The organism is Nonomuraea sp. NPDC052265 (assembly GCF_044547985.1).
Lineage (GTDB): Bacteria > Actinomycetota > Actinomycetes > Streptosporangiales > Streptosporangiaceae > Nonomuraea.
Genome location: NZ_JBIUBJ010000018.1, coordinates 1 through 54932, shown reverse-complemented (window position 1 = coordinate 54932; position 54932 = coordinate 1). Strand labels below are relative to the sequence as shown.

General features: G+C 73.6%; 56 protein-coding genes and 1 pseudogene (1 of these 57 running past the window's edge). 26 read left to right on the top strand and 31 right to left on the bottom strand.

Annotated elements, in window-relative coordinates; translation table 11 throughout:
• On the top strand, positions 1-709 hold the 3' portion of the coding sequence (locus ACIHAD_RS37230; protein ID WP_397359426.1) for a protein kinase. Its footprint begins 2831 nt before the window's first position; the window shows 709 of its 3540 coding nt (coding positions 2832-3540); its start codon lies off the left edge, out of view; it ends in the stop codon at positions 707-709.
• Between the two features lie 13 nt (positions 710-722).
• On the opposite strand, the gene ACIHAD_RS37225 is transcribed toward ACIHAD_RS37230, so the two are convergent.
• The 3 genes from ACIHAD_RS37225 to ACIHAD_RS37215 form a co-directional block, all read right to left on the bottom strand.
• Complete coding sequence (locus tag ACIHAD_RS37225) at positions 723-2489, bottom strand: SpoIIE family protein phosphatase (protein WP_397359425.1); 1767 nt, start codon at positions 2487-2489, stop codon at positions 723-725.
• Between the two features lie 143 nt (positions 2490-2632).
• Complete coding sequence (locus ACIHAD_RS37220; protein ID WP_397359424.1) at positions 2633-3370, bottom strand: DNA glycosylase AlkZ-like family protein; 738 nt, start codon at positions 3368-3370, stop codon at positions 2633-2635.
• An 18-nt stretch (positions 3371-3388) separates the two neighbouring features.
• Positions 3389-3802 (bottom strand): VOC family protein, encoded by a 414-nt coding sequence (locus ACIHAD_RS37215; protein ID WP_397359423.1) that lies wholly within the window; start codon positions 3800-3802, stop codon positions 3389-3391.
• A gap of 123 nt (positions 3803-3925) precedes the next feature.
• Here ACIHAD_RS37215 and ACIHAD_RS37210 point away from each other — a divergent pair, with 123 nt between their 5' ends.
• The gene (locus tag ACIHAD_RS37210; RefSeq protein ID WP_397359422.1) at positions 3926-4900 is read left to right on the top strand and encodes a helix-turn-helix transcriptional regulator; all 975 of its coding nucleotides are present in this window, start codon (positions 3926-3928) and stop codon (positions 4898-4900) included.
• Positions 4901-4908: 8 nt separating this feature from the next.
• Here the strand turns inward: ACIHAD_RS37210 and ACIHAD_RS37205 are convergent, their stop codons facing one another.
• Positions 4909-5898 carry an RNA polymerase sigma-70 factor gene (locus ACIHAD_RS37205; RefSeq protein ID WP_397359421.1) on the bottom strand — a complete coding sequence of 330 codons (990 nt, stop codon included), beginning with the start codon at positions 5896-5898 and terminating at the stop codon, positions 4909-4911.
• A gap of 95 nt (positions 5899-5993) precedes the next feature.
• Positions 5994-6737, bottom strand: coding sequence for an SDR family NAD(P)-dependent oxidoreductase (locus tag ACIHAD_RS37200; protein ID WP_397359420.1), 744 nt, complete (start codon positions 6735-6737; stop codon positions 5994-5996).
• A gap of 535 nt (positions 6738-7272) precedes the next feature.
• Here ACIHAD_RS37200 and ACIHAD_RS37195 point away from each other — a divergent pair.
• Positions 7273-8535, top strand: a complete 1263-nt coding sequence (locus ACIHAD_RS37195) for a hypothetical protein (RefSeq protein WP_397359419.1) — start codon at positions 7273-7275, stop codon at positions 8533-8535.
• A 148-nt stretch (positions 8536-8683) separates the two neighbouring features.
• Here the strand turns inward: ACIHAD_RS37195 and ACIHAD_RS37190 are convergent, their stop codons facing one another.
• Positions 8684-9307 carry a TetR/AcrR family transcriptional regulator C-terminal domain-containing protein gene (locus tag ACIHAD_RS37190; protein ID WP_397359418.1) on the bottom strand — a complete coding sequence of 208 codons (624 nt, stop codon included), beginning with the start codon at positions 9305-9307 and terminating at the stop codon, positions 8684-8686.
• A gap of 96 nt (positions 9308-9403) precedes the next feature.
• Here ACIHAD_RS37190 and ACIHAD_RS37185 point away from each other — a divergent pair, with 96 nt between their 5' ends.
• The 4 genes from ACIHAD_RS37185 to ACIHAD_RS37170 all read left to right on the top strand — a co-directional run bounded on the left by ACIHAD_RS37185 (position 9404) and on the right by ACIHAD_RS37170 (position 11375).
• Complete coding sequence (locus tag ACIHAD_RS37185) at positions 9404-10135, top strand: alpha/beta fold hydrolase (protein ID WP_397359558.1); 732 nt, start codon at positions 9404-9406, stop codon at positions 10133-10135.
• Positions 10136-10448: 313 nt separating this feature from the next.
• The gene (locus tag ACIHAD_RS37180; protein ID WP_397359417.1) at positions 10449-10580 is read left to right on the top strand and encodes a hypothetical protein; all 132 of its coding nucleotides are present in this window, start codon (positions 10449-10451) and stop codon (positions 10578-10580) included.
• A 6-nt stretch (positions 10581-10586) separates the two neighbouring features.
• On the top strand, positions 10587-11075 hold the full coding sequence (locus ACIHAD_RS37175; protein ID WP_397359416.1) for a hypothetical protein: 489 nt from the start codon (positions 10587-10589) through the stop codon (positions 11073-11075).
• Between the two features lie 108 nt (positions 11076-11183).
• Entirely contained in the window at positions 11184-11375 is a 192-nt protein-coding gene (locus tag ACIHAD_RS37170; protein WP_397359415.1) for a hypothetical protein, read from the top strand.
• A gap of 21 nt (positions 11376-11396) precedes the next feature.
• On the opposite strand, the gene ACIHAD_RS37165 is transcribed toward ACIHAD_RS37170, so the two are convergent.
• Positions 11397-12542 (bottom strand): epoxide hydrolase family protein, encoded by a 1146-nt coding sequence (locus ACIHAD_RS37165; RefSeq protein ID WP_397359414.1) that lies wholly within the window; start codon positions 12540-12542, stop codon positions 11397-11399.
• Positions 12543-12594: 52 nt separating this feature from the next.
• On the opposite strand from ACIHAD_RS37165, the gene ACIHAD_RS37160 reads away from it, so the two are divergent.
• The 4 genes from ACIHAD_RS37160 to ACIHAD_RS37145 all read left to right on the top strand — a co-directional run bounded on the left by ACIHAD_RS37160 (position 12595) and on the right by ACIHAD_RS37145 (position 16465).
• Positions 12595-13596 (top strand): helix-turn-helix transcriptional regulator, encoded by a 1002-nt coding sequence (locus ACIHAD_RS37160; protein ID WP_397359412.1) that lies wholly within the window; start codon positions 12595-12597, stop codon positions 13594-13596.
• 107 nt (positions 13597-13703) lie between these two features.
• On the top strand, positions 13704-14906 hold the full coding sequence (trpB, locus tag ACIHAD_RS37155) for a tryptophan synthase subunit beta (protein ID WP_397359411.1): 1203 nt from the start codon (positions 13704-13706) through the stop codon (positions 14904-14906).
• Positions 14903-15700 (top strand): tryptophan synthase subunit alpha, encoded by a 798-nt coding sequence (gene trpA / locus ACIHAD_RS37150; protein ID WP_397359410.1) that lies wholly within the window; start codon positions 14903-14905, stop codon positions 15698-15700. The genes trpB and trpA overlap by 4 nt, the downstream gene beginning before the upstream one ends.
• A 9-nt stretch (positions 15701-15709) precedes the next feature.
• Positions 15710-16465, top strand: a complete 756-nt coding sequence (locus ACIHAD_RS37145; protein WP_397359409.1) for a GntR family transcriptional regulator — start codon at positions 15710-15712, stop codon at positions 16463-16465.
• 10 nt (positions 16466-16475) lie between these two features.
• Here ACIHAD_RS37145 and ACIHAD_RS37140 read toward each other — a convergent pair whose 3' ends face one another.
• Positions 16476-16832: an STAS domain-containing protein gene (locus ACIHAD_RS37140; RefSeq protein ID WP_397359408.1), complete on the bottom strand. Its 357-nt coding sequence runs from the start codon at positions 16830-16832 to the stop codon at positions 16476-16478.
• Between the two features lie 449 nt (positions 16833-17281).
• On the opposite strand from ACIHAD_RS37140, the gene ACIHAD_RS37135 reads away from it, so the two are divergent.
• Both ACIHAD_RS37135 and ACIHAD_RS37130 read left to right on the top strand, forming a co-directional pair.
• Positions 17282-21445 (top strand): SpoIIE family protein phosphatase, encoded by a 4164-nt coding sequence (locus ACIHAD_RS37135; RefSeq protein WP_397359407.1) that lies wholly within the window; start codon positions 17282-17284, stop codon positions 21443-21445.
• Positions 21442-21768, top strand: a complete 327-nt coding sequence (locus ACIHAD_RS37130; protein ID WP_397359406.1) for an STAS domain-containing protein — start codon at positions 21442-21444, stop codon at positions 21766-21768. The genes ACIHAD_RS37135 and ACIHAD_RS37130 overlap by 4 nt, the downstream gene beginning before the upstream one ends.
• A 204-nt stretch (positions 21769-21972) precedes the next feature.
• On the opposite strand, the gene ACIHAD_RS37125 is transcribed toward ACIHAD_RS37130, so the two are convergent.
• The 8 genes and pseudogenes from ACIHAD_RS37125 to ACIHAD_RS37090 all read right to left on the bottom strand — a co-directional run bounded on the left by ACIHAD_RS37125 (position 21973) and on the right by ACIHAD_RS37090 (position 29069).
• A complete protein-coding gene (locus ACIHAD_RS37125; RefSeq protein WP_397359557.1) occupies positions 21973-23004 on the bottom strand; it encodes an ABC transporter ATP-binding protein in 1032 nt (343 codons plus the stop codon).
• Positions 23001-23762: an ABC transporter permease gene (locus ACIHAD_RS37120; protein WP_397359556.1), complete on the bottom strand. Its 762-nt coding sequence runs from the start codon at positions 23760-23762 to the stop codon at positions 23001-23003. Before ACIHAD_RS37120 ends, ACIHAD_RS37125 begins: the two co-directional genes overlap by 4 nt.
• 95 nt (positions 23763-23857) lie before the next feature.
• Positions 23858-24661 (bottom strand): molybdate ABC transporter substrate-binding protein, encoded by an 804-nt coding sequence (gene modA, locus ACIHAD_RS37115; RefSeq protein WP_397359405.1) that lies wholly within the window; start codon positions 24659-24661, stop codon positions 23858-23860.
• Positions 24662-24674: 13 nt separating this feature from the next.
• On the bottom strand, positions 24675-25088 hold the full coding sequence (locus tag ACIHAD_RS37110; RefSeq protein WP_397359404.1) for a molybdopterin-binding protein: 414 nt from the start codon (positions 25086-25088) through the stop codon (positions 24675-24677).
• 149 nt (positions 25089-25237) lie between these two features.
• Positions 25238-26395 carry a Cmx/CmrA family chloramphenicol efflux MFS transporter gene (locus tag ACIHAD_RS37105; protein ID WP_397359402.1) on the bottom strand — a complete coding sequence of 386 codons (1158 nt, stop codon included), beginning with the start codon at positions 26393-26395 and terminating at the stop codon, positions 25238-25240.
• Between the two features lie 307 nt (positions 26396-26702).
• Entirely contained in the window at positions 26703-28202 is a 1500-nt protein-coding gene (locus ACIHAD_RS37100) for an ABC transporter permease (protein ID WP_397359401.1), read from the bottom strand.
• Between the two features lie 49 nt (positions 28203-28251).
• A pseudogene (locus tag ACIHAD_RS37095) lies at positions 28252-28425 on the bottom strand (ATP-binding cassette domain-containing protein); the annotation flags it as partial.
• Positions 28426-28535: 110 nt separating this feature from the next.
• Positions 28536-29069 carry a PadR family transcriptional regulator gene (locus ACIHAD_RS37090; protein WP_397359399.1) on the bottom strand — a complete coding sequence of 178 codons (534 nt, stop codon included), beginning with the start codon at positions 29067-29069 and terminating at the stop codon, positions 28536-28538.
• 323 nt (positions 29070-29392) lie between these two features.
• On the opposite strand from ACIHAD_RS37090, the gene bla reads away from it, so the two are divergent.
• On the top strand, positions 29393-30349 hold the full coding sequence (gene bla / locus ACIHAD_RS37085) for a class A beta-lactamase (RefSeq protein WP_397359398.1): 957 nt from the start codon (positions 29393-29395) through the stop codon (positions 30347-30349).
• Here the strand turns inward: bla and ACIHAD_RS37080 are convergent.
• Positions 30342-30956 (bottom strand): TetR/AcrR family transcriptional regulator, encoded by a 615-nt coding sequence (locus tag ACIHAD_RS37080; RefSeq protein WP_397359397.1) that lies wholly within the window; start codon positions 30954-30956, stop codon positions 30342-30344. The genes bla and ACIHAD_RS37080 overlap by 8 nt on opposite strands.
• Before the next feature lie 98 nt (positions 30957-31054).
• On the opposite strand from ACIHAD_RS37080, the gene ACIHAD_RS37075 reads away from it, so the two are divergent.
• A complete protein-coding gene (locus ACIHAD_RS37075; RefSeq protein WP_397359396.1) occupies positions 31055-32158 on the top strand; it encodes an FAD-dependent monooxygenase in 1104 nt (367 codons plus the stop codon).
• Positions 32159-32191: 33 nt separating this feature from the next.
• On the opposite strand, the gene ACIHAD_RS37070 is transcribed toward ACIHAD_RS37075, so the two are convergent.
• The 6 genes from ACIHAD_RS37070 to ACIHAD_RS37045 all read right to left on the bottom strand — a co-directional run bounded on the left by ACIHAD_RS37070 (position 32192) and on the right by ACIHAD_RS37045 (position 36484).
• Positions 32192-32797: a DNA-binding response regulator gene (locus ACIHAD_RS37070; RefSeq protein WP_397359395.1), complete on the bottom strand. Its 606-nt coding sequence runs from the start codon at positions 32795-32797 to the stop codon at positions 32192-32194.
• Positions 32794-33933, bottom strand: coding sequence for a sensor histidine kinase (locus ACIHAD_RS37065; RefSeq protein ID WP_397359394.1), 1140 nt, complete (start codon positions 33931-33933; stop codon positions 32794-32796). Before ACIHAD_RS37065 ends, ACIHAD_RS37070 begins: the two co-directional genes overlap by 4 nt.
• Positions 33930-35090, bottom strand: coding sequence for a hypothetical protein (locus ACIHAD_RS37060; RefSeq protein WP_397359393.1), 1161 nt, complete (start codon positions 35088-35090; stop codon positions 33930-33932). Before ACIHAD_RS37060 ends, ACIHAD_RS37065 begins: the two co-directional genes overlap by 4 nt.
• A 28-nt stretch (positions 35091-35118) precedes the next feature.
• Positions 35119-35244: a hypothetical protein gene (locus ACIHAD_RS37055; protein WP_397359392.1), complete on the bottom strand. Its 126-nt coding sequence runs from the start codon at positions 35242-35244 to the stop codon at positions 35119-35121.
• Positions 35245-35582: 338 nt separating this feature from the next.
• Positions 35583-35870 (bottom strand): DUF1905 domain-containing protein, encoded by a 288-nt coding sequence (locus ACIHAD_RS37050; RefSeq protein ID WP_397359391.1) that lies wholly within the window; start codon positions 35868-35870, stop codon positions 35583-35585.
• Positions 35871-35947: 77 nt separating this feature from the next.
• Complete coding sequence (locus ACIHAD_RS37045) at positions 35948-36484, bottom strand: helix-turn-helix domain-containing protein (protein WP_397359390.1); 537 nt, start codon at positions 36482-36484, stop codon at positions 35948-35950.
• A 53-nt stretch (positions 36485-36537) separates the two neighbouring features.
• Between ACIHAD_RS37045 and ACIHAD_RS37040 the strand changes: the two genes are divergently transcribed.
• On the top strand, positions 36538-37431 hold the full coding sequence (locus ACIHAD_RS37040; protein ID WP_397359389.1) for an alpha/beta fold hydrolase: 894 nt from the start codon (positions 36538-36540) through the stop codon (positions 37429-37431).
• A 3-nt stretch (positions 37432-37434) separates the two neighbouring features.
• Here ACIHAD_RS37040 and ACIHAD_RS37035 read toward each other — a convergent pair whose 3' ends face one another.
• Complete coding sequence (locus tag ACIHAD_RS37035) at positions 37435-38028, bottom strand: TetR/AcrR family transcriptional regulator (protein WP_397359388.1); 594 nt, start codon at positions 38026-38028, stop codon at positions 37435-37437.
• 120 nt (positions 38029-38148) lie between these two features.
• Here ACIHAD_RS37035 and ACIHAD_RS37030 point away from each other — a divergent pair, with 120 nt between their 5' ends.
• The 4 genes from ACIHAD_RS37030 to ACIHAD_RS37015 all read left to right on the top strand — a co-directional run bounded on the left by ACIHAD_RS37030 (position 38149) and on the right by ACIHAD_RS37015 (position 43034).
• Entirely contained in the window at positions 38149-38961 is an 813-nt protein-coding gene (locus ACIHAD_RS37030) for an SDR family NAD(P)-dependent oxidoreductase (protein WP_397359387.1), read from the top strand.
• A gap of 133 nt (positions 38962-39094) precedes the next feature.
• Positions 39095-42238 (top strand): BTAD domain-containing putative transcriptional regulator, encoded by a 3144-nt coding sequence (locus ACIHAD_RS37025; protein ID WP_397359386.1) that lies wholly within the window; start codon positions 39095-39097, stop codon positions 42236-42238.
• 48 nt (positions 42239-42286) lie between these two features.
• Entirely contained in the window at positions 42287-42457 is a 171-nt protein-coding gene (locus tag ACIHAD_RS37020) for a hypothetical protein (protein WP_397359385.1), read from the top strand.
• 121 nt (positions 42458-42578) lie between these two features.
• Positions 42579-43034 carry a serine hydrolase domain-containing protein gene (locus ACIHAD_RS37015; RefSeq protein ID WP_397359384.1) on the top strand — a complete coding sequence of 152 codons (456 nt, stop codon included), beginning with the start codon at positions 42579-42581 and terminating at the stop codon, positions 43032-43034.
• Here ACIHAD_RS37015 and ACIHAD_RS37010 read toward each other — a convergent pair.
• Both ACIHAD_RS37010 and ACIHAD_RS37005 read right to left on the bottom strand, forming a co-directional pair.
• Entirely contained in the window at positions 42949-43536 is a 588-nt protein-coding gene (locus ACIHAD_RS37010) for a TetR/AcrR family transcriptional regulator (RefSeq protein WP_397359383.1), read from the bottom strand. The two genes, ACIHAD_RS37015 and ACIHAD_RS37010, sit on opposite strands and share 86 nt — an antisense overlap.
• Positions 43537-43696: 160 nt before the next feature.
• Entirely contained in the window at positions 43697-44131 is a 435-nt protein-coding gene (locus ACIHAD_RS37005) for an SRPBCC family protein (RefSeq protein WP_397359382.1), read from the bottom strand.
• Positions 44132-44666: 535 nt separating this feature from the next.
• Between ACIHAD_RS37005 and ACIHAD_RS37000 the strand changes: the two genes are divergently transcribed.
• Together ACIHAD_RS37000 and ACIHAD_RS36995 are read left to right on the top strand one after the other, a co-directional pair.
• A complete protein-coding gene (locus ACIHAD_RS37000; RefSeq protein ID WP_397359381.1) occupies positions 44667-45935 on the top strand; it encodes an erythromycin esterase family protein in 1269 nt (422 codons plus the stop codon).
• 138 nt (positions 45936-46073) lie between these two features.
• On the top strand, positions 46074-47603 hold the full coding sequence (locus ACIHAD_RS36995) for an FAD-dependent monooxygenase (protein ID WP_397359380.1): 1530 nt from the start codon (positions 46074-46076) through the stop codon (positions 47601-47603).
• 40 nt (positions 47604-47643) lie between these two features.
• On the opposite strand, the gene ACIHAD_RS36990 is transcribed toward ACIHAD_RS36995, so the two are convergent.
• Entirely contained in the window at positions 47644-48213 is a 570-nt protein-coding gene (locus ACIHAD_RS36990) for a TetR/AcrR family transcriptional regulator (RefSeq protein WP_397359379.1), read from the bottom strand.
• Positions 48214-48293: 80 nt separating this feature from the next.
• On the opposite strand from ACIHAD_RS36990, the gene ACIHAD_RS36985 reads away from it, so the two are divergent.
• Positions 48294-49727, top strand: a complete 1434-nt coding sequence (locus ACIHAD_RS36985; RefSeq protein ID WP_397359378.1) for an MFS transporter — start codon at positions 48294-48296, stop codon at positions 49725-49727.
• Positions 49728-49865: 138 nt separating this feature from the next.
• On the opposite strand, the gene ACIHAD_RS36980 is transcribed toward ACIHAD_RS36985, so the two are convergent.
• Complete coding sequence (locus ACIHAD_RS36980; protein WP_397359377.1) at positions 49866-50951, bottom strand: winged helix DNA-binding domain-containing protein; 1086 nt, start codon at positions 50949-50951, stop codon at positions 49866-49868.
• Positions 50948-51934, bottom strand: coding sequence for a zinc-binding dehydrogenase (locus ACIHAD_RS36975; RefSeq protein WP_397359376.1), 987 nt, complete (start codon positions 51932-51934; stop codon positions 50948-50950). The genes ACIHAD_RS36980 and ACIHAD_RS36975 overlap by 4 nt, the downstream gene beginning before the upstream one ends.
• Before the next feature lie 85 nt (positions 51935-52019).
• On the opposite strand from ACIHAD_RS36975, the gene ACIHAD_RS36970 reads away from it, so the two are divergent.
• Positions 52020-52970, top strand: a complete 951-nt coding sequence (locus ACIHAD_RS36970; RefSeq protein ID WP_397359375.1) for a helix-turn-helix transcriptional regulator — start codon at positions 52020-52022, stop codon at positions 52968-52970.
• Here ACIHAD_RS36970 and ACIHAD_RS36965 read toward each other — a convergent pair.
• Positions 52948-53637, bottom strand: coding sequence for a DUF998 domain-containing protein (locus ACIHAD_RS36965; protein WP_397359374.1), 690 nt, complete (start codon positions 53635-53637; stop codon positions 52948-52950). The two genes, ACIHAD_RS36970 and ACIHAD_RS36965, sit on opposite strands and share 23 nt — an antisense overlap.
• 86 nt (positions 53638-53723) lie before the next feature.
• Here ACIHAD_RS36965 and ACIHAD_RS36960 point away from each other — a divergent pair, with 86 nt between their 5' ends.
• Positions 53724-53927 carry a hypothetical protein gene (locus ACIHAD_RS36960; RefSeq protein WP_397359373.1) on the top strand — a complete coding sequence of 68 codons (204 nt, stop codon included), beginning with the start codon at positions 53724-53726 and terminating at the stop codon, positions 53925-53927.
• Positions 53928-53934: 7 nt separating this feature from the next.
• Positions 53935-54405 carry a Clp protease N-terminal domain-containing protein gene (locus ACIHAD_RS36955; RefSeq protein ID WP_397359372.1) on the top strand — a complete coding sequence of 157 codons (471 nt, stop codon included), beginning with the start codon at positions 53935-53937 and terminating at the stop codon, positions 54403-54405.
• Positions 54406-54480: 75 nt separating this feature from the next.
• Here the strand turns inward: ACIHAD_RS36955 and ACIHAD_RS36950 are convergent.
• A partial coding sequence (locus ACIHAD_RS36950) for a dihydrofolate reductase family protein (protein ID WP_397359371.1) occupies positions 54481-54932 on the bottom strand: 452 nt, incomplete at its 5' end.

Below are 54932 nucleotides of genomic sequence, written 5' to 3'. Positions count from 1 at the left end.
CGGCCGGCTGGTGCTGTCGCTGAGGGAGCTGAGCGAGCGGGACGCCCGCAACGAACTCATCGTCCTGGACACCGGCACCGGCCGGGTGCTCGCCCGGCACCCCCTGAGCACCGGCACGGGCACCATCATGCCCACCCGCGCCGGCACGGCGGTCGTGACCAGCAGCGGCAAGATCTACGACCTGCGCACCGGCAAGGCCGTCAGCCCCGGCTTCAACCGGTCGGGCCCGGCGATCGCGCTCAGCCCCACCGCCCAGGTGCTCGCCCTCGGCTCGGCCACGGTAGAGCTGTGGGACGTCGCCAAGGGCGCCGAACTGCCGCCCGCGCTGCGCGTGGCCGCCCGGGCGGAGGTCGGGACCGTGCTGTTCAGCCACGACGGCTCCCTGCTCGCGCTGATCGTCAGGTCCATCGGGGAGACGTTCGACGACGTGTACACCGTCCAGGTCTGGGACGTCGGCTCGCGCGAGCGCATCGGCTCCTTCCCCATCGACATCCTCGACCAGCTCGCCTTCAGCGCCGACGACCAGACCCTGTACGTCTCGGGCAACTCCTCGGGGACGATCGTCCGGATCCCCGTCGGCGCCGAGTCCGTGGCCCGCCTGGTGTGCGAGCGCGCGGGCCGCACGATGAGCGAGGGGGAGTGGCGGCAGTACCTCAAGGACGTGCCCTACCGCGATGTGTGCCCCGGCGCGCGGCACGGACGGTCCTGACGCCCGCCGGCCGTCAGAGCGCGGGCGTGCCCCGCTCGCCGGCCGGCACGCCGCCGCGCATGGCGTCCGGGGCCGTGACCCTGGGCGGCACGCGCAGCGTCAGCATGGCCACGTCGTCGTCGTTGTCCTCGGGCCGTACGCGTTCCAGCAGCATGTCGCCGAGCGTGTGCAGCGGCCGGTGGGTGTGGGAGGCGGCGTACCGGCTCAGGCGGGCCAGCCCCTCGTCCAGGGAATGCCTGGGCGACTCGATCAGCCCGTCGGTGTAGAGCACGAGGGTGGACTCCGGCGGCAGCTCGGTGACGGCGTCGGTGCGCTCGCCGGGGATGCCGGTGCCCAGCAGCAGGCCCTGGGCGTCCTCCAGGAAGCGGGTCCGGCCGCCGCGCTCGACCAGCAGCGGCGGCGGATGGCCGGCGTTGCTCCAGCACAGCAGCCAGCGGCCGTCCTCGGTGTGCTCCAGCCGGGCCAGGACGACGGTGGCCATGGTGGCCTGCGCCATGCGCACCACCGCCCGGTCGAGCCGGTCGAGGATCGTGCTGGGCAGGTCCCGCTCGGCGCCGGCGTAGGCGCGCAGCATGTTGCAGACCTGGGCCATCCCGGCGGCGGCCTCCAGGTCGTGGCCCACCACGTCGCCGATCACCAGGGCGGTGGCGCCGTCGGGCATGGTGAAGGCGTCGTACCAGTCGCCGCCGACCTGCGAGGCGCGGGGGGCGGGCACGTAGAGGGCGCTCATCTCCAGGCCGGGCACCGACGGCAGCCGCGGCAGCAGGTGGCGCTGCATGGTCTCGGCGACCCGGCGCTGCCGCTCGTACAGGCGGGCGTTGTCCAGGGCGAGGCCGGCGCGGCGGGCGATGTCCTCCACCAGCAGCAGGTCGGCGGTGGTGAACGCGCCGGACCGCTCGGCGCGGCCCAGGGTGAGCGCCCCGACCACCTCCCGCACGCCGCGGATGGGCGCGATGCCCGCCGAGTGCATGCCGGTCCTGTGGAACAGCTCCTGCTGGAAGACGGCGATGCCGGAGTCGGGCGCCCCCTGGTACGTCTCCGGCCCGGCCAGCGTCGCGGTGACCCCCCGCAACGCCCGCGACAGCGGCATCGGCGACTCCTGCAGCACGGCGGGCATCGGCCCCTCCAGGTCCTCGTGGTGCACCAGGACGCCGTCCTCGTGGTGGACGACGGCGGCGCGCGTCACGCCGCCGTGCTCGGTGAGCAGGTCCACCACCACCCAGTCCGCGAGCAGCGGCACCACCAGGCGGACGAGCTGGCGCAGCGTCTCGTCCACGTCGAGGCTGGAGGTGAGCGTCGTGGTGGTCTCCGCCAGCAGGGCCAGCCGGTCGAGCTCGGACATCGACGTCTCGTGCATCGGCTCCCTGGCGTGCGCGCCGGGCTCCTCGGCGTCGTGGAAGAGCACCAGCGCCCCGGTCGTGCCGTCGCCGAGCTCGCACGGGGTGACCAGCCAGGAGGCCGGCAGCAGGGAGCCGTCGCCGCGCTCCAGCCATTCCCGCTCGCCCTGGGAGGTTCCGCCGGTGATGAGGGGGCGCCGCATCGCGCAGCGGCTGCGCGGCAGCGTCTCGCCGCGCGGGCCGCGGTGGAGCAGGTCGTGGGCGTCACCGCCGAGAAGTTCAGCGGTGGGCCGGCGCAGCAGCGCCTCGGTGTGCGGGGAGACCTCGACGATCCGGCCCCCGTCGTCCACGACGTACGCGCCCACGTGGGTCAGGTCGCACAGTTGGCGGGGACGCTCGTCCTGCGGCTGGTGCGGCCCGGCGTCATGTTCGGGCACGTTCATGTGTCGGCTCCTCTCGTCCTCACCTCCTACCCGCCGGCCTGTTCGTCACCAGTGCCCCTGCGGTCCTGACAGTATGGCCGACCCTGTGGGTATCTCATCAGCCTTGTCCGCAGGTGGGGTGCTCGGGCCGGCGGGCGGCCGGTTCAGGACGGGACGAGCCGCGTGCGGTCGCTGCCGCCGTCGGACAGGAACGACGCCAGTGCCCCTCCCTCCTCGGCCACGGCGGCGCGCTCGGCCGGGGAGAGGCCGCGCAGAGGGGTGACGAGGACGGTGTCGTCCTCGACGGTCCAGGTGGCCGAGACCCGGCCGTCGACCAGGACCACCCGGGCGCCGGCGACCGACAGGCCGCGGTGGGCGTCGTCGATGATCCGGCCGCGGTCGTCGTAGCCGAGGATCGCGTTGTCGAACGCCGGCAGGAACCGCACCGGGGCGGGCGTGCCGGGGTCGGGGCGCGGCGCGCCGGGCAGGTCCAGCAGCTCCCGGCCACGCTCGTCCCGGAAGGCGGCCAGCTCCTCGCGTACCGCGGCCACGGCCGCCGGCAGGCCCGCCAGGCCGGACCAGGCGCGCAGGTCGGCCGTGGCGGCGGGGCCGTAGGCCGCCAGGTAGCGCCGTACGAGAGCCTGGCCCACGGGATCGGAGCCGTCAGCGGACGGCGGGTCGACCTCGCGGCCCAGCCAGGACGACAGCGGGAGGTTGCGCACGCCCGCCCTCGCCCGCCACAGCCCGCGCGGCGGGAGCCCGGTGAAGGGCTCCTGCGGCTCCTGCGCCTGAAGGCCGCACAGGTGCGCGACGGCGTCGAGGACCGGCAGGCCGGCGCGGTCGAGCGGCAACTGCCGGGCCAGCGTGGCCCGGTTGAGCGCCCTGGTGCTCAGAACGGTCATCTCTCCGCCACCTGTGTTTCAGGACGCGCCGTGCTCGACGATCCAGGTCACCCCGAACCGGTCCTTCACCATGCCGTGCAGCGGCACCCACTGCGCCGGCCCGAGGGGCCGCACGACGGTCGCGCCCTCGCCGAGCCCGTCCCAGTACGCGGTGGCCTCCTCGGCCGTGCCCGCGCCGAGCGAGACGAAGAACGCGTTCTCCCCCTGGTCCCAGGGCAGGTGGGCGGGCACGTCGTAGGCCATCACGCGGAAGCCGCCGGGCGCGGCCACCTGGCCCCACATCACCCGGTCGGCGTCGGCGGGGTCCTGGACGTTCCCGGCGTCCTTGTAGGTGACGACGGTGACGTCCCCGCCGAACACGGACCGGTAGAACGCGAGCGCCGCGGCGGCCTCGCCCCGGAAGTTCAGGTGGATCACAACATTGACGGACATATGGCAGTCTCCTTGCCGCTTGGGCTCATGGTCGCCGGGAGCCGTCCGGCTCCCGCTCGCGGTGCCCATGCTGGCAAGGGAAGCGGTCAGGTTGTGGCCTCTTCTTGCGGCACCATGGAGAACATGCAGAAGACCTCGGCACGCCTGCTGGCCCTGCTCTCACTGCTCCAGATGCGCCGCGACTGGCCGGGCGCGCTGCTCGCCGAGCGGCTGGAGGTCAGCCCGCGCACCGTACGCCGCGACGTCGACCGCCTGCGCGACCTCGGCTACCCCATCGCGGCGATCAAGGGCCCCGACGGCGGCTACCGGCTCGACGCCGGGAGCGAGCTGCCGCCGTTGTTGTTCGACGACGAGCAGGCCGTCGCGCTGGCCATCGCGCTCCAGATCGCCACCACCGCCGGGGCCGGCATCGAGGAGGCCGCGGCGCGGGCACTGGCCACCGTCCGGCAGGTCATGCCCGCACGGCTGCGCCACCGGATCGACACCCTTCAGGTCACCGCCGTCGAGCGGGCAGGCCCACGGCCGGAGCCGCAGGTCGGCAGCGGGGTGCTCATCGCGCTCAGCGCCGCCGTCCATGCCCGTGAGGTGCTGCGCTTCGACTACCCGTCGGAGGCGGACGACGGCGGCCCGCTCCGGCCGCCGCGGCGGGTGGAGCCCCACCACCTCGTCACCTGGGGCGGCCGCTGGTATCTCGTGGCGTGGGACCTCGACCGCGCGGACTGGCGCACCTTCCGCGCCGACCGCGTCAGCCCGCGCACCCCCACCGGGCCGCGCTTCACCCCGCGCGAGCTGCCCGGAGGAGAGGTGGCCGCCTTCGTGACCGCGCGCTTCCGGGGCTCGGACGAGGCGGGCGCCTGGCCCTGCCGCGGCGAGGTGATCCTCACCCTGCCCGCGACGGTCGTGTCCCGGTACGTCCGGGACGGGGTCGTCGAGGAGGCGGGACCGGACCGCTGCCGGCTCGTCATGGGGTCGTGGTCGTGGCTGGGGCTGGCGGCCACGCTCGGCAGGTTCGACGCCGACATCGAGGTCGTCGGCCCCGCCGAGCTGAAGGACGCCTTCGCCCGCCTGGCCCGCCGCTGCACCGCCGCCGCCTCCTGAGCGAGGGCCTACCGCCGCGGGAGGCGGGCGATGTCGGAGACCGGGCCGAGGTGGGCGAGTTTGTCGGGATTGACCACCGAGTGGATCGCCTGGACGACGCCGTCGGCCACGTCGAGCTCGACCACGCCCGCCACGCGCCCCTCGGCGTCGTACATGACCGCGCCCGGGCGGCCGTTGACCCAGGCGGTCCGCGCCGAGACGCCGAGCGCCCGGACCCTGCGCAGCCCCGCGACCAGCATCTTGACGACGCGCGACGCCCCGGCCGCCGGTCGGGCCATCGCCTGCGCCTTGCCGCCGCCGTCCCCGTGCAGGACCACGTCGGGCGCGAGCATGCCGAGCAGCGCGTCCAGGTCGCCGCCGTCGGCCGCGTCGAAGAACCTGCGGGCGAGCTCCTCGCCCTCCGCCCGCCGCGCCAAGGGCCGGGCGCCGTCGCGCGACTGCCTGCCGGCGGCGATGCGCTGCCTGGCGCGGGTGAGGATCTGCCGGCAGTTCACCTCGGTCTTGCCGGTAATCCTCGCGACGTCCTGGTAGCCGTACCCGAACACCTCGCGCAGCATGAGCACCGCCCGCTCCACCGGCGAGAGGGATTCCAGCAGCACGAGGAACGCCATCGACAGCGAGTCGGCCAGCTCGGCGTGTTCGGCCGGTCCCGGCTCGCCGGTGTGCGCGACGACCGGCTCGGGCAACCATTCGCCCACGTACGTCTCCCGTCGCACCCGCGCCGAGCGCAGGTGGTCGATGCCCAGCCGCGTCACCGCGGTCGTCAGGTACGCCTTCGGATCGGTGATCCCGGTGCCCGCCCTGCGCGCCCGGGTCATGCCGAGGAACGCGTCCTGCACGATGTCCTCGGCGTCGCCCACGGATCCGGTCATCCCGTAGGCGATGGAGAACAGCAGCGGCCGGTAGCCGGTCACGTCCGGTTCGCCCGTCGTGGGCGGGGGCGGGGACGTGGGCGTGGGCGGGGGCTGCGCCTCGTCGGCTGACGTACCGCGGCTCATCGTCTCGGCCTTCTCGTTCGGGGATGCTTCCGTACGGTAGTCGTACGGCTGGACCCCCTCGCGACGAGGTGGGCGGGTCCGGTGACGCACGCGGGTCACCAGGCGATCGGGCCGAGGCGGTCGACGAAGACGCCGGTCGGGCCGTCGGGGCCGGCCGTCGCGAGCTCGACGATCGAGTCCGTGCCCTCGGTGACGGTGAGCCGGCCGGTGTGGTGGTTCATGTCGGTGGCGGCGAACGTGTGGTTGGCGGTCTCGCCTGGGGTGACGGCGTTGAACCTGATGTGGGGGAGCGCCTGGGCGTACCGGACGGTGATCATGTTGAGGGCCGCCTTGGAGGAGCTGTAGGCGAGCTCGTGCATCGTCGAGACGGGCTGATCGGGGTCCGTGACGACGGCGAAGGAGCCGGCGGCGCTGGACACCATCACCACCCGCGGGTGCTCGGCGGCCTGGAGCAGGGGCAGGAAGGCGTGGGTGACCCTGATCGGGCCGTAGACGTTGGTGTCGTAGACCGCGTGGATCTCGTCGGCCGTGGCGTCCACGGGCGGGACGACGTTGCCCGGCGCGCCGGCGTTGTTGATCAGCACGTCCAGGTGGCCGGTGTGCTCCCGGACGAGCCGTGAGGCCTCGGTCACCGACGCGTCGGAGGTCACGTCCAGGGGGACCATGATCACGTCGGTGCCGGCGTCGGCCAGCCGGGCGGCGGCTGCCTTGCCGCGGCCTTCGTCGCGGGAGCCGAGGAAGATCGTCCAGCCGAGGGCGCCGAGGCGGCGGGCGGCTTCCAGGCCGAGCCCCTTGTTGGCTCCGGTGATCAGGGCGGAGGTGCGTACCGTGTTCGTCATGCGCTCTAAGACGGAACGCCTTCTGCGCCTGTGACGCTTTGTGACCGACCTCACATCCGGCCCGACCGTGAAGCGGTTCTTGCGTCGCCGACCTGTGCCGGGGGGAAGGCACGGCTCGGCACGCCGTGAGGGACCGTGGACGCCGCCCCCGACGACGGTTCCCGACGGCCACGTCCGCGCCGGACACGACGGTGGGAGCTGCGCCCGACGACAGACCCCGACGGCCACGTCCGTGACGGTGGACGCGTACGGGCTCCCGGTGCTGCCGAGGCACGCCGGCGATCGGCGGGGGCGAGGTGGGCGACGACACGCCGGAGACGCCGCACGCCCGGCTGCTCGGACGGAGGCGGCACGGCCGGGTCGGCGCCCGGCGGCAGACGCCCCATCGCCGAACGCCGCCAGGGCGTTGACCTGCGGCGCCGGAGTCCGGTCCTTCGCGCACGTCATACGGGCGTGCCTTCGCCTTGTCGTCCCCCGCTCACGGTCAAATTCTGTATTTGAATTTCCAGAAATTAGAAAATGTTAGGGTGTCGCCGTGACTGCGGAGGTCGGCGTGGTGACGCCTTGCAAGCATTGTGGAGCTCCCATCGAGCAGCGGCCGGGCAGAGGGCGGCCCAAGTCGTACTGTCCGGAGAAGGGATGCCAGGCGGCGGCCAAGCGGGAGCGGGAGCTGCGGCGGGCGACCCCGGGGCTGGAAGGCGCGCTGGCCAGGGCCGAGCAGCTGTACGACCGGATGGAGAGCGGCCTCGTCGCGGCCATCGAGCCGCTGGCCAAGGCCCTGGCCGACGAGCTCAGCCCGGCCGGGGTCGAGGCCAAGATCAGCGCCGTCCAGGCCGAGGCGCACACGCGTGTCGCGATCGCCCGCACCGAACGTGAACAGGCCTTCGAGCAGATTCGCCTCGCCCGTGAGGCCACCGAGCACGCCCGCCGTCAGACCGCCGAGATGCGCGCACGGCTGGAGGAGGCCGAGAACGAGCGCGAGACCGCGCTCCAGGACGCCGAACGCGCCCGCGAGCAGGCTCTCGCCGCGTTGCGCGAGGCGGCCAGCACCGAACGGCAGGCGTTGCAGACCGCCGAGAAGGCGATCCGGCGGGCCGAGCAGGCCGAACGGCGGGTGAAGGAGACCTCGCGTCAGGCGGAGCTGACCGAGCAGACCAGGGATCAGGTCGTTCAGGAGCTGGCCGAACAGGTGGAGGCGGCCGAGGAGCGGGCCGAGGAGGCGCGGGCGCAGGCCGTACAGGCGGGGCTGGAGGCCGACCGGGCATGGGAGGAGAGAGATCGCGCCCGGGAGGAGACGGCGGCGGCCGGGCGGGCGCGCGAGCTGGCCGAGCGTGCGGTGATCGCGGCCAGGGCCCGGGAGGAGGCGGCGGCGCAGGAGCGGGAGCGGGCCGTGGCGCGGGCCGAACGCGCCGAACGCGCCGCCGCCGAGGCCGAACGGGACCGGGCGGTCGCGCAGCGGGAGGCCGCCCGGTCCGCGACCGAGGCGGGCGACCTGGCACAGAAGCTGGCGGCGGCCGCGGAGGACGCCGCCGCGGCGCTGGCCAAGGAGCACAAACAGCACGCGCGGGAGAAGGCGCGGGCCGCGGCGGCGGTCAAGGAACGCGATCAGCTGCTGGGGGAGTTGCGGTTGGAGCGTATGCGGCTGGCGGACGTACGGGCCGAGCTGGAGGCGGCACGCGCGGAGGCCGCCCGGCTCCGGGAGCGAGCGGTCGCCGCCGAACTGCAGGCCCAGGGGCCGGTCCGGCACGGCGAGCTCGCATCCGATCATGCGTCGGGAGCCGGGGATCCCACGAGGTAGGCCCGGGTTCGATGGCGGCAGCGACTCGCTCGTGGCGCGTCGGGGGGGCTGAAGGGAACGATACGGCTCCTCGTCGGTGCCGGCGTCGGGCCCGTGCCGGTGCAGACCGCGTGCACATGGCGGCAGGCGGCAGCGCGTCGGCCGCCTCTCAGGTTCCGGTGCCGGGGGACAGCGCGGCGGACGTCCCGTCGATGAGGGCCCGCAGGCCGTGTTCGAAGGCCGCCTCGCCGACCGGCCCCCCGCCCTCGCGCAGGGCGGCCAGCAGCGTGGGCGGCACGCTGTCCAGGGATCCCGGCGACGACGACGCCGCCTGCTCCTGGAGGACGAATCCGTTCACGTAGTAGGTCACGGTGGCGATCGTGTGCAGGGCCAGTGCCGGTGTGAAGCCGCGTTCGACCATGGCCGTCAGCTCCTGCTCGAACAGGGCCACGGTCTCGGGACTCATCGACCGGGCGTGGGCGACCACGCGTGCGCCGTCGCGCCGGGCCAGCAGCGTGGTGCGGTAGGCCCGGGCGCGGCGCAGGAGCCAGTCCTGCCAGGGCTCGTCGTCACGCGGCGGCCCCATCCCCGGAGCCCGGCAGATCGCGTCGGCCATCCCGTCGAGCAGTTCCTGCTTGGTGCGGATGTGCCAGTACAGCGCGGGGGACTGAACGCCGAGTTCCGCGGCGAGCCGGCGCACCGTGAGCCCTTCCAGCCCCACCTCGTCGAGCAGGCGAAGTGCGGTGTCGATCAGCATGTGCTTGGTCAGGCCGGGCCTCTTGTCGACGGGCATGGGAGTAGCTTAGCGTTGCTAAGTGACGTCCTTAGCAATGCTAAATGAGGAGACGCGGTGCGTGTTCACGACGAGGGGCAGGGGCCGCCGATCGTGATGGTCCATCCAGGGCTGTCCGACGGAAGGCGATGCGGGAAAGTGGCTGCGCTCCTGTCCGGCCGTTACCGGGTGCTGCGACCGGACCGCCTGCAGTACCGGCCGGATCGCGGCGCGGCCGTCCAGGTGGAGCAGGAGGTCGAAGACCTGCTGGCGCTCGTACGGTCCGCCGGAGGGCCGGTGGTCCTCTACGGTCACTCCTCCGGCGGGGTGGTCGCGCTGGAGGCCCTGGTGGCGTCGCCGTCCTCGTTCGCCGGCGCCGTGATCTTCGAGCCGTCGGCGGTGATCGGGCCGCCGCTGTCGGGGGAGGGCGGCGAGGTGCTTCGGCGGGCTCGCGCGGCGATGGCGTCGGGCAGGCCGGGCAGGGCGCTGACCGTCTTCATCCGGGACACCGTCGGCCTGCCGGGCCGGCAGGCCTGGCTCGCCGGCGCGATCACCGCTCTCGTCCCGCGCTACCGCCGTCTCATCCCCAGGCAGCTCGACGACCTGGAGGCGATGGACCGGCTGGGTGTACGCCTCGACGCCTACGCCGCGATCGAGGTTCCCACGGTCCTGCTCGGCGGCGAGCGCAGCCCGGCGCACCTGGCCGAGCGGCTGGACGCCGTCCAGCGCGTGATGCCGCGCGCCGAGCGGGTGGTGCTGGCCGGATGTGACCACGGAGCCGACCTGAAGAAGCCGGCCGAGGTGGCGCGCGTCATCCGGGAGCTGGCCGAGAAGGTGCTCCCCGGCTGAAGCCCTCCGAAGCCGCGCCCCCGCCCCCGCGCCAGAGCCAGAGCCAGAGCCACCGTGCCGCCACCACCACCGCCGCCGCCGCGCCTCCCGATCGCCTGACGTCGCCGCGTGTCCGCCCGCCTCACTGGCCACGGCCGGTTCCGCCGGGTTCGGGCCGGTTGATCCGCTGCGGTGTCAGGCGGGATCGGGCCTATGGGTTGACTGCGGTGACGATCCTGACGTTCCATTCCGGATGGCCCCCGTATCTGAGTAGGGGCTACTCATGCGCCGGGGATCTTGGGTGTTCACACTCTGTGGGAACGGAGATGGATCAATGCGGCACCGGCTCGACCCCGCGCCCAACGCCGGCGACGGCACCCGCACGTTGCTGGTCGGCCAGGTGCCCGTCGGCGGCCACAGAGCCACGTACCACGTCCTGTCCCACGCGCAGAAACGACTGAGGTGATCGACGGTGACTGCCCCGCGTGCCGAGCTGTCCACGCCGCCCGCCCCCGGCGACGACCTGGCGCCGGTGATCGAGCTCTACAAGATCGCGGTGGAGATGGCCGATCGGGTCTCGGCCCGGCATACCCTGGCCAACGCCTTCTTCCTGTCCATCCAGAGCACGCTGCTGTCGGTCTCGGCGCTGTCGCTGTTCACCGGCGCGCGATCGTTACCGGTCTCGGCGGTGTTCGCGCTGGTCGGGGTGGTGCTGTCGGGCACGTGGTGGGTGCAGTTGCGCAGCTACCGCGATCTCAACCGGGCCAAGTTCGCCGTCATCAACGAGATCGAGCTGAAGCTTCCCGTGCGGCCGTTCGGGAGCGAGTGGCAGACGCTGCTGGCCAGCCGTACGGGGCCGTGGCGGGGACGCTACGCCGACCTGGGCAGCACCGAACGGATCGTGCCCGGCCTGTTCGTGATGCTGCATCTGCTGCTGCTGGCGGGCAGACTCTTGGCATGAGCTATCTGGACGCGGACGCGCGCCTGATCCGGAGCCTGCTGCCGGCCGAGGCCACGCCGCCGGACGACGCCGCCGGACGACGCCGCCGGGCTGTTCGTCCTGTACGCGGTGCTGCTGCGGGCCAAGGACGAGGCGGTGAGCGCCGAGGACGTCCACGATGCCTGGTCGGCGTGGACGAGCACGCGCGATCCCGGCCACCCGGCGCTCGTCCCCTTCGCCGACCTGCCACCCTCGACCCGGGCGGCCGACGAGCCGTACGCCGTGGCCATCCGGACGGCCGCCTCCCAGCTCCGACGGTGACACCGGCCGCCGCCCCCGAGGTCAGCGCAGGGGGCGGAAGAAGGTCCTGACGTCCTCGACGAGCAGGTCGGGAGCCTCCATCGCGGCGAAGTGGCCGCCTCGGTCGAACTGCGACCAGTGCACGACGTTGTGCTCACGCTCGGCGATCCGCCGCACCCCGGCGTCCCCCGGGAAGACGGCGACGCCGTGCGGCAGCCCGGAGTACTCGGCCACCGCGCCCCAGCCCTTCTGCCCCTCCTTGTAGAGGCGGGCGGCCGAGGCTGCGGTCCGGGTGAACCAGTAGATGCTCACGTCGGTGAGCATCTGGTCGAGGTCCACCGCGTCCTCGGGCAGCTCGCGGCCGGGGTCGGTCCACTCCTTGAACTTCTCCACGATCCACGCCAGTTGCGCGGCGGGGGAATCGTGCAGGCCGAACGCGAGGGTCTGCGGCCGGGTCGCCTGGAGGATCGCGTAACCGGCCCGGTCCTGGTCCTGGTACTGGCCCAGACGGGCCAGTTCGGCGGGGGTGAGCCCCTGGAACTCGGCCGGGTCGCCGGTCGGGAAGCCGAGCGCGCCGTTGACGTGCACGCCGACGACGTTCCCGGGCGCGGCGCGGCCGAGCATCGGCGAGATCACCGAGCCGCTGTCGCCGCCCTGCGCGCCGTATCGGTGGTAGCCGAGGCGGTCCATCAGCACCGCCCACGCCCGCGCGACCCGCTCCAGGTCCCAGCCGGTCTCGGTGGTGGGACCGGAGAAGCCGAACCCGGGGATCGACGGGGCGACGACGTGGAAGGCGTCGGACGGGTCGCCGCCGTGCGCCGCGGGGTCGGTGAGCGGGCCGATGACGTCCATGAACTCGGCGACCGAGCCCGGCCAGCCGTGCGTGACGATCAACGGCAGCGCGTCGGGCTCGGGCGAGCGGACGTGCAGGAAGTGCACGTTCTGGCCGTCGACGCGGGTGGTGAACTGGTCGAAGGCGTTCAGCCGCTCCTCGGCGGCCCGCCAGTCGTACGTGGTGCGCCAGTACTCGGCCAGCTTCCTCGCATAACCGACCGGGACGCCGTAGGACCAGCCCACGCCGGGCAGTTCGTCCGGCCAGCGGGTCGCCGCCAGGCGGTCGTGCAGGTCGTCGAGCAGGGCTTGCGGGATATCGATGCGGAACGGGTGAAGGCGCAGGTCGTCGTTCATGTCCCTCACGGTAGGGGCGGGTTAGGACAGCTCCGGTCCTAGGATGGACGCCATGCTGGAGACGTCGGCGCGGTTGCTGCGGTTGTTGTCGCTGTTGCAGACCCCCAGGGAGTGGCCGGGCGGCGAGCTGGCCGAACGGCTCGGCGTCTCGCACCGTACGGTCCGCCGCGACGTCGACCGGCTGCGCGAGCTCGGCTACGTCGTGCAGGCCACCCCGGGCACGGCCGGCTACCGGCTCGGCGCCGGGGCCGGGCTCCCGCCGCTGCTGCTCGACGACGACGAGGCGGTCGCGGTCGCCATCGGGCTCGGCACGGCGGCGGTCTCCGGCGTGACGGGGATCCAGGAGACCTCGGTGCGCGCGCTGTCCAAGCTCGAACAGGTCCTTCCGGCCCGGCTCCGGAGCCGCGTCGGTGACCTGCGTTCGGTCACGGTGCCGCTGGCGGGGTCGGCGGAGGCCGTGGACCCGGCCGTGCTCACGGCGATCGCCGCGGCGGTCCGCCACCGGGAGAGCCTGCGGTTCGACTACCGCTCCCACGGCGGCGTGCGGGATCGCCGTGCCGCGGAGCCCTACCGGCTGGTCAACTCTGGCCGCCGCTGGTATCTGGTGGCCTGGGACAGCGGCCGGGACGACTGGCGCACGTTCCGCGTCGACCGGATGCGCCTGCACACCCCGAACGGGCCGCGCTTCACGCCCCGCGAGCCGCCCGGCGCCGACCTCGTCCGTTACGTCTCCGAGCGGATCTCCGTCGATCCCTACCGCTACCGGGGGCGGTTCACGGTGCACGCCCCGGCCGACGTCGTCGCGGCGCGGATGCCGCCGACCATGGCGGTGGTCGAGCCGGCCGGCGACGGCTCGTGCGTCCTGTCCGCCGGGTCGAACTCGCTGGACGAGCTGGCGATGTGGGTGGCGCAGCTCGGCGTCCCGTTCGAGGTGCACGAACCGGCCGAACTCGTCGCGCACGTCCGCGCCCTCGGCGCCCGCCTCCTCGGCGCCGTGCCGGCGGACGCCTCCGCCGGCCACGGCGTGCCGTCCGCGGACGAGCCGGAAGGCTGACCGAGCCAGACCAGGCACCCGCGCCCTGGGGTGGCGCGGCGCACCTCACGCATGCCACACTCACTGTTATAGAACTCTTCCAAGAGTTATAGAACGAGGTGAGTGAGATGCCAAATCTGTCACCATGGCGTGACCCCGTCCCGGCGGCCGGGTTGATGGGCCAGCCCGGGGCCCGGGGCCGGTTCGGCGAGTACGGCGGCCGGTACGCGCCGGAGTCCCTGGTGGAGGCGTGCCGCGAGGTGGACGAGGCGTTCCGGGAGGCGTGGGCGGATCCGGGCTTCCGCGGCGAGCTGGCGGAACTGCTCGCCCTGCACGCCGGACGGCCGACCCCGCTGACCCCGGCCCGCCGGCTGTCGCAGGAGCTGGGCGTGCGCCTCTGTCTCAAGCGCGAGGACCTCACCCACACCGGCTCCCACAAGATCAACAACGTGCTGGGCCAGGCCCTGCTCGCCCGGCGGATGGGGCGGCGCAGGCTCATCGCCGAGACGGGGGCGGGCCAGCACGGCGTGGCCACCGCGACCGCCGCCGCGCTGCTCGGGCTGGAGGCCACCGTCTTCATGGGCGAGCGCGACATCGAGCGCCAGGGCCTGAACGTCTTCCGCATGCGCATGTTGGGCGCCGAGGTGGTCCCGGTCACCACCGGCAGCCGTACGCTCAAGGACGCCACCAGCGAGGCCATGCGGCACTGGGTGGGCGTCACCGGCGACACCCACTACTGCGTCGGCTCGGTCATCGGGCCAGACCCCTATCCGTGGATGGTCAGGGAGTTCCAGCGGGTCATCGGCGACGAGGCCCGCGCGCAGTTCGCCGCCGCACTGCGGACCGGCGTGCCCGATCACGTCGTCGCGTGCGTGGGCGGCGGCTCCAACGCGGCCGGCACGTTCGCCGGCTTCGCCGACACCCCCGCGCGCTTCGTCGGCGTCGAGGCGGAGGGCGGCGCCGGAGCGACCCGCGGCAGCCTCGGCGTCCTGCACGGCTGCCGCTCGCTGTTCCTCCAGGACGGCGACGGGCAGATCGTCGAGGCGCACTCCATCGCCGCCGGGCTCGACTACCCGGGGGTCGGCCCGGAGCACGCCCACCTGCGCGAGCTGGGCCGGGCCCGGTACGTCTCGGTGACCGACGAGGAGGCCGTCGCCGCGGCGCTGCGGCTGGCGCGCACCGAGGGCATCGTCCCGGCGCTCGAATCGGCGCACGCCCTGGCCTGGGTGATCCGCGCGGCCGGCGGCGAGCTGCCCGCCGGATCGACCGTCCTGATGACGCTGTCCGGCCGGGGCGACAAGGACATCTCCACCCTGAAGGAGCTGCTGTGACGGACATCCTGACCACCGGCGCGGTCGAACGCCACCTGCGTGCCCGCCGCGACACCGGCCGCGCCCTGCTCATGCCGTACGTCACCGGGGGCATCACGCCCGGCTGGACGGAGTACCTGCGGGCGTTCGCCGCGGCCGGGGCGGACGCCGTCGAGGTCGGCCTGCCCTTCTCCGACCCCACGCTCGACGGCGTCACCGTCCAGCAGGCGAGCGAGGCGGCGCTGGCGCGGGGTGCGAGCACCCGCCGGATCCTCGCCGACCTGGCCGAGGTCCGGGACCTGGGCGTGCCGCTGGTCGCCAGCACCTACTACAACCTGGTGCTGCACGACGGTCCCGAGGCGTTCTGCGCGGCGCTGCGCCGGGCCGGCGTCGACGGCCTGATCGTGCCCGACCTGCCGGTGCACGAGGCCGACGAGCTGGCCGACGTGGCCGCCGCCGCCGGGGTCGACCTGGTCCTGCTGGCCTCCCCGGCCACGCCGGAGCCGAGGCTGGCCGAGATCGCGCGCCGCAGCCGCGGATTCGTCTACGCGGTGTCGCTGATGGGCACCACCGGCGAGCGGGCCACCCTGGCCGCCTCGGCGGCGGAGCTCACCGCGCGGCTCAGACGCAGCACCGACCGGCCGATCTTGCTAGGATTTGGCATTTCCACGCCTGACCAGGCGCGGGAGGCCGGCCGGCACGCCGACGGAGTGGTGGTCGGCGCCGCGGTCATGCGGCGGGTGCTCGACGGAGCGGGGCCGGACGACCTGCGGGCCTTCCTCGCGACCCTGCGGAGGGCCCTCGACCAGGAGTGACGCACCACGATGACCTCCGATGCCGGGCACGAGGCGAGATACCGCGCCATCGCCGCCGACCTCGCCGCGAAGATCCGGTCGGGCCATTACGCCCCCGGCCAGGCGCTTCCACCGCAACGGGAGCTGAGCGCCTCCTACGGGGTCACTCTCATGACGCTGCGCCAGGCGTTGCGCGAGCTCAGCGACGAGCGGCTGATCGTGCAACGGCCCGGCAAGGGCACGTACGTGGCTCCGCCGCACCTGGCCTACCAGCTCGGCTCGCTCCGCAGCCTGGCCGACGACCTGCGGGAACAGGGTCATGACGTGCGGACCGTGGTGGCCGGGCGGGCGATGCGCCGGGCCCCCGACCGGATCGCCGCGGAGCTGCGGCTGCCTCCGGGCGAGACGGCCCTGCGGCTGGAGCGGGTCCGGGAGTTCGCCGGGCGTCCCGCCGTGCACCAGGTGTCCTGGGTGCGCCGGCCGGTGGCCGACCGGATCCGCGACCGCGACTTCACCGCCGTCTCCCTCTACGCGGCGCTCGCCGACGTGGGGGTGGCGGTCGCGCGGGCGTCGGAGGTGGTCCGGCCCGGCCTGCTCGATCCGGCCGCCGCGCGCCGCCTGCACGAGGCCGAGGGCAGCGCCGTGCTGGTCAGCACCCGGATCACCTACCTGCCGGACGGCGTCCCGGTCGTGTCCGACCATGCCACCATCCTGGGCACCATGATGGAGATCCGTACCGAACGCGCCGCCACCGGCCTGTCGCTCACCTGGCGGGCGACCAGCTAGCGCCTTCGCCTCACTGCAGCGCGGCGATGGCCTTGTCGGTGTTCTCGTGGAAGGAGAGCAGGCGGGTCAGTCCCATGATCTTGAACGCGTGCTCGATGTCGGGGCTGAGCCCGGCCAGCGTCAGGCGGGCGCCCGCGTCCTGAGCCCGCTGGTGCGCGCTGACCAGCACGGAGATGCCGGTGGAGTCGCAGAACCGCAACCCCGACATCTCGATCACCAGGCCGTCGCCCGGCGCGAGGCCGAGCTCGTCCAGGGCCTCGCGCAGGCGGGGGGACGTGTGGTGGTCGAGGTCGCCGGCCACCGCCAGGATGCGGATGCGCGCGGAATGCGGCCGGGAGGTGATGGTCAGACCGTGGTCGTGCTGCACTGGGGCTCCTCAGGAGAGACGCCCGTCGAGCGGGCGGGGACGGACAGGGCGAGCACCGCGGTGTCGTCCGCCACGCCGACGTGCCGTGAGCGGCCACGCGGCTGACCCCCTCGTCGTCGGCGAACGTCACGGTGGCGATGGGCGCGTGGAACATCCGCGCCGCCGGCGAGGCCACCCGGTCCAGCGTCGCCCGGCCCGGTACGGCGAGGAGTTCGTGCCGCTGGAGGGCCGCCGGGCGGTACATGTGGTCGGCGGTGCTGACGTCCGGCTCCTTCCGCTCGCTCCGCCGGCACGCGCGCCGAGCAGGGGCGGAGGCCCGACCCCCGGAGTGATTTGCCCTATTCTACCTACGGTCGAGGTGATACCTGACCTGCCGGTCCTCTGCATCGAAGGCGTCATCTCGGGCAGGGCGGGTGGGCTCGCTCGCAGTGAACGAGGAGGGGGTCCAGATGGCACGCGACGACCACGGTGGGCAGGAGCCGGCGGCGGCGTCCGGTGCCGGGATCTTCACCGTGGACGACGAGGTCGGCCGCGACCTGGCCGCGGTCGACTGGGAGGCGACCCCGCTGGGCCGCCCGGAGCACTGGCCGCAGAGCCTCCAGACGGCGGTGAGCATCCTGCTGTCGTCCCGGTTCTCCATGTGGATGGCGTGGGGGCCGGAGCTGACGTTCTTCTGCAACGCCGCCTACCGCCGCGACACGCTGGGCCAGAAGTACCCGTGGGCGCTGGGCCGGCCGGCCGGCGAGGTGTGGGCGGAGATCTGGGACGACATCGGCCCGCGGATCGACGCCGTCCTGTCCACCGGGAAGGCGACCTGGGACGAGGCGCTGCTGCTGTTCCTGGAGCGGGCCGGCTACCCGGAGGAGACGTACCACACCTTCTCCTACAGCCCGCTGCGCGACGACCACGGCTCGGTGGTCGGCATGCTCTGCGTGGTCAGCGAGGAGACCGAGCGCATCATCGGCGAACGCCGCATGGCCACCCTGCGCGACCTCGGCTCCGACCCCAGCGTGGTCCGCACCGAGCAGGAGATGCTGGCCTTCGCCTGCCGCCAGCTCGGCCGCAACCTCCGGGACCTGCCCTTCACCCTGACCTACCTGTTCGGCGGCGACGGACGGGCGCGGCTGGCAGGGGCGACGGGGCTGCCCGCCGGGCATCCGGCCGCCCCGGCCACCCTCACGCCCGGCGACCCGGACGCGGTCTGGCCGGCGCAGGCCGCGGCCCGCGGCGAGACCACGCTCGTGGCGCTCGACGCGGCGCCCTTCGCCGGGCTGCCGCCGGGGAACTGGTCGGAGCCGCCCACGCGGGCGCTGGTGGTGCCGCTGCTGCAACAGGGAGGCATGCCGTACGGGTTCGTGGTCGCCGCGCTCAACCGCTACCGCCATCTGGACGACGCGTACCGCGGGTTCATCGAGCTGGCCGCCGGGCACGTCGCCACCGGCATCTCCTCGGCCCGCAGCTACCAGGCCCAGCAGCGGCGGGCCGAGGAGCTGGCCGAGCTCGACCGGGCGAAGACCGTGTTCTTCTCCAACATCAGCCACGAGTTCCGCACCCCGCTCACCCTGATCATGGGCCCGGTCCGGGAGCTGCGGAACACCCTGGCCGGGGCCGCCCCCGAGGTGCGTCAGGACCTGGAGGTCGTCCACCGCAACGCCCTGCGGCTGGGCCGGCTGGTCAACACGCTGCTCGACTTCTCCCGGATCGAGGCCGGCCGCATGCAGGCCCGCTACGAGCCGGTCGACCTGGCGGCGGTGACCGCCGACCTGGCCAGCGTCTTCCGCTCGGCGATCGACAAGGCCGGCCTGTCGTTCGAGGTGGACTGCCCACCGCTGGACGAGCCGGTCTACATCGACCGGCCCATGTGGGAGAAGGTCGTGCTCAACCTGCTCAGCAACGCGCTGAAGTTCACCTTCGACGGCTCGATCGCCGTCCGGGTGGGCGTGCGGGACGGCCGGGCCGTGGTGACCGTCTCCGACACGGGCATCGGCGTCCCGGCCGAGGAGCTGCCGCGCCTGTTCGAACGCTTCCACCGGATCGAGAGCGCCCGCTCGCGCTCCAACGAGGGCAGCGGCATCGGGCTGGCCCTCGTCCAGGAGCTCGTCGGCCTGCACGGCGGCACCATCACCGCCGAGAGCGCCGAGGACGAGGGCACGACGTTCACCATCCGGCTGCCCTTCGGCGCCGACCATCTCCCCGTGGGGAGCCTGGTGCCGGCCCGTCCGGCGGAGGCGGTCTCGGCCGGCGCCGAGCCGTTCGTGCAGGAGGCGCTGCGCTGGCTGCCCGAGGACGACACCGCCGCGGGGACGTCCTCCTCCGACGTCTCGGCGGACGGCGGCGGCGCGCCGGGGCTGAGCGGCGGCACGCCGGCCCGGGTGCTGATCGCCGACGACAACAGGGACATGCGCGAGTACCTGGTCCGGCTGCTCAAGAGCGCCGGCTACCAGGTCACCGCCGTCAGCGACGGCCTCCAGGCGCTGGACGCCGTGCACGCCGACGGGCCCGACCTCGTGGTCAGCGACGTGATGATGCCGCGCCTGGACGGCCTGGCCCTGGTCGCGGCGTTGCGGGCCGATCCGCGTACCGCGGGGGTGCCCGTGCTGCTGCTGTCGGCCCGCGCCGGGCAGGAGGCCTCGATCGAGGGCCTGGCGGCGGGCGCGGACGACTACCTGGTCAAGCCGTTCTCGGCCGCCGAGCTGCTGGCGCGGGCGCGGGCCAACGTGGAGCTGGCGCGGATGCGCAACCACCACGCCCGCTGGCGCAACGCCATGATCGACTCCTTGCAGGAGGCGTTCTTCGTCACCGACGAGGACGGCGCGGTGATCGAGATCAACTCCGCGTTCACCGACATCCTCGGCTTCGGCCCGGAGGGCCTGCCCTACACCCCCCGGCATCCCTGGTGGCCGGACGAGGAGAGCGACCCGCAGGCCCACGCCCTGGTCGCCGAGGTGTTCGGCCGGCTCGTCGGCGAGGGCAGGGGCCGCGCGGTCATCCCCGTCACCCACCGCGACGGGCACCAGGTGTGGGTCGCGGTCACGTTCAACGCGGTCACCGACCCCGACACCCGCCGGCGCCGCGCCGTGGGCACCCTGCGCGACGTGACCGCCGAGCACCACCTCGTGCAGCGCGAGAGCGCGCTGGCCGCGCTCAGCGTGCGGGTCGCGCAGGCCGACAACCTGAACGACGCCCTGGCCGGCGGCCTGGACGCGCTCCAGGAGGTCTGGCACGCCCGGCAGGTCGCGGCCGTCGTCTGGGACGAGGACGGCGCACGCGACCCGATCGGCGCAGGCTGGCAGGACCTGCCGGAACAGGTGCGCGCCAAGCTCACGGGCCTGCGCGAGCAGCCGCCCCTGCGGGCGGTCGCCTCCGAGTCGGACGGGGCCGGCATCACCCTGGAACACCCCGAGGGCCTGCTGGCCGTCTGGATCGACCTGGGCCAGAACCGGCCGTTCACCCACGAGGACCAGACCCTGCTGGCGCTGCTGGCCGGCCACCTGGGCCAGGGCCTGCACCGGGTGCACCACCTCGACCAGCAGCGCGAGGCGGCCGTCGCGCTCCAGCGCGCCATCCTCGGGCCGTCCCGGCTGCCCAGCGGCTTCGCCGTGCGCTACGAGCCGGCCACCCGCCCCCTGGAGGTCGGCGGCGACTGGTACGACATCCTGCCGCTGTCGGAGGAGCGCATCGGGATCGTCGTCGGCGACTGCGTGGGGCGCGGGCTGGAGGCGGCGGCCGTCATGGGACAGCTGCGCAGCGCCTGCCGGGCCCTGCTGCTCCAGGACGCCGGGCCCGCCCAGGTGTTCGCCGCGCTCGACCGCTTCGCCGCCCTCATCCCGGGCGCCAGGTGCACCACCGTCTTCTGCGGCGTCCTGGACACCGCCACCGGCGACCTCGCCTACTCCAGCGCCGGCCATCCCCCCGGCATCCTGGCCCACGCCGACGGCACGACCGAGCTGCTGGAGGGCGGCCGCTCGACCCCGCTGGGCGTACGGTCCGCGCGCGGGCGCACGGAGGCCGGCTGCACCATGCCGGCCCGCTCCACGCTCCTGCTCTACACCGACGGGCTCGTCGAACGGCGGCGGCGTCCGCTGACCGCCGGCATCGGCGAGGCCAGCACCGCCGTCCAGGTCGGGCGTTCCACCCCGATCGAGGAGCTGGCCAGCGACCTCATGTCCTCCCTCACCCCGGACGGCGGCTTCAACGACGACGTCGCGCTGCTGCTCTACCGCCAGCCCGCCCCGCTGGAGGTGGACTTCCCCGCCGAGTCGAGCCAGCTCGCCCCGGTCCGCTCGGCCCTGCGGGAGTGGCTGGCCCGCTGCCAGCTCACCCCCTCGCTGGTGCAGAACGTGCTGGTGGCGGCGGGGGAGGCGTGCGCCAACGCGATCGAGCACGGCCACCGCGACGCGCCCGGCCGGACGATCCGCCTGCGGGCCGTCGCGACCCCGGGCGACCTGCGCCTGACCGTCGCCGACACCGGCCACTGGAAGCCTCCGGAGCCCGAGGCGAACCCGCACCGGGGCCGGGGCGTGGCGCTCATGCGCGCCCTGATGAACGAGGTCAGCATCCAACCCGGCGCGGCCGGTACCACCGTCGACATGCATGCGAGGATCAGCTCATGACCACCCCTCTGACCCTGGCGGCCTCGACGCGTCCCGACGGCACCCTGGTCGTCGCCGCGACCGGCGAGATCGACATGAGCAACGCCGGGGCGCTGGAGGAGGCGCTGGCCGGGACCGGCGAGGGCATGGTGCTCGTCGACCTGAGCGGGGTGGAGTACCTGGACAGCGCGGGCCTGACCGTCCTGTTCACGCACGCCTCGCGGATCCGGCTCGTCGCCAACCCGCTGCTCGAACCCGTCCTGACGATCGCGGGCTTCGCCGACGTGGCCGCCATCGAGGAGATCACCTACGCCGAACCCTCCCCGGACGCGAACGACGCCTGAGGATGCGAGAGACTTCGCCCACCTGACTTTCGCCGGGCCGCTGCTCGTCGACGTGTGGGCCGCGACGGTCACCGCGCGGTGCTGTCCTGGGGCGACCTCGCCGGCACGTCAGCGGCGTCACCGGGATCAGGGTCTGCGTGGATGGCCGGTTATGGGTCGGGACGACCATGAGTAGCCGGGGGCGGCGTGCTGCTCGGAGGTCGTTCAGGCGGGGTAGGCGTGCGTCTCGGTGGCCTTGACCGAGGCCCAGATCTGCTGGCCGGGGGTCAGGTCCAGGTCGGCGACGGCGGCGGGGGTGATGTCGGCGAAGGCGGTGAGGGGGCCGTCGAGGTGCACGCGTACGTTGTCGCCGTGCCGTTCGATGCCCTCGATCCGGGCCTGCCAGAGGTTGCGCGGGCTGCCGTCGGGACGGCTGCGGTACAGCGCCACGGCGGCCGGCGGAAAGGCCGCGAACGCGGGCCCGTCGACCTCCTCGGACGCGTGCAGCAGCACCTCGCCGACCTTGACCCCGGTGCCGTCGGCCACGCCGCGATAGAGGTTGAGCCCGACCAGCCGGGCCACGTAGTCGGTGCGCGGATGGCGGGCGACCTCGGCCGGCGAGCCCTCCTGGACGACCGTGCCGCCCTCGATGACGATCAGCCGGTCGGCCAGCACCATCGCGTCGAGCGGATCGTGGGTGACCAGCACGGTCGCGCCGTCGAAGTCGGCCAGGTGGCGGCGGAGCTGGGAGCGGATCTCCAGCCGGGTGTGGGCGTCGAGCGCGGCCAGCGGCTCGTCCAGCAGCAGCAGCTCGGGCCGTACGGCCAGCGCGCGGGCGAGCGCGACCCGCTGCGCCTGACCGCCTGACAGCCGCCGCGGTCTGGCGGCGGCGTGCGCGGCCAGGCCGACGCGCTCCAGCAGCGCGGCGGCGATCCGGCGGGCCTCGGCCTTGGGCACGCCCTGGCAGCGCGGCCCGAAGGCGACGTTGTCGAGGGCCGACAGGTGGGGGAAGAGCAGGTAGTCCTGGAAGACCATGCCGATCGGACGGTCCTCGGCGGGCAACGTGTGCAGCGGCGCGCCGCGCAGGCTGATCCGCCCGCCGCTCATCGGGGTGAGCCCGGCCAGGGCGCGCAGGGCGGTGGTCTTGCCCGCGCCGTTGGGGCCGAGCAGCGCCACCACCTCGCCGGCGGCGACCCGCAGGGAGAGGTCGAGGGTGAAGGCGGGCCGGGTGACGACCAGCCGGGCGTCGAGGGTCATGGCGCGCTCACCCACCGGTCGCGCAGGCTGGCCAGGATGACCACCGAGACGGCCAGCAGCACCAGGCTGAGCACGATCGCCGCCTCCGGCTCGGTCTCCAGCGCCAGGTAGACGGCCAGCGGCATCGTACGGGTCGTGCCGGGGAAGTTCCCGGCGAACGTGATCGTCGCCCCGAACTCGCCCAATGCCCGCGCCCAGCACAACACGGCCCCGGCCACCACGCCCGGCATGACCATGGGCAGCGTCACGCGCCGGAACACCGTCCAGCGGGAGGCGCCGAGCGTCGCGGCGGCCTCCTCGAAACGCTGGTCGGCGCCGCGCAGCGCGCCCTCCACGCTGATCACCAGGAAGGGCATCGCGACGAACGCCTCGGCGACGATCACCCCCGCCGTCGTGAACGGCAGCGTGATGCCGAAGGCGGACGCCAGCCACTGCCCGGCCAGGCCGCGCCGGCCCAGCACCAGCAGCAGCGCCACGCCGCCGACCACCGGCGGCAGCACCAGCGGCACGGTGACCAGCGCGCGCACCAGCCGCCGCCCCGGGAACGACACCCGGGCCAGCAGCCAGGCCAGCGGCACGCCGAGCAGCAGGCAGCAGGCCGTGGCGACGGTCGCGCAGAACAGCGACAGCCGCAGCGCCTCCAGCACGTGCGGCTCGGCCAGCCGCTGGAGCAACGTGGGCCAGGGGGCGCGGATCAGCAGCCCGGCCAGCGGCAGCACCAGGAAGGCCAGCCCCGCCAGCGCGGGCACGACCAGCATCCACGGCGCCCGCCCCGAGATCTCACGGCCCGTGGCCGGACGCGCGGCGGGCCCGCCGCGCGGGTCCGCCGGGACGGGCCGTCCGGGCGGAGGGGTCACGGGGCCTCGAAGCCGGCCTTGGCCAGCACGTCCTTGCCCTGCCGGGACAGCACCAGGTCGACGAACCGCTTGGCCAGGTCACCGGCCGGCGCCTTGGTCAGGGTCGCGATCGGGTAGTCGTTGATCGCCTGGCCGGCCTCGGGGAAGTCGATGCCGGTCACCTTGCCGCCGGAGGCGATCACGTCGGTCCGGTAGACCAGCGCGGCGTCCACCTCGCCCAGTCGCACCTTGGTCAGCGTGGCCTTGACGTCCTGCTCCAGCGTCACCGGCTCGACCTTGAGACCGGCCGCGCCGAGCGCCTTGACCGCGGCGGCGCCGCACGGCACCTGCTCGGCGCAGAGCGCCACCTTCACCTGGGGGTCGGCCAGGTCCTTCAGCTCGTCGACCTTGGCGGGGTTGTCGGCCGGCACCGCGATCTGCAGCTTGTTGCGGACGAAGGTGGTCGGCGCGGCGGCGAGGGAGGCGTCGGTGACCGTCTTCATGGTGGCCGGGCTGGCCGCGGCGAACACGTCGGCCGGGGCGCCCTGGACGATCTGCTGGGCCAGGGTGGCGCTGGAGCCGAAGTTGAACTTCACCGTCGTGCCCGGGTGAGCGCTCTCGAAGCTCTTGCCGAGCTCGGTGAACGTCCCGGTCAGCGACGCGGCCGCGAACACCGTCACCTCCTCGGCACCCCCGCCGGCGGACGCCGCGGGGGCCGAGGAGGCGGACGTGGCCGGCGCGCCGGAGCCGCAGCCGGCCAGGCCCGTCAACGTGAAGGCGACGGGCAGGGCGATCGCCCATCGGGAAAGACGCCTGAACATCAAGGGGGGCTCCTCACACCTGACTGGCCACGCGTTCGTGACCCGGGATCTCCACGACGACGTTGGTGGACTTGATCACGGCGACCGCCACCACCCCCACCTCCAGGCCCAGCTCGTCGGCCGCCTGGCGGCTCATCAGCGACACCACCCGGAACGGCCCGGCGGCGATCTCCACCTGGGCCATCACCGCGTCGCGGATCACCTCGGTCACGATCCCGCGGAAGCGGTTGCGCGCCGAGGAGCGCCCGCCCTCGCCGTCGGTCTCGATCTGCGAACGGGCGAAGGCCGCCAGATCGGCGCCGTCGACGCGCCGGTGGCCGTGCTCGTCGCGCCCGGCCGCCAGCCGGCCCGCGTCGACCCACCGGCGGACGGTGTCGGAGCTGACCCCGAGCAGCGCCGCGGCCTCGCTGATCCGAAACGTCGTCACAAGCCCACACCCTACCTTCCGCATATTCCACCCTGAAGCCCGGTCTGGCTACGCAACAGCGACACGGTCGCCGGGTGTGCCCTCGCATCCACGAGAGCAGACCCGGCGACCGCGCCGGTCACCGCCGCCGGACCATCTTCCCCTCTCGGTCAGCGCGGCGTGACGCTCGCGGACGACCTGTGGGCCAGGGCCGCCACGGCGAGGGCCGCGACCACCAGCAGGGCGCTGACCCACGGCGCGGACCGGTAGCCGAGCCCGGCGGCGATGGCCGCGCCGCCGAGGGCCGGGCCGGCGGTGGCCCCGACGTTGAGCGCCGCGGTGGCGAAGGAGCCGCCGAGCGAGGGCGCCGCGGCCGCCGCGTACAGGACGCGGGCGATCAGGGTCGAGCCGACCGCGAAGGACAGCGCCCCCTGGACGAGGACGAGCACGAACGCCGCGACCGGATGGCCCGCCGCGTACGCGAAGAGCGCCCACCCGGCCGGCAGGGCGAGCCCGCCCGCGACGAGGACCAGCGCCGGCCGCGTGTCCGACAGCCGTCCGGCGGCGGTCACCCCGGCGAACGACCCCAGCCCGAACAGCGCCAGCAGCACCGGCACCCATCCCGCGGAGAAGCCGCTCACCTCGGTGACCAGCGGCGACAGGTAGGTGAAGGTGCAGAAGGTGGCGGCGTTGACCAGCGCGCCCAGCGCCAGCGCGACCAGCAGGCGCGGCTCGCGCAGCGCCCGCAGCTCGTGCCGGGCGCGGGGACGGGCGCTCTCCTGCCCGCCGCCCGGCACCGAGCGCACGACGGCGAGCACGGCCGGCAGCGAGACCAGGGCCACCGCCCAGAACGCCGACCGCCAGCCGAACGCCTGGCCGAGCACGGCCCCGGCGGGCACCCCGGCGACGCACGCCAGCGTGATCCCGCCGAGCAGGACGGACGTGGCCCGTCCCCTGGCGTCCGGCGCGACCATGCCGGCCGCCGTGGCCAGGCCCACGGCGAGGAAACCGGCGTTGGCCAGCGCCCCGAGGACCCGGGTCACCAGCAGCACGGCGAAGTCGGCGGTGAGCGCGCCCGCGACGTGCACGAGCACGAACGCGACGAGGAAGACGAGCAGGGCCCGCCGGCGCGGCCAGCGCAGGCTGAGCAGCGCCATGAGCGGCGCCCCGACGACCATGCCCGCGGCGAACGCGGACGTCAGCGCGCCGGCGGCCGGGACGGACACGCCCAGGTCGGCGGCGATGGCCGGGACCAGCCCGGACAGCATGAACTCCGACGTTCCCTGGGCGAACACGGCCAGCCCGAGAACGTAGATGGCGAAAGGCACGAGCGGAACTCCAAGAAGCAGCACGAAGGAACGCGGCGCGCCGGCGGCACAGCGGGGCGCGGGCGCTACCGCGAGTGGAAAAGCCCCGGGTTCGACGCCACGACGGTGGCGGAACGTCCGGGAGGAATCGGTCCGTGCGAAGGTGCTCCGGTGACGGGAGGGCGCGCGGTCTCAGCGACGGCGCTGCCGCATGACATCACGAGAAGCCACCGACGATCGGTGGCTAGCGTCTTGACGCCTCGGGACCGGACACGCGCCCCACCCTAATCCAAGATCACGAAGCCCGTCCACCGGGTTTCTCGCGGCGTCACGCCGTCTCGGCGCTGAGGGCCTGGGCCACGGGCCGTCGGGCGGCCAGCCGCGCGGGCAGGGCGGTGAGCGCCGTGGTCGCCAGGAGGGCGGCCGACGCGGCGCCGACCAGCCAGGAGGTGGGGGCCGCCACCGCGTTGCCGGCCGCGAAGAGCGAGAGCAGGCCGTAGCCCCGCTCGGGCTGGACGTGGAGGGTGAGCAGGGCGACGATCGCGATCACCGTGGTGGCGGTGGAGCACGCCTGGAGCACGGCCCGGCCGGGCCTGCGGGCGGTCAGCCGCAGGCCGAGCAGGAGCGGCGTGGGCAGCAGCGCCGACAGCGCGGTGACCCAGGGCCGGTGACGCGGCGGGCGCGCGGCCGCGGACAGCGCCGTGACGGTCGCCGTCCGCATGGCCCGCAATGTGGGGCGCAGCGTGGACAGCACCGCCACCGCCACGGCCAGGACGGTCGCGGTGACGACGGGAGTGCCGCCGAGCTCGGCCGCGTCGCCGATCCGGCTGGCCGTGGGGCTGGCCAGGCCGGGCGCGGCCAGTCGGGCGATCGTCAGCCCCAGCGCGTCGCCGGCCAGTCCCAGCGCCAGGTATTCGGTGAGCAGGACGGTGGCGATCAGCCCGGGCCCGGCTCCGGCGGCCTTGAGCAGCCCGGCCCGGCGCGTCTGCTCGGCGGCGCGTCCCGCGGCCAGCGCCGCCACCCCGGTGACGGCCAGGAGGCTGAGCAGCCAGCTCCCGACCACCAGGATCGGCCGGCTGTCCTTGAGGATGACGGTGTCCTGCCCGGCCATGAACTGCCAGGAGTGGAAGTCGACCCTGACGTCCGGGTCGCGGTGCGCCTCGCGGAACGCCTCGGTCGCGGCGGGGTCGCGCAGCTTGAGGTCGATGGCCGTGGTCACCGGGAGACGCCGGGACGAGGCCAGCGTCCGAGCCTCCGAACTGGTCATCCAGGCCAGGCCGCCGGAGTCGCTGGGGCCGCCGCCGGGGCCGATCTGCGCCGCCCAGGGGTAGATCGAGGTGGCCGCGGTGGCGGCGATCCCGACGACCGGGTACGACCGGCCGGCGATGGTGACGCGGTCGCCGACGCCGACGCCCAGGGCGGCGGCGAAGCCGCGTTCCAGGACGGTGCCGCCGGGACGCACCCACCGGCCCGAGGTCACCAGCGGCCGGTTGACCGCGCCGGGCCGCTCGGCGAAGCCGTGCACCACCACCCGGGACGACGCCGAAGCACTCGTGGTGAGGTCGGCGTAGACGATGCGGTAGGGGCCGTGGTGGGCGACCACGGCGGGGTCGCCGGCCAGCGCGGTCAGGGCCGAGGTCACGGCGCGGCCCGTGTCGCCGGACAGCGCCACCACGTCCGGCCCGGCGGTGGCCGCGCGGGTCTGCTCGTACATCGACCGGCTCGCATCGCCCAGGGACAGGCCCAGGGCCATCGTGGCGGTGGCCACGGTCACCGCGAGCAGCAGCATCAGGGCCTGGGCCCGATGCCGCCGCAGGTCGGCCAGCACCAGGCAGCGCGGGCAGCTCGACGTTCTCGGCCGCCGACAGCTCCTCCATCAGGTGGAACGCCTGGAAGACGAACCCGACGGACCGGCGGCGCATGCGGGACAGGGCCCGCTCGCTCATCGTGTCGATGCGCCGCCCGGCCAGCCACACCTCTCCGCCGGTCGGCCGCTCCAGGCCGCCCAGCAGGTGCAGCAGGGTGGACTTCCCGCAGCCGCTGGGGCCCATCACCGCCAGGGTCTGCCCCTGGGGCACCTCAAGGTCGACCTCGTCCACCGCGTGGACCCGGCTCTGTCCCTGACCGTGCGTCCGCACCAGGCCGCGGGCCCGTATCGCGTTCATGCGCCCTCGAATTCGTCGTCGCGCCGGGACCAGGAGCGCTCGCAGGCGTCCAGCCAGCGCAGGTCGGCCTGCAACCGCAGCACGACCCCTTCCAGCAGCAGGCCGGCGGGTGATCCGGCCGGCTCGGCCAGCGCCGCCCGCTGGACCTCGCGCAGGCGGCGCAGCAGCTCGCGGCGCTGGGCCGCCACCAGCTCGACCGGGTCGGCGAGCCGGGCCGCGGCGGCTGCGGCGAGCTTGAGATGGAACTCCGCCAGGTCCGGTTTCGGCCAGCCCACCTCGGCCAGCCAGGCGGCCACCCGCCGCTGGCCGTCGGGGGTCAGCGCGTAGACCTTGCGGTCGGGCCGCTCGGGGAGGCCGTCGGCCCGTTCGCAGACGACGAGCCCGGCCTTCTCCAGCCTGGCCAGGGTCACGTAGATCTGGCCGGGGTTCATCGACCCGCCCAGCGGGCCGAGAGTGCGCCGCAGGCGGGCGCGCAGGTCGTAGCCGTGCGCCGGTTCCTTGGCGAGCATCGCCAGCACCGCGTCCTGCACGGCCTCCCCCCTGACGGTTAGCCAATAGATAGCGGTTAGCCATAGGAGGTGTCAAAACCTCAGTGGGACGGTCGCGGCTCGACGACCCAAAGGCCCAGGCCGTACATCGCCCGGCCGAGCGGGACGAGTCGGTCGGCTCGACGGCGACCTTGTCACCGAATCTCTTGGTCAGCCCACCGATCTCCAGCGCCGGCGTCCTGGCGGCGAGGGTGAGGATGGCGGCAAAGACGGCCTTGCGCGCGCGGAGCACGGGTGATCGGCGGCGCGCGGCCTAGAGTGGTCACCGGGAAGATCGACCGGCCGGGGGAAGCAGGTACCACCGAATGTCCTACGAGCAATCGCGGCGTGCCCTGCTGAGGGTGACGGCCCTGTTGCCGCTGGCGGCCTGCGGCACCGGCGTCCGCCGCGCGGCCGAGCCGCCCGCGTCGCCTTCCGCCGCCTCCCCGCCCGCGTCCTCAGCCGCCGCCTCTCCGGCGGCGGTCACGCCCAGCGCGCGGCCGACCGCGGACGTCCGCCTGGCCGCGCTCGAACGCAGGCACGGCGCCCGCCTCGGCGTGTACGCCCTGGACACCGGCACCGGCACCACGCTGGCCCACCGCGCCGACGAGCGCTTCGCGTTCTGCTCCACCTTCAAGGCCCTGGCCGCGGCGGCGGTCCTGCACCGCAAACCGCTCAGCCACCTGGACGACCGCGTCACCTTCACCGGAGCCGACGTCAACTCCTTCTCACCGATCACCCAGCACCACGTCGCGGACGGCATGACCGTCCGGCAACTCTGCGACGCCGCCATCCGCTACAGCGACGGCACCGCGGGCAACCTGCTGATGCGCGACATCGGCGGCCCGGCCCGGCTCACCGCCTTCCTGCGCGGGCTGGGCGACACGGTGAGCCGCGTCGACCACTACGAGCCCGAGCTCAACAGGATGGGCCCGAAGAACCCGCGCGACACCACCACCCCCCGCGCGATCGCCGCCGACTACCGGGAGATCCTGCTCGGCGACGTGCTGCCCCCGGCCAAGCGCGCGCTGCTCGAAGAGTGGCTCCGGGGGACGACGACCGGCACGGCGCGGATCAGGGCCGGCCTGCCCAAGGGCTGGAAGCTGGCGCACAAGACCGGCACCGGCGACTACGGCAGGGCCAACGACATCGCCGTGGTGTGGCCGCCGGGCGGGGCCCCGCTGGTGGTGGCCGTGATGAGCGACCGCCCCGGCTACGGCACGCCGCCCGAGGAGGCGCTGATCGCCGAGGCCACCCGGGTGATCGTCCACTCCCTCACCTGACGAGTCCGAACCGGCTGGTGATGGCCCGCAGCCCCTCGACGACGTCGGCGGCCGAGGGCGCGGCCCGCGGGTCGTTGAGCCACTGGGCCATCACCCCCAGCAGCAGCGCGAGCTGCACCGAGCCGACGGCGCGCACCTCGTCCTCGGCGAGCTGCTCCTCCGGCCGGCCGGTGAGCTGCGCGGCCATGCCCCGCCGCCCCTCGCGCTGACCGGCCACGAGCTGCTCGCGCAGCTCCGGCGAGTGCTCCGCCTGGACCAGCGCCTCCAGGTTGGCCAGCCACAGCGTGCGGTGCTCGTTGATCGAGCGGACCAGCTGCGCCCACATCGCCTCGAAGCGCGCGGCGGACGGGTCGTCGGCGTCGTTCGCGCCGTCCGCGTCGTTCGCGCCGTCCAGGGCCGACAGTGCGGCGCCGACCTCGTGGCCCCACTCGTCCATGGCCTCGATCAGGGCGGCGTTGAGCAGCGCCTCGCGCGAGCCGAAGTGGTAGCCGATGGCCGCCATGCTCACGCCGGACGCCGTGGCGATGTCGCGGACGGTGGTGCGCCCCCAGCCCCTCTCCTCCAGGCAACGCCGCGCCCCGGCCAGCAGGTCTTCCCGATTTCCCATGGCCGGAAGCCTAGCACGGACGCCTTAGACAGTCGTCTTGCGCATTTGCCCAACTCTGCGTACGGTGTGGAGCGTTCACCGACGAAGAGGACATTCCCATGCGGATCCTGATCTCCGGCGGCAGCGTCGCCGGCCCCGCCCTGGCCCACTGGCTGCACCGTCACGGCCACCAGGTCACCGTCGTCGAGCGCGCCCCGGCCCCGCGCGGCGGCGGCGCGGCCATCGACTTCCGCGGCTCGGCCCTGGACGTCCTGGAGCGCATGGGCCTGCTGGCCGAGATGCGCCGGCACGCGACCACGATGACCTCCATGACGCTGGTCGACGAGGCCGGCGACGCGATCGCCGTGCTGCCCGCCGCCGCGATCTCCGGCGAGCTGGAGGTGCTCAAGTCCGACGTCACGAGCGTGCTGTACGAGGCCACCCGCGACACCGCCGAGTACCTGTTCGACGACACCGTCACCGCGCTCGACCAGGACGCGACCGAGGTGCGGGTGCGGTTCGAGAAGGCCGCGCCGCGCACGTTCGACCTGGTCGTCGGCGCCGACGGGCTGCACTCGAAGGTACGCGCGCTCGCCTTCGGCCCCGAGGCGCGCTACGTGCGCGACCTCGGCATCTACGGCGCGCTGTTCACCACCGGCAACATCCTGGGCCTGCGGGACGCGGGCCTGATGCACAACACCCCCGGCCGCAGCGCCCTGGCCTTCACCGCCCACGGCGACAGCGAACTGCGCGTCGGCCTGTCGTTCACCGCCGACGACCTCGCCTACGACCGGCGCGACCGCGCCCAGCAGGAACGGCTCGTGGCCGAGCACTACGCGGGAGCGGGCTGGGAGGTGCCCCGGCTGCTGGCGGCCATGCGGGAGGCGGAGGAGTTCTTCTTCGACTCCTCCGCCCAGGTCGTGATGGACACCTGGACGAACGGCCGGGTCACGCTGCTGGGCGACGCGGCCCACTGCGCGGCGCCGACCTCCGGCCGCGGCACCTCGCAGGCCCTGATCGGCGCGTACGTGCTGGCCGGCGAGCTGGCCGAGGCCCCCGACCACGTCACGGGACTGGCCGCCTACGAGCGCCGGATGCGCGACTACGTCGAGCGCAACCAGCGGCACGGCCGGGCCGCGGCCCGCTGGTTCTTCGGCTCGCCGGACGAGCCCATGCCGGACGAGGCCGACGACGCGGTCCCGCTCAGGGACTACGCGGTCTGAGCGGGACCGGGGGGCCTGCGACGTCCTGGCTGTTCAGAGCCAGCCGGCGTCGCGGGAGATGCGGATGGCGTCGATGCGGTTGCGCCCGCCGACCTTGCTGATCGCGTTCGACAGGTAGTTGCGCACGGTGGCCTGCGACAACGAGAGCTGGGTGGCGATCTGCGCGGTGCGGATGCCGGACGCGGCGGCGCGCAGCACCTCGGTCTCCCGGGTGGTGAGCGGGCTGCTGCCGGTCTCCAGCGCGGCGGCGACCAGCTCGGGGTCGATCACCCGTTCGCCGCGGGCGATGCGCCGGATGCCGTCGGTCAGGGTCTGGGCGGGGGCGTCCTTGACGATGAACCCCCTCACGTGCACCTTCAGCGCGCGCAGCAGGTTGCCCGGCTGGCTGAGCCCGGTGAGCACGAGCGTGCGGCAGTCGGGCAGCCGCTCGAAGAGCTGCTCGGCGGCCGACAGGCCGTCCAGGCCGGGCATGTCGATGTCCAGCACCGCGACGTCCGGGCGTACCCGGAGGGCGGCGGCCAGCACCTCGTCGCCGCGCTCGACCTCGGCGACGACCTCCATGTCGTCCTCCAGCGAGAGCAGGGCGACCAGGGCCGAGCGGATCATGTGCATGTCCTCGGCGATCAGTACGCGGATCACGGGCCTTCCTCGGGAACCTCGACCGACAGCCGGAAACGGCCGTCGTGGACGGCGGTGGACGACGAGCCGGACGCCGCGCGGGCGCGTTCGGCCACCCCGGCGAGCCCCGACCCCGGGACCGCGACGCCGCGCACGCCGTCGTTGACGATCTGCAACCGTACCGCGCCGCCGTCGCGGGCCACGGTGATGGCGCAGGTCCTGGCCTCGCTGTGGCGCAGCAGATTGGTGGTGCCCTCGCGGATGGCCCACGCCAGCGCGTCGTGGGCGGGGCCGGACAGGGGCGGCAGCGCGGCCACGTCCAGCCGGGTGTCGACCCCGGCCGCGCCGAGCAGGGCCGCCGCGCCGTCGATCTCGGTGCGCAGCGACACGGCCAGCTCGTCGCGGGTGATCGCGCGTACGTCCCTGAGGGCGTCGCGGGCCACGCCCGTCAGGCTCTCGATCTCGGCACGGGCCGCGCCGGCGTCCTTGACGAGCAGCCGCAGCGCCAGGTCGCCCTTGAGGGAGATCGCCGACAGGCTCTGGCCGAGCAGGTCGTGCAGGTCGCGCGAGACCCGGATCCGTTCCTCGCCGACCGCGGCGGCGGCCAGCTCGGCCCGGGTGGCCTCCAGGTCGTCCAGCAGCAGCACCAGGCGGGCGCCGGCGACCAGCGCCCCGCCGAACACGGTGAGGCCGAGCACGGGGTAGACGGCCAGGAGGAGGGCGTGCGGCAGCGTGGTGGAGCCGTCCCGCAACATCTGCGTCACCTCCAGCGCCGCCGGGTGCAGGACCTGCGCGAGGGCGGCCACCGCCCGCACCGGGCCGCGCAGCAGCATGACGATCGAGGCCAGGGCGAAGACGGTCACCGCCTCCCACTGCGTGGCGAGCCACCACAGGGGCAGGTTCGCCAGCAGCAGGAGCGCCGTCAGGGTCCAGGGCCAGCCGGCCGGGCGCGTCCCGCGGGAGGCGGCCAGGCTGTGGCGGAGCTGGAGCGCGAGGGCCGCCAGGACGCCCACACTCGCCAGCACGGGGTCACCGGGCAGGCCCTCCTGACCCATGCCGATGTAGACCGGCACCTGGGCGGCCAGCGGGATGTGCAGCGCGACGAACGGCCGGTGCGGATGCCGCAGCACCCAGGCCGGCGGGATCTGGGGGGTCATGCCGGCACCTCGATCGTCTCGGCCACGTCGTCGGCGCGGACCTCCAGCAGTACCCGGCCGACCTCGACGGTGGCGGTGATCGTGCAGGCGCGCACGCCGTCGGCGCGCAGCAGGCGGGTCACCGTGGCGCGCAGGGCCGCGCGTGGGCGCGGCGGGATCGTCTCGGGGACGCCCTGCCTGGGCAGCTCCAGGCGGGTGGCCACGCCCGCCGCCGACAGCAGCGTGGCGGCCGTCTCCAGCTCGGCGCGCAGCGACGGCTGCCGGTAGCCGCGCACCCGCCGCCTGGCCTCGGCCAGCGTGCGCCGTGAGTCGTCGGCGAGCCGCCCCAGCTCCTCGGCCAGCCCTGGGTCGCTGTCTGGGTCGCTGCCTGGATCGCTGTCCGGGTTGCTGTCCGGGGTGCTGCCGGGTGTCAGGGCCGCCGCCGCGCGTTCGCCGCGGGCGGCGATCGATTCCAGGGCGCCGCCGAGCGTACGGCGCAGGTCGTCGTCGATGCGCCGCCGTTCCTGCGCGACCGCCTGCTGGGCCAGCTCCTCCCTGGCCGCCTGGAGCCGGGTCAGCGCCGCGGCGAGCCAGACGAGCAGCAGCAGCGCCCCGCCGCCGCACAACACCGAGAACGGCGGCCACGACGCCGACCGCCACGGCAGGTCCAGCAGCAACGCCACCGGCGCGGCCGCCGCCACCAGCGCCACGGAGAACAGGTACGACCACGGCCCCGGCAGCACCAGCACGGCCGACACCACGAGCCCCGCGTACGCCCGCGGCCACATGTTCCCGGCCAGCGGCGTCACGCCGAGGACGATGACGGCCATGGCCGCGAACGTCCAGCATCCGGCCGGTGGACGGCGCGCGTGGGCGGCGTACCAGACGTGGCGCAGGTGCAGGGGGAGGTAGGCGGCGGTCGCGGCCAGGCTCCACAGCCCGGTGCCGCTGCCGTTGCCCTCGTAGCCGAACGACAGCGTCACCTGCAGCAGCGGCAGCAGGGAACTGCACACGACGGCGGCGACCGGTGCCAGCCGGACGACGCGGTCGGACCGCCAGAACTCCGCCACTCTGCCCACCGCCCGTCGACGTTCCCCGGCTGACCAGGGTAGGCGGGCGGGCCGGACGGCGGCGCCGTCGGGCAGCCGGGGCCTGACGGCGGTGAGCGGCAGGGCCATGAGGGCGGCTCTCGGTTCCCGTCGCGGCTCAGCCCGCGCACCGCGGGAGTACGTCGCCGGGTCCGCCGGGCGGGCGTTCGGCGAAGCAGCCGATGTCGGGGGCGGTGTGCCGGCCGTCGGGGGACATGGTCGCGGACACGACGGGTCTCGCCATGGTCGGGCTCCGATCGGCTTGTCGAGGTCGGCCGGCTCGCCGGGCGAGGTGTCCGTCGCCGCCTTCCTCCGGGGGTGTCGAGGGCATCAGCCTTCACCCGGAGGCCGGCGGCGAACAGATGCGAATGTCATCGGGCGGCCCGTGAATCTCGCGGCAGCGGGCGTCCGGTTCAGTCCCTTCGAATGGCTCGAACCGCTGGTCGACGAGCGCCTGGAGATCCAGGACGGCCGCATGGACGTGCCCGGCCGGCCGGGGCTCTGGCGGACGCCGAGCGCGGGCGAGGCGGCCAGTTCACGCGGACGACCCGGTTCGGCGGACGATGACGCGGCAGGGCGGTCTCACGGCTCGACGGTCAGCCGGACGGTCACCACGTCCCCCACGTCCAGCCCCTCGGCCGTGCGCACCCCCGCCTTGACCGGCACGACGTAGCGGCCGTCCTTGGGGAACAGCGACGTGCGCCACCGGGTCCCGCGGATCTGGGCGGTGACGGGGATCATGCCCCAGCCATAGCTGACCGAGGCGGCGGTCATCGCCAGGTCCTGGCACTCCTCGTCGGGGACGGTGACGAAATGCCAGGGCGCGGGCCCTCTCCAGAACCACACCTCGCCGCTGAACTCCACCTGCATCGGCCCAGCATAGAAGCGACCGCCCGGACCCGGCAGCACCACTGCGGGGCCGCCGCGGGCCGCTGCGGGGCCCGGTCTCAGCCGGGCGGCTCCTCGGCCGGGAACAGGATCGGGCTGACCAGGTGGCGGGTGCGCTCGGGCGCGGGCGGGTTGCCGATCCTGGGCAGGAGCGCCGCGCGCAGGTCGGCGATCAGCGCCGCACGCTCGTCGGGGCTGAGCCAGATCGCGTGCTGCCGGTAGCCGACCAGGTCGGCGGCCGGATCGGCCTGGTCGCGGTCGAGGTAGGCGTTGAACTCGGCCAGCAGGGTCGCCATGGCCACGGCGAACGCCCGGCGGTGGTCGTCCGGCGAGGCCGAGGCGGCGGTCTCGGCGTCGATGGCCGCCCGCGCCGGGCGCAGCCGGTATCGGCGCTCGACGGCCCCGCGTACGCGCTGCTCGCCCTCCACGTCGAGCAGGCCGCTCTCGGCCAGCAGGCCGACGTGCCGGTAGACGGTGGCCTTGGACACGTCGGGCAGCAGGTCGCACAGGTCGGAGGTGGTGAGCGTGCGGCCGCCCGACATGGCGTGCACGATGCGCAGCCGTACGGGGTGCAGAAGCAGATCCACCGTGTCCATGGACGTACGATCTCACACCTGCTACCTTTCTCAAACCTGAGAAAGGACGAATCATGACCAACCATGCCCTGGACGCCCCGCCACTGGGAACCCTGTACGACGTCGCCGGCCGCCGGATCATGCTGCACCGCTCGGGCGCCGATGGGCCGCCCGTGGTGTTCCTGCCCGGAGCCGGCGCCGTCGGCCTGGACTACCTCAACGTGCACGACCGCGTCGCCGAGCTGACGACCAGCGTGCTCTACGACCGCGCGGGCACCGGCTGGAGCGAGCCGGTCGAGCTGCCCCGCACCGCCGCCGAGGTGACCGACGAGCTGCGCGCGGCGCTGGCGGCGGCGGGCGTGCGCGGCCCGTACGTGCTGGCCGGCCACTCCATGGGCGGCGCGTACGCCCGCCACTACGCCCGCCGCTTCCCCGGCGACGTCGCGGCGCTGCTGCTGCTCGATCCCTTCCACGAGGACATGGCCGCCCGCGCGCCGCGGCAGGCGCGCGAGATGCTCGACCAGATGCTGGACCGGCCGCTCCCGGAGCCGACGCCGGAGCAGCTCGAAGCCGCCCGGCCGGCCGTCGCCCGGCTCCTGGCCGCCTGGCCGGACGGCGTGCGCGAGGCCCTGGTCGACCACCACCTCACCGCCTGGCGCACCGGCTGGCTGGAGGGCCGCAACCTCTACGACGCCGTCGCCGAGGAGTTCAGGACCGCGCCGCCGCCCCCCGACGTGCCGGTGATCGTGCTGTCGGCCATGGGGGCGGACGCCACCCAGTCCCAGCTCTGGCCGGAGGACGTGCTGCGCGAGATCAACGCCGGCAAGCTCGCCCTGCACGCCGAGCTGGCGGCCTCCTTCCCGCGCGGCGAGCACCGGGTGCTGGACGACGCCGGCCACGGCTGGCTGCACGAGGAACGGCGGGACGCCGTGCTCCAGGCCGTGGCGGATCTGCTGCGGGCCCTGTGAGGCTCAGGGACGCAGCGCTTTGAGCGCCAGGTCGACCAGCGCGTCGGCGTACTGTGGGGTGAGCGGGCCGGAGCGCAGCAGCCAGCGCTGGTAGAGGGGGGCGTAGAGCAGTTCGAGCGCCAGGTCGAGGTCGGCGTCGGCGGCGATCTGGCCAGCCTGCTGGGCGCTGCGCAGGCGGGTCTTCTTGGCCTCGTCGACCGGGCCGGCCAGCTTCTCGCGGTATTGGGCGGCCAGCTCGGGGTCGCCGACGATCTCCAGGTTGAGCGCCCTGATCGGCGCCTGGAAGCCGGGGTCGGCGAACTCCGCCACGGTGGCCCGCATGACGGTCTTCAGATCGGCCTCGATGTCGCCCGTGTCGGGCAGCACCACGCCCTGGTCGCCCTCGCTCAGCGCGAGGAAGGAGTCGAAGATCACGGCCCCCTTGGACCGCCACCACCGGTAGATCGTCTGCTTGCCGACGCCGGCCCGCGCGGCGATCGCCTCCACGGAGACCTTGGCGTATCCCACCTCGGACACCAGCTCCCTGGCGGCCTGGAGGATCGCCTGCCGGGAGCGCTCGCTGCGGCGCGCGGGATCGGGCTTCTTCACGCCGCCCATGATACCCCCTCTGCGAGACGATACGGTTCGTCTTGACAAGTCGGCGGGCCCTGGTGGCACACTGATGCACCTACGGCGAGACGAACCGTCTCGTCTTGAACGATGGGGAGGCGAGACCGCATGCGCGTATGGTTCATCACGGGTGCGTCCCGGGGGCTGGGCCGGGCGTTCACGGAGGCGGCTCTGGACCGGGGCGACCGGGTCGTGGCCGCCGCCCGCGACGTCGGGCCGCTGGCCGAGCTGGAGACCCGGCACCCGGGCGCTCTGGTGCGGCTGCCGCTCGACGTCTCCGACCGCGCGGCGGTGCGGGCGGGCGTGGAGAAGGCGGCAGGCGCGTTCGGCCGGCTCGACGTCGTGGTCAACAACGCCGGCGGCATGCTGCTCGGCATGCTGGAGGAGGCCACGGAGGAGCAGATCAGGGCCCATTTCGACGTCAACCTGTTCGGCGCGATCTGGGTCACCCAGGCGGTGGTGCCGTACCTGCGGGCGCAGGGGTCGGGGCACATCCTCCAGGTCACCTCGATGGGCGCGGGCGGCGGCGTCGCCTCGGTCGGCCTGTACGCGGCGGGCAAGTCGGCGCTCGACTCGATCACGCAGGCGCTGGCCATGGAGGTCGAGCCGTTCGGCGTCAAGGTCACCAACCTGCAGATGGGGGGCTACGACACCGGCCTGTTCACGCTGGGCACCACGACCACCGATCCCGACCCGGTCTACGACGGGCTGCGGGCCGAGCTGGCCGCCATGTGGGGCGAGGACGCCGGCCCGCCGCCGGACAACGCCGCGCCCGTCGTCATGGAGCTGGTGGACCTGCCCGAGCCGCCGCGCCGGCTGATCGTCGGCAGCCGCTCCTACGACCTCGTCCAGCAGATGGACGAGGCGCGCGGCGCGGAGTACCGCGCCTGGGAGCACCTCAGCCGCAAGGCCGACGGCTGACCCCGTCCCGCCTGTCCCGTGGCCCGGGAAGCGGCCTCCGGCATGCCGTCTGACCTGCGATGACGGCGGCCGGGAAGGTCCGGGGGCGGCGGAGATGGGCCGGGTGTCGTCGCGGTTCCGGCAGAATTGCGGTGTGCGAGTCGGATTGCTCGGGCCCTTCGAGGTCCGGAACCCCGCTGGGGCCGTGGTCGAGGTACCCGGTGTCCGGCTGCGCGCGCTGCTCGCCGCCCTCGCCCTGGAGCCCGGCCGGATGGTGACGCGTGCGCGGCTGGTCGACTGGATCTGGGGGGCGCGTCCACCCGCCGACGAGGTCAACGCCCTGCAGGCGCTGGTGTCCAGGCTGCGCAGGCTGCTGCCCGACGGCGTGATCGAGGCCGAGTCCGGCGGCTACCGGCTGGCCGTGCCGCGCGAGGCGGTGGACGTGAGCCGGTTCGAGCAGCTGATCGTCCAGGCCCGCGCCGCCGAGCCGGCCGAGCGGGCCCACCTGCTGCGCTCGGCTCTTGAGCTGTGGCGCGGCGCCCCCATGTCCGACATCGTGATGCAGGACAGCGACACGTTCGACGCCGTGGTCACGCGGCTCGACGACCTCCACGTGGACGCGCTCGGCGACCGGGTCGAGGCCGACCTCCGGCTCGGCCGGGGCGCGGAGCTGGTCTCCGAGCTGACCGGGCTGGTGGCCGCGTACCCGCTGCGTGAGGGGTTCGTGGCGGCGCTGATGCGGGCGCTGGCCGAGGCCGGCCGCGGGAACGAGGCGCTGACGGTCTACCAGCGCACCCGCGAGCGGCTGGCCGAGGAACTGGGCGCCGACCCGTCGGCCGAGCTGTCGTCGCTGCACACCGCGCTGCTCCGCGGCGAGCTGGGGGAGCGGGCGGAGAACCGCAGGACCAACCTGCGCGCCGAGCTGACCAGCTTCGTCGGCCGGCACGACGACGTCTCCGCGGTCGCCGGGCTGGCCGCCCGATACCGGCTGGTCACCCTGACGGGGGCGGGCGGCTCCGGCAAGACGCGGCTGGCCACCGAGACGGCCCGTACGATGCTCGCCGAGCTGCCCGACGGCGCCTGGCTGGTCGAGCTGGCCCCGGTCCGGGCCGGCGGCGAGCTGGCGCAGGCCGCCCTCACCACGATCGGCCTGCGCGACCAGGGGTTGCTCGGCGGCGCGCGCAGCGGCGACACGATGGACCGGCTCATCACCGCGATCCGCGATCGCGCGATCCTGCTGATCCTGGACAACTGCGAGCACGTCGTCGAGGCCGCCGCGGCCTTCGCCGACCGGCTTCTGGGCGAGTGCCGCGGCCTGCGCGTCCTGGCCACGAGCCGCGAGCCGCTCGGCATCACCGGGGAGGTGTTGTGGCAGGTCGAGCCGCTCACGCTGCCCGCCGAGGGGGCCGCGCCCGCCGAGACCGGGTCCTCGCCCGCGGTGCGGCTGCTGCGCGACCGCGCCGACCTGGTGCGCAAGGACATCGGCTCCGACCCCGCCACCCTGTCGACCATGGCGCGGATCTGCCGGGCGCTCGACGGCAACCCGCTGGCCATCGAACTGGCCGCGGCTCGGCTGCGGACCATGTCCGTCGACCAGCTCGCCCGCCGCCTCGACGACCGGTTCCGCCTGCTGACCAGCGGCAGCCGTACGGCGCTTGCCCGGCACAAGACGCTGCGCGCGGTCGTCGACTGGAGCTGGGACCTGCTGAGCGAGGCCGAGCGCGGCGTGCTGCGCCGGTTGTCGGTGTTCTCCGGCGGGGCGAGCCTGGAGGCGGCCGAACGTGTGTGCGGCGACGAGGCGTTCGCCGGTGAGCAGGTCTTCGACGTGCTGACCGCGCTGACCGAGAAGTCGCTGCTGATCGCCGACGACGAGGGCATCCCGCGCTACCGGCTGCTCAACACCATCAGGGAGTACGCCGCCCACCGGCTCGCCGAGGCCGGGGAGGCCGAGCAGGCCCGGCGGGCGCACCTGGCCTGCTTCACCGAGCTGGCCGAGACCGCCGACCCGCACCTGCGCCGGGCCGAGCAGCTGGAGTGGCTGGCCGTGCTCGACGCCGAGCAGGACAACATCCTCACGGCCCTGCGCGGGGCGATCGCCGAGGGGTGGGCGCACGAGGCGATGCGCCTGGTCGGAGCCGCCGGCTACTACTGGTTCCTCAGCGGCCACCGGGCCGAGGGCGCCGAGCTGAGCATCGCCGCGTCCTCGCTGGAGGGCGAGGTGCCCGACGAGGTGCGGGCGATGGCGTACCTCATGGTGACCATGTTCGTGACGTCCGGCGTCGGCGGCGACCAGTTCCAGGCGCGGGAGTGGATCCAGGAGGCCGACCGGCTGACCCGGAGCAGCGGGTCGCGCCGTCCGCTGCTCGGGTTCGCCGCGCTGCTGGAGCGTACGCTCCAGGGCCCGGCGGCGTTCCTGCCCGCGTTCGAGCCGCTGATCGCCGACGCCGATCCCTGGGTGCGGGCGCAGGGCAGGCTGACCCGCGGCCGGTTCCGGCTCACGCTCGGCGCCGACGAGACCGACGTCGACGCCGACGCCGAGACCGCGCTCGCCGAGTTCCGCGCACTGGGCGACCGCATGGGCATCTCCCTGTCGCTGACCTTCCTGGCCGATCGGCTCGCCATGCGCGGTGAGTTCGCCCGTGCCTGCGAGTACTACGAAGAGGGCGCGGTGGCGCTGACCGAGGTGGGCGCGAACGAGGACGTCGTGGGTGTGTGGGCGCGGCAGGCCCAGCTCCACTGGCTGCTCGGCGACGAGCGGGCCTGCGCCGCGGCCATGGCCGAGGCCCAGCGGCACGCCGACGGGATCGTCTGGCCGGACTCTCTGGCCGAGCTGGCGCTCAAGCAGGCGCAGCTCGCCCACTGGCGCGGCGAGCCGGACCGGACGCGCGAGTACCTGACATCGGTGCAGGACCTGCTGGGCGACAGCGAGATCGTCGGCTCGGTACGCGCCAAGGTCGCCGACCTGTACGGCTACCTCACCGACGACGTCGAGCAGGCCCGCGTGTACCGCCGGCAGGCGTTCGACGCGGCGATGGAGCACATGTACCCGCCCACGATCGCCGAGGCGCTGGTCGGGATCGCCGACGTCGCGCTGCGCCAAGGCCGGTACGAGCAGGCCGCCCGGCTGATCGCGGCGAGCGACGCCGTGCGCGGCACGCCGGACCGTTCACTGCCGGACGCCGCCCGGATCGGCGAGGAGGCGCGCGAGCACCTCGGCGAGACCGCGTTCGCCGAGGCCACCCTCGACGGCCGGCGCCGCGACTTCCGCGAACTGGCCGCGATCACACTCGCCGGCTGAACGTCCCGCGCGCCCGCCGTCAGCCGACCGGCGCTCCAGGCGTCCCCGGTGAGTGCCGCGCGCGCCGACGGCGTGCCGACGTGCCGGCGGCGGAGATGGCCAGGTATCGCAGAGATGGCCGAGCAGGCCGTGCAGCAGCAGGGTCAGGTGCAGGCCACGCTCGGCGAGCTGGCCGAGAGGGTCGCGGCGATGGAGAAGATCCTGCTCAGCGTCGACTGACGAGCCTGTGACAGAGGTCCGGGGCGAGCGGCAACTCGCCCCCGGACCGCGGTACCGCACGACCACGCCGTGACGGCGTGCCTTTGACGCGTACGTGCTCCCAGAGAAAGGAGAGCAGCTCATGCTGCTCGAACGCAAACCATCCCGCCGGCGTGCTCTCATCTGCTCGCTGACGGTCGCCGTGCTGATCCTCGCGGTGAGCACGCCCGCCGCCGCGACGGCCGCCGATCCGTCCCGGTCCGTACGGGAGTTCGCCGACGCCTACGTGCCCCGCCGGCTGAAGGAGCACCAGATCCCGGGCGCGGCGATCGCCGTAGTGGCGGGCGGGCGCCAGGTCTTCGCCCAGGGGTACGGCGTCGCCGACGTGGAGACCGGCCGTCGCGTGGACGCCGAGCAGACCGTCTTCGCCCCGGCCTCGGTGGCCAAGCTGATCACCGCCACCGCGGTGATGCAGCTCGTCGAACGGGGCCGGATCGACCTGCACGCCGACGTCAACATGCGCGGGTGGGGCCCATCCCGGCGAAAAGGGCGTCGAGGATCCGGTCGACGTACTCATGGGTCAGTGGTTCCATCGTGATCAGGAGTTGGAAGTACAGCGGGCCCGACAGGATCGCCATCGCCAGGGCGAGGTCGAAGGCGGGCGCCAGTTGACCCTGGTCGCGGGCCGTCCTCAGGCGGGCGACGGTCTTGTCCGCCTGAGGGGCGATGAAACGCTCGTTGAGCGCGGCGGCGATCTGGGGATCATGCTGCGCTTCGCCGATCAGGGCCCTGAACAAGGGGCCGACGGGTGGCCCGGCCAGCAGATCGACGGCCGAGTGGATCTGGGCTCGCAGGTCGGCCACGATGTCGCCGGTGTCGGGGTAGTCCAGGGCGGGCCCGTTCAGCGACAACACGGAGTCGAGCAGCAGGGCCGCCTTGGACGACCATCGGCGGTAGATGGTCTGCTTGCTGGCGCCCGCTCGGGCGGCGACCGCCTCGATGCTCAGTTTGGCGTAGCCGATCTCCTGGCCGAGTTCCAGCGCGGCCCGCATGATGGCCTCGGTCCGGTCGGCACCGCGACGGTGGGGCGTGTCGGTCATGCCGACACCATATCGGTACGGGACGTTCCGTACGGGCGCGGTCGGCCGGAGCGGCAGCCGGCCACCTGCACGCGCGCCTACCGCCGCCGGCGACGACCAGCCAACCGAGGAGCATGATCACCCGTGCTGAGGGGCCGCCCGCGACAGGGTGGTTCCGGGGTCAAGGAGCGCAGAGGCCGGCCAAGCGGCGGACGTCGGCACGGATCGACCGACGCAGCAACCACGTCAGCACCGGCTCCAGCAACCTCTCGGAGGTCACGCGTGGGGTGACGCGCACGTGGAAGGTGAAGCGGCACCGGTCCTCACCGAGCGGCTCGACGAGCCTGCCGCCCTCGGCATCGATCCCCGAGGTGGTGCGCCAGGCGAACGAGCGCCCCGGCTCCACCTGGATGACCTCGCCGCCGTTGCGGTAGGTCCGGCCCGCGAACCGCATCACCTCGGCGGTGGTCATGCCCACCCGGACGATGCCCTCAGGGCGCGGCGCCATCGTCTCGACGCCCTTGCGCCAGCGTGGGTCCTGGCCGTAGTCGGCGACGACCGCCCACACACGCGCGGCCGGGCAGGCGATCTCCCCGGCTTCCTGAAGCTCGATCATTCGGCGATGATATGGGTGGTCGAGATGCCGGTGAACACGGTGAGCGTTCGCGGTCACCGCACTGGTGGCCGATCGGGCATGACACGCTGCGCGACCTGGGAACGCTAGGGGTCGTCGCGCCAGCCGTTCGAGACGGACACGTGGCAGGCGGGCTTGTCCTCGTAGGCGGCGTGAGCGTGGCCGAGCAGGTGCGGGACATCGCCGTCGCCTCGGTCCGGGCGTGCCGGTCACGTCGGCACCTTATCGGTACGGAACGTTCCGTACTTGACAACAGGTGCACGTCTTGGACATCATCCCATCCGTACGGAACGTTCCGTACGGATAAGCGCGGCCAGGGTGGTGGGACTGGCCGCTGCGGCACCTCACCGAGCACGTCGCCACGATCATGTCCGGGCAGCGTCGCGGAGATGGAGAAAGCGGCGCCCCGCGGCCGGTAGGGCGCGCCGCCCGGCTCCGGTGACGCCTCCGCCTCCGGTGTCACGCACCTCCACCTGTCGTTCCTCCACCTTTCCACGATCAGAATCGAGCCGTCCTCATGCCTGGTTCGTCCCGCCGCGACCCGTTCGCCGACTGGCTTCGCGGCCACGCCGTCCCGCTCACCCACCTCGACCCCGAGGCGCCGCTCGACGACCTGGAGCCGCTGCGCGACCTCGTCGGCGACGCCCGCGTCGTCGCGGTCGGCGAGAATTCCCACTTCATCACCGAGTTCTCGCTCATGCGCCGGCGCGTCCTGCGGTTCCTGGCCGAACGCTGCGGCTTCACCGTCCTGGCCTTCGAGTACGGCTTCAGCGAGGGCTTCCCCCTGGACGCCTGGGCCCAGGGGGAGGGCACGGACGACGAGCTCGCGACCCGGCTCGGTACCGCGATCCCCGTGGGGGTGGACGAGCCGCTGCGCTGGATGCGCCGGCACAACGCCTCAGCCGCCGAGCCGGTGCGTTTCGCCGGGATCGACATCCCGGCGGCCGGCGGGTCCCTGCTTCCCGCCCTCGCCCCGGTCGCCGACTATCTGCGCCGGGTCGATCCCGAGACCCTCCCGGTGATTCAGGAGGCGATGCGGATCGCCGGGTCGTTCGCCGGGGCCTCCGCGGCCTCGGCCGCGCCGGCCTGGACCCGTCTGGCCGCCGCCGAGCAGGACGCTCTCAGCGCGATCCTGATGCGGCTGCTCATGCGCTTTCGTGCCGTGGAGTTGTTGTACCTCTCCCGCGCCGACCGGCCCAGTTACGATCTCGCCCTGCGCCGCCTGGAGGCCGCCTGCAGCGCCGACTACGGTTTCCGCGCCATGGCCGGCCTGTACGCGGGCACGGGCCTGACCGCCGACACCTCGGCCAGGGACGTCTACATGGCCGGGTCGGTCCTGTGGCACCTGGAACGCTCCGGCCCCGAGGCCCGCATCGTGCTGGCGGCCCACAACGCCCACATCCAGAAGACGCCGGTCTCCTTCGACGGCCGGCTCACCGGGCTGCCCATGGGGCAGCACCTGCACGACCGGCTGGGCGACGACTACGTCGCCCTCGCCCTGACCAGCCCCGCCGGACACACCGCCGACATGCGCCCCGACGAGAACGCGCGCTTCGGTTTCGCCATCGACAACACCGCGTTGCAGCCGCCAGAGCCGGGCAGCGTCGAGGCCGCCTTCGCCGAGGCCGGACTCGGGCTCAGCATCGCCGACCTGCGCCGGGCGCACGCGGCCACCGGCCCCGACCGCATCCGGATCCAGAGCGCCTACGTGCACACGCCCGTCCTGGAGGCGTTCGACGGCATCCTCAACACCCCGACCTCCACCGTCGCCGACCTCGAAAACTGAGATGCGGCACATCGTGATCTCGTCCCGGACGGGCCGGCACCACGAGATCAGCGGGAGGCCGCCCAGTGCACCGCTCAGGCGGCACGTGCACGACATGCGCGTAGTGCGCACCACGACAGATTGTGAGCAAAACGACCGATGAAGAACGCCGACGTGATCATTGTGGGCGCCGGACCGACCGGCCTCATGCTGGCGATCGAACTGAGCCTGGCCGGGGTGCGGCCACTGGTGCTGGAGCGGCACCCGCACCGCCGCGACACCCCCAAGGCCGGAGGTCTCGGCGGGCAGATCCTGGAGCTGCTGCGCTACCGGGGCCTGCTGGAACGCTTCCAAGCAGCCTGCGCCGGCCCCGTCCCGGCACCCCGGTTCCCGTTCGGCGGGGTGCACCTGGACTTCACTCAGCTGGCGGATCCGCCGCTGCACGCGCTGCCATTGCCGCAGCAGCACCTGGAACGGCTGCTCGACGAACGCGCCGGCGAACTCGGCGTGGACGTACGCCGCGGGCACGAGGTGACCGGGGTGACCCAGGACGACGCCGGAGTGATGCTGGACGCGCGCGGCCCGGACGGGCCGTACCAGGTCAACGCCCGCTACCTGGTCGGCTGCGACGGCGCGCGCAGCCGCGTCCGCGACTGGGCCGGCATCGGCTTCCCCGGCACCGTCTACCCGGAGGTCAACCGGCTGGCCCAGGTCACCCTGCCCGGCGAGGTCACCGTGCTCGGCAACGGCGATCTCGACGTCCCCGGCTTCGGCACGATCCACGCCGGTTTCACCCGCACCGACCACGGCCTGTTCGGCCTCGGCTCCTCACCCGGCGCCACGAGCGTCTCCCTCTACACCATCGAGGACGAGACCACCGAGTACGACGACGACGTCCCGATGACCCTGACCGAACTGCAGGACAGCATCCGCCGCGTGCTCGGCGCGCAGCTGCCCCTGGCCGGATCGACGCGGCTGTCGCGCTTCACCTTCAAGGCCCGCCAGGCCGAGCGCTACCGGGCCGGGCGCATCATGGTGGCCGGGGATGCGGCGCACCTGTTCCCGGCCACCGGCGTGGCACTCAACGCGGGCATGCTGGACGCGGTCAACCTGGCCTGGAAGCTGGCCGCCGACCTGCACGGCTGGGCACCGCCCGGCCTGCTGGACACCTACCACGCCGAACGGCACCTCGCCGGCGCCCGTACCATGCTGCACACCCGCGCCCAGGTGGCGTTGCGGCGCGGGCACGACGCAGCCGCCGAAGCGCTCCGCGAGATGTTCCAGGAGCTGCTCGCCGACGAGCAGCCGTTGCGCCGCATGGGAGCCATGGTCGCCGGAACCGACGTCCGCTACTCCATGCCCGGCACCGGCCACCACCCGCTGACCGGCACCTTCGCCCCCGACCTCGCCCTGCACACCGACCAGGGCGTCACCAGCGTCGCCGGCCTGCTGCACCCCGCCCGGCCCGTCCTCCTCGACCTCGCCGACCGCCCCGACCTTCGCCGGGCCGCCCGCGCCTGGGGGCAGCACGTCGACGTCCACACCGCCAAGACCGACCAGCGACCCGCCGACGCCCTGCTGATCCGCCCGGACGCCCACATCGCCTGGGCCGCCCCCATCGACGAACCCGCCGACAGCGCCGCGTCCGCGCTGCGCGAAGCGCTTTCCAGATGGTTCGGAACATCCTGACCACCACGGCGATCAAAGGAAGCGATGCGTGCGGACCGGATCAGGCGAGCAACCGGTCGACCAGCCCGTCGAGGTAGTCAGGGGTGAGCGGGCCCACGCCGAACAGGACACGCATGTAGATCGGCGCCAGGAGATGGTCCAGCACCTCCAGGGCGTCGGGCGGGTCCTCGCCGCGGTCGCGGGCACGGTCGAGCACGGCCTGTCCCTGCCTGGTGCGGTCGGCCAGGAGCTCGTCGCGCGCCTGAAGGCCCTGCCGGCCCTCGCCTGACAGCGCGACGGTCAGCCGCACCAGAGCCAGGCCGTCGGGTCCGGTGACCTCGCGGGCCACGATGGCGGCGTAGGCGCGCAGGTCGCCGGCCAGGCTACCGGTGTCGGGCATCGGCGCCTTCGCGTTGAGCCGGGTCAGCAGCACGTCGCTGAGCAGGGCTTGGAGGTTGCCCCACCGGCGGTAGAGGCTGGTGTCGGCCACGCCCGCGCGGGCCGCGATGTCGCCGACGGTGAAGTTTCCGTAGCCGCGCTCGCTGACCAGGTCGGTAACGGCCTGGTGCACCGCCGCGCGAACCCGGGCGCTACGTCCGCCGGGTCGCCTGGCCCGCCCCTGCTCATCCACACCCCCCACTTTAACGCAGTCGAGACTTGCGTTAGTATCCCCACTTAACGCAGTCACTGGCTGCTTTAGGAAGGATTTGCGTGAAAGCGTTGCTCACTCTGACCTGCGCAGGTCAGTTCATGGTGCTGCTCGACAACACGATCGTCGGCGCCGCCCTGCCCGACATGCAGCAGCGGCTCCACACCGGGCTGACCGGCCTGCAGTGGATCGTCGACGCCTACGTGCTGCTGGTGGCCATGCTGCTGCTGTCGGGCGGCGTCTTCGCCGACCGGTTCGGCCGCAGGCGGGTGTTCCTGGCCGGGGTGGTGGTGTTCACGGCCGCGTCGGTGGTGTGTTCGTTCGCGCCCTCGATCGGCTGGCTGATCGCCGGACGGGTGCTGCAGGGCGTCGGGGCCGCGGCGCTGAGCCCCGCCTCGCTGGCGCTGCTCGTGGCCGCGTATCCCGCCCCGAGGGAGCGCGTCCGGGCGATCGGGTTGTGGGCCGGCTTCAGCGGCATCGGCCTGGCCGCCGGACCGCTGGCGGGCGGGATCCTGGTGGAGTCCTTCGGCTGGCCCGCCATCTTCCTGGTCAACGTGCCCATCGGGGCGGTCCTGCTGCTGGCCGGGCTGCGCGTGCTGGGGGAGTCCCGCAACCCGGGCGCGCCGCCGATCGACGTCCCCGGCACGGTCCTGTCCGCCGCGGGCGTGGGCGCTGTGACCTACGGCCTGATCGAGGGCGGTTCCCGAGGCTGGACCTCGCCGGTGATCCTGGGCAGCTTCGCCGCCGGGATGGTGCTCCTGGCCGCGTTCGTCGTGGTCGAGGGTCGTGTGCCGACGCCGATGCTGCCGCTGCGGCTGTTCCGTCAGCGGCTGTTCACGGTGTCCAACACGGCGATGGTCGTGGTCGGGTTCGCGCTGATGGGGTCGTCGTTCTTCTTCTCCCAGTTCTTCGTCTACGTCCAGGGCACTTCGATCCTGGTCGCCGGGTTGCGGACCCTGCCCGTCTCGCTGGCCATGGTGATCGTCAGCCCGTACGCGGGCCGGTTGGCGGCCAGGTACGGCTTCCGCGTCGTCGCCGCCATCGGCCTGGCGCTGGCCGGGCTGGGGCTGCTGGCGCTGGGCCTCGTCCACGCCGATACCGGCTACGGGAACGTGTGGTGGCGGCTGGCGGTCGTCGGCATCGGGTTCGCTCTCACCATGTCGCCGCTGACCGGGGCCGCCATCCAGGCGGTCAGCCCGCAGGAGGGCGGCCTCGCCTCGGGCGTCAGCAGCACCACCCGGCAGATCGGCGCGGTGCTGGGCGTGGCGGTGCTCGGGGCGATCGTCCACACGCGGGAGTCCGGCGGCGCCTCCTTCGAATCCGGTCTCGACAGCGCCTTCCTCACGGCGGGTGCCGTGACGCTGGCCTGCGCCGTGTTCACCGGCCTGTGGCTGAGCGCGGCCCGGACGCCGACGGGCGTCCGGGCCGAGCAGTCAGAAGGCCGCGCAGTCAGTGAGCCGCCGCTGACAACTTCTCCCGGCCGGCCCACGTCTTGAGCCGCTCGCGGGGCATCTGAACCCTATGAGCCCAGACGCCACAACGGTAGGGACGACTGAGCCGAGACCGCGCCACCCACCGCACCGACCTGCTCCGACTCGACCGTTGCTGCCGCGTTCCGGGCCGCGTACGGAGGCTCAGACACGAGTCCCGACGGCACCCCAGTGGAGGCGTCGCACTCCCACAAACTCAAGGAGGTGGTCGGCCTCGTCCTCCACAGCGGCGTGGTCGGCCGGCGACAGCGGCTCGAACGGGGTGATGTGCAGCGCCTGGCGGGTGACGGACCACGTTCCGCGGACGAGGCCGTCGATGAGGAGAGTGGGCAGGACTCGCGCTCGCCCGGGCATGACCTGTCGGCGATCGTGGTCGCCGATGACGCGCGTTCGGTCGGCGTGGCCGAGCAGAAGGTTGTCGTAGGCGGGCAGGAGCCGTACGGAGGTGGGGGAGTCGGGGTCAGGCAGGTCCAGGTCGGCCAGGTCCAGGAGTACGGCTCCGCCGGGACCGCGGTAGGGGCGAAGCTCGCCGTGCATGGTGGCGGTGATCTCGCTGAGGTGGGTGAGCCCGGACCAGGCCTGGACGTCCTTGACAGTGGCGGGGCCGAAGGCTGCCAGGTAACGGCGGACGAGCTCGCGCAGGTCGCCCGATGCCGCGGGCTCCACGGGTGTGACCATGACCGCTCGGCGGGTTCCCCAGGCTCCCCATCCGCCGGTCTCGGGGTCGTGCACCAGGGGGCTGCGCAGTTCGGCTTCGGCGGCCAGGAGCCGCCCGTCGCGGCCGGGATACCGGTCGGCCAGGCGGCGGGCGAGCTCGCGGCGTGGCAGTGTGGCGCCCGCCAGTTCCTGACGTGCGGCCGCGACCAGGTCGGCCGGATCCAGGCCCGCGCTGTTGCCGGCGACGTACGGGCTGCGTGCGGTCCGGTCGAGCACGGGTTGCAGCAGGGGCCGGAAAGCCCGGTAGTCGTCGGCGGCGGCCAGGTGCATGGTGGCGCGGAGCAGGCCGGACCGGACCACCGTCCGATCCTCCAGCAGGGCGTGCAGATGGGCGGGGACGAAGCCCTTAACCCTGGCCCACAGCCCGATGTAGGGCCAGTTGGGCTCCTGCGCCTGCATGGCGACCAGCCTCTTGACGACCTCCAGCGGGGGCCGGGCGGTCCGCTTCAGCAGGAACTGCCGCTCCAGCAGGGCCCGGTTGAGTGCCCTGCTGGACAGCGTGGTCACGCTCACGCCAGCTTCACCGAGACGTTGCCGCGGTAGGCGCCCTTCAGCATCGACAGGAACGCGCCGGGGACCTGCTCGATTCCGCCCTCGACCACCGTCTGGGGATAGACGAAGCGTCCCTCGGCGAGCCAGTCGCTGAAGTGCTCACGCCAGGCGGCGATCTGGTCGGGCGTGTGGTGGCAGGAGAAGGGCAGCAGGTCGACCCCGCGGGCCAGGGCCGCCTGGCAGTCAGGCTCGGGGAAGCGGTCGGCGGCGTCGCCGAGCTGGCTGGCCAGCGACCCGCACAGGGCGAAGCGGGCGCCCGGCCTGGCAGCGCGGAGCGCCGCCTCGTACACCGCGCCGCCCACCACGTCGAAGAAGACCGAGATCCCCTCGGGGGCGAGCTCCTTCAGCCGGACGTCGAGGTCGTCGTGGTAGTCGAAGGCCGCGTCGAATCCGAGCTCATCGGTCAGATAGTCCACCTTGGCCGCGCTGCCCGCGATGCCGATGACCTTGGCCGCCCCCAGATTGCGGGCGATCTGCCCGGCCAGCGAGCCGACGCCGCCCGCCGCGCCGGACACCAGCACCACATCGCCCGCACCGGCCCCGGCAACCTCGGCCATGCCGTAGTAGGCGGTCGGGCCCTGGCCCAGGTAGTAGCCCGGGTCGGGGAACAGATCCCGATCGAGCTTGACGTAGGAGGCGGCCGGGCCTGCCGAGTGCTCGCTCCAACCGGTCATCGACTGCACCAGATCCCCCACCTCCAGGTCGGGACTGTCGGAAGCGACCACAGTGCCGATGGCGGTCACGCCCACCCGCCGGCCGGCCTGCCAGGCCGGCACCGGGAGGTGGCAGTCGGGGCGCATCAGCTCCAGGTAGGTGGCCGCCAACCCCACCCGCTCGGTGCGGACCACCACCTCGCCGTTCACCTCGGTCTCGGCGATCGCGAAGTACCGCTCTCCGGGGACACCGGCGATCTGGGCGGTCAACTGGATCTCACGCGTCTTCATGTTCCTGCTCCTCGTGTCGGTCGAGAACAACAGTAGGCACCCTTCCGGCCAGTTTCTGTCCGGAAGGTGCGGCAGAATCTCCGGCATGGCCAACACCAGCTCACGCACCCTGCGCCTGCTGTCCCTCCTGCAGTCCCACCGGCACTGGAGCGGCGCCGATCTGGCCTGCCGGCTGGGCGTCTCCGAGCGCACCCTGCGCCGCGACGTGGACCGGCTGCGCGAGCTCGGCTACCCGGTGGCAGCCGGTCGGGGGACCGACGGCGGCTACCAGCTGGCACCCGGCGCCGTCCTGCCGCCCCTCCTGCTGGAGGAGGATGAGGCGGTCGCGATCGCCGTGGGCATGAGCGAGGCGGCACACAGCGGCGTCGCCGGGATCGAGGACTCCGCCCTGCGCGCTCTGGCCAAGCTCACCCAGGTACTGCCGCCCCGGCTGCGCGCCAGGGCCGAGGCGCTGCGCGCCATGACCGTCCCCGCCGCCCGGAACGGGCCCGTCGTGGACGTCCAGGTGCTCACCACCGTGGCCCAGGCGTGCCGCGACGAGGAACGGCTGCGCTTCGGCTACGCCGCCCGAGGCGCCGCGCCCACCGAGCGCGAGGCCGAGCCCTACCGGCTGGTCGCCGCAGGACGGCGCTGGTATCTGCTCGCCTACGATCTCACCAGGCACGACTGGCGCAGCTTCCGGCTCGACCGGCTCACCGGACCACGTCCGACCGGGACCCGCTTCCGCCCCCGCCGGCCACCCACCGACGACCCCGCGGCCTACGTCCGGGCCGCCGCCGGCGCCCCCGCGCCGCACACCGTCCAAGCCGTCGTCCACGCCCCCGCCGAGCGAGTACGGCACGTGGTCGGCCAGTGGGGCGTCGTCGAACCCCTCGACGAGCACAGCTGCCGCCTCACCATGACCTCCACCTCCCTGGACTGGCCGACTCAGGCCCTGGGCAACACAGGCGCCGACTTCGACATCATCGGGCCGCCCGAGTTCGCCGACCATGTCCGCGACTGGGCCACCCGCTTCACCCGTGCCGCGCGAAGGTGACCGACTCGCGCGGCGGGAGGCCGCCGGGCATCCGGATGAGGTGGATCGCCAGCAGCGTCAGCCAGAGCCAGCCGATACCGACTGTCAGGCGCTGGATCAGGCCGCCGACCTCGACCAGACCGTTCACCTGCAAGGACGCCGCGACGAACAGGACGAACCCGATGGGAAACAGGACTCCGCTGACTGCCGAGTACCGTGCCCATCGGCCTTCGCCCCAGCCCGCGAAGCGCCGGGCGAACACGAAGCAGGCGACGGCCAGCGCCAGGAACCCGACGAGGGACATCTTGCCGTGCAGGTCGCCGTGGGTGGTGGGGGGCACGGTGAGTGCCGGGGTCCCTATCGGGTAGCCGCTGACCGGATCGTCCAGGAAGACGCCCGCACCGACGAGCCCCGCTCCCCACAGGGCGACCGGCAGCGCCCCCCAGGCCGACTGCCGGCCGCGCTCTCGCAGCGCGCCGGGCAGGGCTGACGCGAAGACGATCACGAGCGCCCCGGCCAGGATGAAGTTGGCCTGCTGGATCCAGCCGAGCCTGCTGCCCAGTTCCAGGGAACTGCCCGCATGACGGATCGGGTCATAGCCCTCGCGGACGGCTCCCTGGACGAGGAGAACGAGCATGAACAGCGGTCCGGCGACCGCACCGCACCGTAAGCCGATCTTGTTGAACATGACGTGCCCCCAGAAGTCCGACGATGATTGCGATGTCCGTCAGTTTCAATTGACAGACACGGCCCTGTCAAGCCAAACTGACAGACATGTCGTTCGATAACCTGGCGCAGCGCATCGAAGCTCACGACCCGGCCCTCGCCCTGCGAGCGGTGGGGGTACTGCACCAACTGGCCGAACAAGTGGAGACCGCAGCCGTCGCCCACGCCCGGCGACAGGGGTGGTCATGGGAGCAGATCGGCGACGCGCTGGGCATGTCCCGGCAGTCCGCGCATGCCAAGCACGGGAAGTGAGGACACCGTGTTCGAACAGTTCACCGGCAGCCCCTTCGTGGTCGTCGTCACCGCCGCCCGGGAGGAGGCCCGTCGACGGGGCGCCAGACGCATGGGGACCGAGCACCTGCTGCTCGGCCTGCTCCACGAGACCGGCTCAGCCTCCGCAGGAGCCCTCCAGGTCGATCTGGACGCCGCGTACGCGGCCCTGGAGGCGCTGGACCGTGAAGCCCTGCGAGCCATCGGCATCGACCTCGGGAACCTCGCCACCGATCCAGGCGCGCCGTCCCGCAAGTACCCACCGATGACCTCCACCGCCCAGGCGGTACTGACGAAGGCCGTCAAGGCCGCGAAGGCCAGGACCCGCGACATCGACACCAGGCATCTGCTGCGCGCGCTGCTGGAACTGCAGCGTCCCGACCCGGCGGCGGAGCTGCTGGCCCGGCTGGGCGTGGATCACGCGGCCGTGTCGCAACGCCTCGCGCGAGACGGCTCCTGACCGCGCGCCGTCCCGGGCGCCGAGGCGGGGGAACCGCCGTGGACGACCGGGACGGCGCCCCCCTGCGCCCGCCTGTCAGGGGCCAGGGTGGTAGATCAGGTGCAGGACGCCGGTGGCGAAGGTGGCCGAGTGGACCAGTCGCATCGGGGTCGGACCGCCGTCGGCGAAGAGTCGCTCCCCCCGGCCGAGGACGACCGGGTGGATGAGGAGGTGTAGTTCGTCGAGCAGGTTGTCGCGTAGCAGGGATCGCACCAGGGTGACGCTGCCGCTGATGGTGATGTGCCGGTCCGGTCCCTGCTTGAGTGCGGCGAGTTCGCCGGAGAGCGGGCCGGGGATGACGGTGGTGTTCTGCCAGGCGGGGGAGGTCAGCGTGGTCGAGGCCACCAGCTTGGGCATCGAGTTGATCCGGTCGGCGAACGGCACCTCGCCGCTCCTGCCGGGCCAGGAGGCGGCGAACACCTCGTAGGTCCGGCGTCCGAGCAGGAGGATGTCGGCTTCGTCGAGCTGGCCGGAGACGGCCGCGGCCA

What these genes read in the sequence shown, in the direction of transcription:
- ACIHAD_RS37185 (WP_397359558.1), top strand. Translation starts at nt 9,404, where the DNA reads ATGGTCCATCCAGGGCTGTCCGACGGAAGGCGATGCGGGAAAGTGGCT.
- ACIHAD_RS37225 (WP_397359425.1), bottom strand. Translation starts at nt 2,489, where the DNA reads ATGAACGTGCCCGAACATGACGCCGGGCCGCACCAGCCGCAGGACGAG.
- ACIHAD_RS37125 (WP_397359557.1), bottom strand. Translation starts at nt 23,004, where the DNA reads ATGACCCTCGACGCCCGGCTGGTCGTCACCCGGCCCGCCTTCACCCTC.
- trpB (WP_397359411.1), top strand. Translation starts at nt 13,704, where the DNA reads ATGCCAAATCTGTCACCATGGCGTGACCCCGTCCCGGCGGCCGGGTTG.
- ACIHAD_RS37075 (WP_397359396.1), top strand. Translation starts at nt 31,055, where the DNA reads ATGCGGATCCTGATCTCCGGCGGCAGCGTCGCCGGCCCCGCCCTGGCC.
- ACIHAD_RS37120 (WP_397359556.1), bottom strand. Translation starts at nt 23,762, where the DNA reads ATGCTGGTCGTGCCCGCGCTGGCGGGGCTGGCCTTCCTGGTGCTGCCG.
- bla (WP_397359398.1), top strand. Translation starts at nt 29,393, where the DNA reads ATGTCCTACGAGCAATCGCGGCGTGCCCTGCTGAGGGTGACGGCCCTG.
- ACIHAD_RS37040 (WP_397359389.1), top strand. Translation starts at nt 36,538, where the DNA reads ATGACCAACCATGCCCTGGACGCCCCGCCACTGGGAACCCTGTACGAC.
- ACIHAD_RS36975 (WP_397359376.1), bottom strand. Translation starts at nt 51,934, where the DNA reads ATGAAGACGCGTGAGATCCAGTTGACCGCCCAGATCGCCGGTGTCCCC.
- ACIHAD_RS37015 (WP_397359384.1), top strand. Translation starts at nt 42,579, where the DNA reads ATGCTGCTCGAACGCAAACCATCCCGCCGGCGTGCTCTCATCTGCTCG.
- ACIHAD_RS37050 (WP_397359391.1), bottom strand. Translation starts at nt 35,870, where the DNA reads ATGCAGGTGGAGTTCAGCGGCGAGGTGTGGTTCTGGAGAGGGCCCGCG.
- ACIHAD_RS36960 (WP_397359373.1), top strand. Translation starts at nt 53,724, where the DNA reads ATGTCGTTCGATAACCTGGCGCAGCGCATCGAAGCTCACGACCCGGCC.
- ACIHAD_RS37205 (WP_397359421.1), bottom strand. Translation starts at nt 5,898, where the DNA reads ATGAGCCGCGGTACGTCAGCCGACGAGGCGCAGCCCCCGCCCACGCCC.
- ACIHAD_RS37165 (WP_397359414.1), bottom strand. Translation starts at nt 12,542, where the DNA reads ATGAACGACGACCTGCGCCTTCACCCGTTCCGCATCGATATCCCGCAA.
- ACIHAD_RS37055 (WP_397359392.1), bottom strand. Translation starts at nt 35,244, where the DNA reads ATGGCGAGACCCGTCGTGTCCGCGACCATGTCCCCCGACGGCCGGCAC.
- ACIHAD_RS37000 (WP_397359381.1), top strand. Translation starts at nt 44,667, where the DNA reads ATGCCTGGTTCGTCCCGCCGCGACCCGTTCGCCGACTGGCTTCGCGGC.
- ACIHAD_RS36995 (WP_397359380.1), top strand. Translation starts at nt 46,074, where the DNA reads ATGAAGAACGCCGACGTGATCATTGTGGGCGCCGGACCGACCGGCCTC.
- ACIHAD_RS37190 (WP_397359418.1), bottom strand. Translation starts at nt 9,307, where the DNA reads ATGCCCGTCGACAAGAGGCCCGGCCTGACCAAGCACATGCTGATCGAC.
- ACIHAD_RS37220 (WP_397359424.1), bottom strand. Translation starts at nt 3,370, where the DNA reads ATGACCGTTCTGAGCACCAGGGCGCTCAACCGGGCCACGCTGGCCCGG.
- ACIHAD_RS37145 (WP_397359409.1), top strand. Translation starts at nt 15,710, where the DNA reads ATGACCTCCGATGCCGGGCACGAGGCGAGATACCGCGCCATCGCCGCC.
- ACIHAD_RS37160 (WP_397359412.1), top strand. Translation starts at nt 12,595, where the DNA reads ATGCTGGAGACGTCGGCGCGGTTGCTGCGGTTGTTGTCGCTGTTGCAG.
- ACIHAD_RS37180 (WP_397359417.1), top strand. Translation starts at nt 10,449, where the DNA reads ATGCGGCACCGGCTCGACCCCGCGCCCAACGCCGGCGACGGCACCCGC.
- ACIHAD_RS37200 (WP_397359420.1), bottom strand. Translation starts at nt 6,737, where the DNA reads ATGACGAACACGGTACGCACCTCCGCCCTGATCACCGGAGCCAACAAG.
- ACIHAD_RS37035 (WP_397359388.1), bottom strand. Translation starts at nt 38,028, where the DNA reads ATGGGCGGCGTGAAGAAGCCCGATCCCGCGCGCCGCAGCGAGCGCTCC.
- ACIHAD_RS37130 (WP_397359406.1), top strand. Translation starts at nt 21,442, where the DNA reads ATGACCACCCCTCTGACCCTGGCGGCCTCGACGCGTCCCGACGGCACC.
- ACIHAD_RS37135 (WP_397359407.1), top strand. Translation starts at nt 17,282, where the DNA reads ATGGCACGCGACGACCACGGTGGGCAGGAGCCGGCGGCGGCGTCCGGT.
- ACIHAD_RS37215 (WP_397359423.1), bottom strand. Translation starts at nt 3,802, where the DNA reads ATGTCCGTCAATGTTGTGATCCACCTGAACTTCCGGGGCGAGGCCGCC.
- ACIHAD_RS37030 (WP_397359387.1), top strand. Translation starts at nt 38,149, where the DNA reads ATGCGCGTATGGTTCATCACGGGTGCGTCCCGGGGGCTGGGCCGGGCG.
- ACIHAD_RS37060 (WP_397359393.1), bottom strand. Translation starts at nt 35,090, where the DNA reads ATGGCCCTGCCGCTCACCGCCGTCAGGCCCCGGCTGCCCGACGGCGCC.
- ACIHAD_RS37005 (WP_397359382.1), bottom strand. Translation starts at nt 44,131, where the DNA reads ATGATCGAGCTTCAGGAAGCCGGGGAGATCGCCTGCCCGGCCGCGCGT.
- ACIHAD_RS37065 (WP_397359394.1), bottom strand. Translation starts at nt 33,933, where the DNA reads ATGACCCCCCAGATCCCGCCGGCCTGGGTGCTGCGGCATCCGCACCGG.
- modA (WP_397359405.1), bottom strand. Translation starts at nt 24,661, where the DNA reads ATGTTCAGGCGTCTTTCCCGATGGGCGATCGCCCTGCCCGTCGCCTTC.
- ACIHAD_RS37045 (WP_397359390.1), bottom strand. Translation starts at nt 36,484, where the DNA reads ATGGACACGGTGGATCTGCTTCTGCACCCCGTACGGCTGCGCATCGTG.
- ACIHAD_RS37080 (WP_397359397.1), bottom strand. Translation starts at nt 30,956, where the DNA reads ATGGGAAATCGGGAAGACCTGCTGGCCGGGGCGCGGCGTTGCCTGGAG.
- ACIHAD_RS37010 (WP_397359383.1), bottom strand. Translation starts at nt 43,536, where the DNA reads ATGACCGACACGCCCCACCGTCGCGGTGCCGACCGGACCGAGGCCATC.
- ACIHAD_RS37210 (WP_397359422.1), top strand. Translation starts at nt 3,926, where the DNA reads ATGCAGAAGACCTCGGCACGCCTGCTGGCCCTGCTCTCACTGCTCCAG.
- ACIHAD_RS36965 (WP_397359374.1), bottom strand. Translation starts at nt 53,637, where the DNA reads ATGTTCAACAAGATCGGCTTACGGTGCGGTGCGGTCGCCGGACCGCTG.
- ACIHAD_RS36970 (WP_397359375.1), top strand. Translation starts at nt 52,020, where the DNA reads ATGGCCAACACCAGCTCACGCACCCTGCGCCTGCTGTCCCTCCTGCAG.